This is a genomic window from Mesorhizobium sp. Z1-4 (genome assembly GCF_004000235.1).
Classification (GTDB): domain Bacteria; phylum Pseudomonadota; class Alphaproteobacteria; order Rhizobiales; family Rhizobiaceae; genus RCIO01.
On sequence record NZ_RCIO01000001.1, the window covers coordinates 1,310,071 to 1,365,996 of the forward strand.

The 55,926-nt window shown below is 61.9% G+C and carries 59 protein-coding genes and 1 tRNA gene (1 of these 60 only partly in view); 28 read left to right on the forward strand and 32 right to left on the reverse strand.

Features of this window, described 5'->3' with window-relative positions; all coding sequences use genetic code 11:
• From EP165_RS06320 to EP165_RS06360, 9 genes are all read right to left on the reverse strand, one after another.
• A protein-coding gene (locus EP165_RS06320) for a nucleotidyltransferase family protein (RefSeq protein ID WP_127520624.1) crosses the window boundary here: on the reverse strand, positions 1 to 558 show its 5' portion. It extends 168 nt beyond the left edge of the window; 558 of the gene's 726 nt are visible here — the first part of the coding sequence; the start codon lies at positions 556 to 558; its stop codon lies beyond the left edge, outside the window.
• Positions 555 to 2,066, reverse strand: a complete 1,512-nt coding sequence (tsaE, locus tag EP165_RS06325) for a tRNA (adenosine(37)-N6)-threonylcarbamoyltransferase complex ATPase subunit type 1 TsaE (RefSeq protein WP_127520625.1) — start codon at positions 2,064 to 2,066, stop codon at positions 555 to 557. Before tsaE ends, EP165_RS06320 begins: the two co-directional genes overlap by 4 nt.
• Before the next feature lie 6 nt (positions 2,067 to 2,072).
• Positions 2,073 to 4,607: a sensor histidine kinase gene (locus EP165_RS06330; protein ID WP_245440039.1), complete on the reverse strand. Its 2,535-nt coding sequence runs from the start codon at positions 4,605 to 4,607 to the stop codon at positions 2,073 to 2,075.
• A gap of 175 nt (positions 4,608 to 4,782) precedes the next feature.
• Complete coding sequence (gene ahcY / locus EP165_RS06335; RefSeq protein ID WP_127520626.1) at positions 4,783 to 6,183, reverse strand: adenosylhomocysteinase; 1,401 nt, start codon at positions 6,181 to 6,183, stop codon at positions 4,783 to 4,785.
• Positions 6,184 to 6,325: 142 nt separating this feature from the next.
• Positions 6,326 to 6,616, reverse strand: coding sequence for an HPr family phosphocarrier protein (locus EP165_RS06340; RefSeq protein ID WP_127520627.1), 291 nt, complete (start codon positions 6,614 to 6,616; stop codon positions 6,326 to 6,328).
• Positions 6,617 to 7,018 carry a PTS sugar transporter subunit IIA gene (locus EP165_RS06345; protein WP_127520628.1) on the reverse strand — a complete coding sequence of 134 codons (402 nt, stop codon included), beginning with the start codon at positions 7,016 to 7,018 and terminating at the stop codon, positions 6,617 to 6,619.
• A gap of 144 nt (positions 7,019 to 7,162) precedes the next feature.
• Positions 7,163 to 7,618, reverse strand: coding sequence for an HPr kinase/phosphorylase (locus EP165_RS06350; protein WP_245440040.1), 456 nt, complete (start codon positions 7,616 to 7,618; stop codon positions 7,163 to 7,165).
• A complete protein-coding gene (locus tag EP165_RS06355) occupies positions 7,619 to 9,406 on the reverse strand; it encodes a sensor histidine kinase (RefSeq protein ID WP_127520629.1) in 1,788 nt (595 codons plus the stop codon).
• A gap of 19 nt (positions 9,407 to 9,425) precedes the next feature.
• Positions 9,426 to 10,127, reverse strand: a complete 702-nt coding sequence (locus tag EP165_RS06360) for a response regulator transcription factor (RefSeq protein ID WP_127520630.1) — start codon at positions 10,125 to 10,127, stop codon at positions 9,426 to 9,428.
• A gap of 52 nt (positions 10,128 to 10,179) precedes the next feature.
• On the opposite strand from EP165_RS06360, the gene EP165_RS06365 reads away from it, so the two are divergent.
• The 6 genes from EP165_RS06365 to EP165_RS06390 all read left to right on the forward strand — a co-directional run bounded on the left by EP165_RS06365 (position 10,180) and on the right by EP165_RS06390 (position 15,187).
• On the forward strand, positions 10,180 to 10,362 hold the full coding sequence (locus EP165_RS06365) for a hypothetical protein (protein WP_127520631.1): 183 nt from the start codon (positions 10,180 to 10,182) through the stop codon (positions 10,360 to 10,362).
• 122 nt (positions 10,363 to 10,484) lie between these two features.
• Positions 10,485 to 12,095 (forward strand): phosphoenolpyruvate carboxykinase, encoded by a 1,611-nt coding sequence (locus EP165_RS06370; protein ID WP_127520632.1) that lies wholly within the window; start codon positions 10,485 to 10,487, stop codon positions 12,093 to 12,095.
• A gap of 84 nt (positions 12,096 to 12,179) precedes the next feature.
• Entirely contained in the window at positions 12,180 to 12,617 is a 438-nt protein-coding gene (gene arfB, locus EP165_RS06375; RefSeq protein WP_127520633.1) for an alternative ribosome rescue aminoacyl-tRNA hydrolase ArfB, read from the forward strand.
• 84 nt (positions 12,618 to 12,701) lie between these two features.
• Positions 12,702 to 13,154, forward strand: coding sequence for a peptidoglycan-binding protein LysM (gene lysM / locus EP165_RS06380; protein ID WP_127520634.1), 453 nt, complete (start codon positions 12,702 to 12,704; stop codon positions 13,152 to 13,154).
• A gap of 74 nt (positions 13,155 to 13,228) precedes the next feature.
• The gene (locus tag EP165_RS06385; protein WP_127520635.1) at positions 13,229 to 13,846 is read left to right on the forward strand and encodes an alpha-ketoglutarate-dependent dioxygenase AlkB family protein; all 618 of its coding nucleotides are present in this window, start codon (positions 13,229 to 13,231) and stop codon (positions 13,844 to 13,846) included.
• A gap of 84 nt (positions 13,847 to 13,930) precedes the next feature.
• On the forward strand, positions 13,931 to 15,187 hold the full coding sequence (locus EP165_RS06390; protein ID WP_127520636.1) for a glycosyltransferase family 87 protein: 1,257 nt from the start codon (positions 13,931 to 13,933) through the stop codon (positions 15,185 to 15,187).
• Here EP165_RS06390 and EP165_RS06395 read toward each other — a convergent pair.
• The 9 genes from EP165_RS06395 to hisB all read right to left on the reverse strand — a co-directional run bounded on the left by EP165_RS06395 (position 15,115) and on the right by hisB (position 21,885).
• The gene (locus tag EP165_RS06395) at positions 15,115 to 16,740 is read right to left on the reverse strand and encodes a glycosyltransferase family protein (RefSeq protein ID WP_127520637.1); all 1,626 of its coding nucleotides are present in this window, start codon (positions 16,738 to 16,740) and stop codon (positions 15,115 to 15,117) included. The two genes, EP165_RS06390 and EP165_RS06395, sit on opposite strands and share 73 nt — an antisense overlap.
• Positions 16,741 to 16,813: 73 nt before the next feature.
• Complete coding sequence (gene coaA, locus EP165_RS06400) at positions 16,814 to 17,773, reverse strand: type I pantothenate kinase (RefSeq protein ID WP_127520638.1); 960 nt, start codon at positions 17,771 to 17,773, stop codon at positions 16,814 to 16,816.
• A 27-nt stretch (positions 17,774 to 17,800) separates the two neighbouring features.
• Positions 17,801 to 18,121, reverse strand: a complete 321-nt coding sequence (locus EP165_RS06405; RefSeq protein WP_127520639.1) for a phosphoribosyl-ATP diphosphatase — start codon at positions 18,119 to 18,121, stop codon at positions 17,801 to 17,803.
• A 19-nt stretch (positions 18,122 to 18,140) separates the two neighbouring features.
• Positions 18,141 to 18,923, reverse strand: a complete 783-nt coding sequence (gene hisF, locus EP165_RS06410; RefSeq protein WP_127520640.1) for an imidazole glycerol phosphate synthase subunit HisF — start codon at positions 18,921 to 18,923, stop codon at positions 18,141 to 18,143.
• Between the two features lie 16 nt (positions 18,924 to 18,939).
• Positions 18,940 to 19,386, reverse strand: coding sequence for a DUF2867 domain-containing protein (locus EP165_RS06415; RefSeq protein ID WP_127520641.1), 447 nt, complete (start codon positions 19,384 to 19,386; stop codon positions 18,940 to 18,942).
• Positions 19,383 to 20,147: a 1-(5-phosphoribosyl)-5-[(5-phosphoribosylamino)methylideneamino]imidazole-4-carboxamide isomerase gene (gene hisA, locus EP165_RS06420; protein ID WP_127520642.1), complete on the reverse strand. Its 765-nt coding sequence runs from the start codon at positions 20,145 to 20,147 to the stop codon at positions 19,383 to 19,385. The genes EP165_RS06415 and hisA overlap by 4 nt, the downstream gene beginning before the upstream one ends.
• On the reverse strand, positions 20,144 to 20,794 hold the full coding sequence (hisH, locus tag EP165_RS06425; RefSeq protein ID WP_127520643.1) for an imidazole glycerol phosphate synthase subunit HisH: 651 nt from the start codon (positions 20,792 to 20,794) through the stop codon (positions 20,144 to 20,146). Before hisH ends, hisA begins: the two co-directional genes overlap by 4 nt.
• A gap of 2 nt (positions 20,795 to 20,796) precedes the next feature.
• Positions 20,797 to 21,264, reverse strand: coding sequence for a DUF2628 domain-containing protein (locus EP165_RS06430; RefSeq protein ID WP_127520644.1), 468 nt, complete (start codon positions 21,262 to 21,264; stop codon positions 20,797 to 20,799).
• Positions 21,265 to 21,273: 9 nt separating this feature from the next.
• Positions 21,274 to 21,885 carry an imidazoleglycerol-phosphate dehydratase HisB gene (gene hisB, locus EP165_RS06435; protein ID WP_127520645.1) on the reverse strand — a complete coding sequence of 204 codons (612 nt, stop codon included), beginning with the start codon at positions 21,883 to 21,885 and terminating at the stop codon, positions 21,274 to 21,276.
• Positions 21,886 to 22,044: 159 nt separating this feature from the next.
• Here hisB and hslV point away from each other — a divergent pair, with 159 nt between their 5' ends.
• The 4 genes from hslV to EP165_RS06455 all read left to right on the forward strand — a co-directional run bounded on the left by hslV (position 22,045) and on the right by EP165_RS06455 (position 25,533).
• Positions 22,045 to 22,593, forward strand: coding sequence for an ATP-dependent protease subunit HslV (gene hslV / locus EP165_RS06440; protein WP_127520646.1), 549 nt, complete (start codon positions 22,045 to 22,047; stop codon positions 22,591 to 22,593).
• Positions 22,583 to 23,125, forward strand: coding sequence for a GNAT family N-acetyltransferase (locus tag EP165_RS06445; protein ID WP_127520647.1), 543 nt, complete (start codon positions 22,583 to 22,585; stop codon positions 23,123 to 23,125). Before hslV ends, EP165_RS06445 begins: the two co-directional genes overlap by 11 nt.
• On the forward strand, positions 23,122 to 24,435 hold the full coding sequence (gene hslU / locus EP165_RS06450; protein WP_127520648.1) for an ATP-dependent protease ATPase subunit HslU: 1,314 nt from the start codon (positions 23,122 to 23,124) through the stop codon (positions 24,433 to 24,435). The genes EP165_RS06445 and hslU overlap by 4 nt, the downstream gene beginning before the upstream one ends.
• Before the next feature lie 123 nt (positions 24,436 to 24,558).
• Positions 24,559 to 25,533 carry a DUF1402 family protein gene (locus EP165_RS06455; RefSeq protein ID WP_127520649.1) on the forward strand — a complete coding sequence of 325 codons (975 nt, stop codon included), beginning with the start codon at positions 24,559 to 24,561 and terminating at the stop codon, positions 25,531 to 25,533.
• An 18-nt stretch (positions 25,534 to 25,551) separates the two neighbouring features.
• Here the strand turns inward: EP165_RS06455 and EP165_RS06460 are convergent, their stop codons facing one another.
• Genes EP165_RS06460 through EP165_RS06475 form a run of 4 tightly spaced genes read right to left on the reverse strand, consistent with a single transcriptional unit; the run spans position 25,552 to position 28,278 of the window.
• Positions 25,552 to 25,905, reverse strand: a complete 354-nt coding sequence (locus EP165_RS06460; protein WP_127520650.1) for a helix-turn-helix domain-containing protein — start codon at positions 25,903 to 25,905, stop codon at positions 25,552 to 25,554.
• Complete coding sequence (locus tag EP165_RS06465) at positions 25,902 to 26,450, reverse strand: Smr/MutS family protein (protein ID WP_127520651.1); 549 nt, start codon at positions 26,448 to 26,450, stop codon at positions 25,902 to 25,904. The genes EP165_RS06460 and EP165_RS06465 overlap by 4 nt, the downstream gene beginning before the upstream one ends.
• A complete protein-coding gene (mltA, locus tag EP165_RS06470) occupies positions 26,447 to 27,553 on the reverse strand; it encodes a murein transglycosylase A (protein ID WP_127520652.1) in 1,107 nt (368 codons plus the stop codon). Before mltA ends, EP165_RS06465 begins: the two co-directional genes overlap by 4 nt.
• A 20-nt stretch (positions 27,554 to 27,573) precedes the next feature.
• A complete protein-coding gene (locus EP165_RS06475) occupies positions 27,574 to 28,278 on the reverse strand; it encodes a Tim44/TimA family putative adaptor protein (protein WP_127520653.1) in 705 nt (234 codons plus the stop codon).
• 177 nt (positions 28,279 to 28,455) lie between these two features.
• Between EP165_RS06475 and EP165_RS06480 the strand changes: the two genes are divergently transcribed.
• Both EP165_RS06480 and secB read left to right on the forward strand, forming a co-directional pair.
• Positions 28,456 to 28,935 carry an FxsA family protein gene (locus tag EP165_RS06480; protein ID WP_127520654.1) on the forward strand — a complete coding sequence of 160 codons (480 nt, stop codon included), beginning with the start codon at positions 28,456 to 28,458 and terminating at the stop codon, positions 28,933 to 28,935.
• A 103-nt stretch (positions 28,936 to 29,038) separates the two neighbouring features.
• Positions 29,039 to 29,548, forward strand: coding sequence for a protein-export chaperone SecB (gene secB / locus EP165_RS06485; RefSeq protein WP_127520655.1), 510 nt, complete (start codon positions 29,039 to 29,041; stop codon positions 29,546 to 29,548).
• Positions 29,549 to 29,566: 18 nt separating this feature from the next.
• Here the strand turns inward: secB and dnaQ are convergent, their stop codons facing one another.
• From dnaQ to EP165_RS06510, 5 genes are read right to left on the reverse strand one after another with little or no spacing between them, the layout of a single operon-like run.
• The gene (dnaQ, locus tag EP165_RS06490; RefSeq protein WP_127520656.1) at positions 29,567 to 30,262 is read right to left on the reverse strand and encodes a DNA polymerase III subunit epsilon; all 696 of its coding nucleotides are present in this window, start codon (positions 30,260 to 30,262) and stop codon (positions 29,567 to 29,569) included.
• A 17-nt stretch (positions 30,263 to 30,279) separates the two neighbouring features.
• Positions 30,280 to 30,876 (reverse strand): dephospho-CoA kinase, encoded by a 597-nt coding sequence (gene coaE, locus EP165_RS06495; RefSeq protein ID WP_127520657.1) that lies wholly within the window; start codon positions 30,874 to 30,876, stop codon positions 30,280 to 30,282.
• Positions 30,873 to 31,715 carry a shikimate dehydrogenase gene (locus tag EP165_RS06500; protein ID WP_127520658.1) on the reverse strand — a complete coding sequence of 281 codons (843 nt, stop codon included), beginning with the start codon at positions 31,713 to 31,715 and terminating at the stop codon, positions 30,873 to 30,875. Before EP165_RS06500 ends, coaE begins: the two co-directional genes overlap by 4 nt.
• Entirely contained in the window at positions 31,708 to 32,316 is a 609-nt protein-coding gene (locus tag EP165_RS06505; RefSeq protein ID WP_127520659.1) for a Maf family protein, read from the reverse strand. The genes EP165_RS06500 and EP165_RS06505 overlap by 8 nt, the downstream gene beginning before the upstream one ends.
• A gap of 26 nt (positions 32,317 to 32,342) precedes the next feature.
• A complete protein-coding gene (locus EP165_RS06510) occupies positions 32,343 to 33,164 on the reverse strand; it encodes a pyruvate, water dikinase regulatory protein (protein WP_127520860.1) in 822 nt (273 codons plus the stop codon).
• Positions 33,165 to 33,570: 406 nt separating this feature from the next.
• On the opposite strand from EP165_RS06510, the gene hemE reads away from it, so the two are divergent.
• From hemE to EP165_RS06550, 8 genes are all read left to right on the forward strand, one after another.
• Positions 33,571 to 34,599 (forward strand): uroporphyrinogen decarboxylase, encoded by a 1,029-nt coding sequence (hemE, locus tag EP165_RS06515; protein ID WP_127520660.1) that lies wholly within the window; start codon positions 33,571 to 33,573, stop codon positions 34,597 to 34,599.
• An 8-nt stretch (positions 34,600 to 34,607) separates the two neighbouring features.
• Positions 34,608 to 35,111: a protoporphyrinogen oxidase HemJ gene (gene hemJ / locus EP165_RS06520; RefSeq protein WP_245440041.1), complete on the forward strand. Its 504-nt coding sequence runs from the start codon at positions 34,608 to 34,610 to the stop codon at positions 35,109 to 35,111.
• A gap of 156 nt (positions 35,112 to 35,267) precedes the next feature.
• Entirely contained in the window at positions 35,268 to 36,533 is a 1,266-nt protein-coding gene (rho, locus tag EP165_RS06525; protein ID WP_127520662.1) for a transcription termination factor Rho, read from the forward strand.
• Positions 36,534 to 36,634: 101 nt separating this feature from the next.
• Entirely contained in the window at positions 36,635 to 37,948 is a 1,314-nt protein-coding gene (gene mnmE, locus EP165_RS06530; protein WP_127520862.1) for a tRNA uridine-5-carboxymethylaminomethyl(34) synthesis GTPase MnmE, read from the forward strand.
• A gap of 109 nt (positions 37,949 to 38,057) precedes the next feature.
• Entirely contained in the window at positions 38,058 to 39,920 is a 1,863-nt protein-coding gene (mnmG, locus tag EP165_RS06535; protein WP_127520663.1) for a tRNA uridine-5-carboxymethylaminomethyl(34) synthesis enzyme MnmG, read from the forward strand.
• Entirely contained in the window at positions 39,917 to 40,543 is a 627-nt protein-coding gene (gene rsmG / locus EP165_RS06540) for a 16S rRNA (guanine(527)-N(7))-methyltransferase RsmG (protein ID WP_127520664.1), read from the forward strand. The genes mnmG and rsmG overlap by 4 nt, the downstream gene beginning before the upstream one ends.
• 45 nt (positions 40,544 to 40,588) lie before the next feature.
• Positions 40,589 to 41,377 (forward strand): ParA family protein, encoded by a 789-nt coding sequence (locus EP165_RS06545; RefSeq protein ID WP_127520665.1) that lies wholly within the window; start codon positions 40,589 to 40,591, stop codon positions 41,375 to 41,377.
• Between the two features lie 53 nt (positions 41,378 to 41,430).
• Positions 41,431 to 42,321, forward strand: coding sequence for a ParB/RepB/Spo0J family partition protein (locus tag EP165_RS06550; RefSeq protein ID WP_127520666.1), 891 nt, complete (start codon positions 41,431 to 41,433; stop codon positions 42,319 to 42,321).
• A 92-nt stretch (positions 42,322 to 42,413) separates the two neighbouring features.
• Here EP165_RS06550 and holA read toward each other — a convergent pair whose 3' ends face one another.
• Together holA and EP165_RS06560 are read right to left on the reverse strand one after the other, a co-directional pair.
• A complete protein-coding gene (gene holA, locus EP165_RS06555; protein ID WP_127520667.1) occupies positions 42,414 to 43,454 on the reverse strand; it encodes a DNA polymerase III subunit delta in 1,041 nt (346 codons plus the stop codon).
• A gap of 111 nt (positions 43,455 to 43,565) precedes the next feature.
• Positions 43,566 to 43,640: transfer RNA gene (locus tag EP165_RS06560), tRNA-Gly, on the reverse strand.
• Between the two features lie 203 nt (positions 43,641 to 43,843).
• Here EP165_RS06560 and EP165_RS06565 point away from each other — a divergent pair.
• The 5 genes from EP165_RS06565 (at position 43,844) to EP165_RS06585 (ending at position 46,584) form a co-directional block, all read left to right on the forward strand.
• Positions 43,844 to 44,341: a prolyl-tRNA synthetase associated domain-containing protein gene (locus tag EP165_RS06565; protein ID WP_127520668.1), complete on the forward strand. Its 498-nt coding sequence runs from the start codon at positions 43,844 to 43,846 to the stop codon at positions 44,339 to 44,341.
• Between the two features lie 76 nt (positions 44,342 to 44,417).
• On the forward strand, positions 44,418 to 45,374 hold the full coding sequence (trxA, locus tag EP165_RS06570; protein ID WP_127520669.1) for a thioredoxin: 957 nt from the start codon (positions 44,418 to 44,420) through the stop codon (positions 45,372 to 45,374).
• Between the two features lie 83 nt (positions 45,375 to 45,457).
• Complete coding sequence (locus EP165_RS06575; RefSeq protein ID WP_127520670.1) at positions 45,458 to 46,129, forward strand: LON peptidase substrate-binding domain-containing protein; 672 nt, start codon at positions 45,458 to 45,460, stop codon at positions 46,127 to 46,129.
• Entirely contained in the window at positions 46,126 to 46,326 is a 201-nt protein-coding gene (locus tag EP165_RS06580; protein WP_127520671.1) for a Trm112 family protein, read from the forward strand. The genes EP165_RS06575 and EP165_RS06580 overlap by 4 nt, the downstream gene beginning before the upstream one ends.
• Before the next feature lie 51 nt (positions 46,327 to 46,377).
• Positions 46,378 to 46,584, forward strand: coding sequence for a DUF1737 domain-containing protein (locus EP165_RS06585; RefSeq protein ID WP_127520672.1), 207 nt, complete (start codon positions 46,378 to 46,380; stop codon positions 46,582 to 46,584).
• A 74-nt stretch (positions 46,585 to 46,658) separates the two neighbouring features.
• Here EP165_RS06585 and EP165_RS06590 read toward each other — a convergent pair whose 3' ends face one another.
• Positions 46,659 to 47,081: a metallopeptidase family protein gene (locus EP165_RS06590; RefSeq protein WP_127520673.1), complete on the reverse strand. Its 423-nt coding sequence runs from the start codon at positions 47,079 to 47,081 to the stop codon at positions 46,659 to 46,661.
• A 198-nt stretch (positions 47,082 to 47,279) separates the two neighbouring features.
• Here EP165_RS06590 and EP165_RS20670 point away from each other — a divergent pair, with 198 nt between their 5' ends.
• The 3 genes from EP165_RS20670 to EP165_RS06600 are packed head-to-tail and all read left to right on the forward strand — an operon-like array spanning position 47,280 to position 53,009.
• Positions 47,280 to 48,254 (forward strand): ImuA family protein, encoded by a 975-nt coding sequence (locus EP165_RS20670; RefSeq protein WP_245440042.1) that lies wholly within the window; start codon positions 47,280 to 47,282, stop codon positions 48,252 to 48,254.
• Positions 48,196 to 49,635, forward strand: coding sequence for a Y-family DNA polymerase (locus EP165_RS06595; RefSeq protein ID WP_245440067.1), 1,440 nt, complete (start codon positions 48,196 to 48,198; stop codon positions 49,633 to 49,635). The genes EP165_RS20670 and EP165_RS06595 overlap by 59 nt, the downstream gene beginning before the upstream one ends.
• Positions 49,632 to 53,009 (forward strand): error-prone DNA polymerase, encoded by a 3,378-nt coding sequence (locus EP165_RS06600; RefSeq protein ID WP_127520675.1) that lies wholly within the window; start codon positions 49,632 to 49,634, stop codon positions 53,007 to 53,009. The genes EP165_RS06595 and EP165_RS06600 overlap by 4 nt, the downstream gene beginning before the upstream one ends.
• A 76-nt stretch (positions 53,010 to 53,085) precedes the next feature.
• On the opposite strand, the gene EP165_RS06605 is transcribed toward EP165_RS06600, so the two are convergent.
• Positions 53,086 to 53,961, reverse strand: coding sequence for an HpcH/HpaI aldolase/citrate lyase family protein (locus EP165_RS06605; protein ID WP_127520676.1), 876 nt, complete (start codon positions 53,959 to 53,961; stop codon positions 53,086 to 53,088).
• A gap of 103 nt (positions 53,962 to 54,064) precedes the next feature.
• A complete protein-coding gene (locus EP165_RS06610) occupies positions 54,065 to 55,621 on the reverse strand; it encodes an MFS transporter (protein WP_501981647.1) in 1,557 nt (518 codons plus the stop codon).
• Positions 55,622 to 55,926: the final 305 nt, after the last annotated feature.

Genomic DNA, 55,926 nt, shown 5'->3' on the forward strand with positions numbered 1-55,926 from the left:
AAATATCGCCGGGTTCACGATGGCCGCACCTGCGTATATCAACCCTTCCGGTGCGCCCCCGGCGCGGCTCAGGCGGCCATCTCCGGCAAGAAGGAAGTCGGTTCGGCCCGTATGTCCGGTTGCATTTTCGAGATTGGCGAGCATGAGAAGAATATCCATCTGCGCGCTGTCCCAGGCAAGGGCGAGCTCGGCCAGATTGTCCGCGCCGCCGACCCAGAAGGTGTCGGCGTTGAGGACATAGAACGGTGCCGCGCCGAGCAGCGGCAGCGCCTTGACGATTCCACCGGCAGAATCCAGCAGTTCCTCGCTTTCATCCGAAATCGAAACGTGCGGTGAAGCGCATTCGTCAAGATGCGCGATCAGCTGGGGCGCGAGGTGATGCACGTTGACCACCGCCTCGCCAACGCCAGCGCCAACCAGGGCGTCGAGTCCCCAGTCGATCAGCGGCTTGCCCGCAACCGGCACAAGCGGTTTCGGGATGCGTTCGGTGATAGGAAGCATGCGCTTTCCGAGCCCGGCGGCGAGCACCATGGCCTTGGTGGGTACCTGGCCGGTCATGCCTTGAGAGCCTCGGCAAGACCGATTTCCTGTAGCGCCTGCGCGACCGGCAACAATGAGGGATGGCGCAGCGCCTGAGCAAAATAGGTACGGCAGCGGGGCAGGTGGCGCATGTAGCCCGGCTTGCCGTCGCGCTTGTTGAGGCGCACGAAAATGCCCAGCACCTTGGCGTTGCGCTGCGCCGCCATGATGGCGAACGCTTCATCGAAAGCACCGCGGTCGAACGCGCCCTGCCGGGCGCGCGCCAGCGCATAGGTCGACACCACGGCGGCCTGCAGGTCGGGCGGCACCGTCACGCGCGCATCCATTGCCAGCGAGGCGACATCATAGGCGGCCGGGCCGTAGACGGCGTCCTGGAAATCGATCAGGCCGAGGCGGTCATTGCCGACGCGGTCCGCGCGCCAGATCAGGTTCGGCGAGTGAAAATCGCGCAGCACGATAGTCTTTTCGGCGTGTTCCAGCCGGTCGAGCACTGCATTCCAGGCATCGAAAAAACGCTGCCGCTCTTCACTCGTGATCTGGCGGTTCGCCTCATGCGGCAGATACCAGTCGAGCATCAGCGACAGCTCTATCAGCATCGCCTCGCGATCATAGTCGGGCAGCCGATGCTCCACGCCCTCTGCGACCGGCAGCATATGCGGCCATTTTCCGGCGTGCAGATCGGCCAGAAGACCGGCGGCTGCGAGGTAACGTTCCGGTATCGGCGCACCGTCGGCATCGACAACGCCCTCGTCGCCCAACTGCTCCAGAACGAGCAATCCATTGCCCAGATCCGATGCGTGGATGACGGGCGCGCAAAAGCCAGCGTTCTTCAAGGCCGAGCCGACTGCGACAAAAGGCACGACGGATTCCGCCAGCTTGGCCACCTGGCTGTAGGTCTTGCCACCCTGGATCGGCGGGCCGTCGGGGCGTCGCGGAGCATCCATCAGGATGCGCGTGGCACCATCCGCCATCGTCAGTGTTTCGTAAGCGCGGGTGGAAGCGTCGCCGATCAGATGTGCGCGGCTGGCAGCAGCTTCGCCGGACGCGGCCAGGAACGCGCGAATATCGAAGGAACGCTGGATGCGATCCGCGGCAGGTCCGGATGCCGAAATTCTGGCATCGCGGCCCGCGCCTTCTTCGCCAAGTTCGATCTCGATGGAATTCGCAGGCAGAAGGTCGCCGGCGCGCTCGGGCCATTCGATGAGCACAACACTGCTGGCCGTCGCTTCGTCCAGGCCCAACTCCTCCAGCTCCTCGACCGAGGTCACGCGGTAAAGATCGTAGTGCACAACCGGAAACCGCGCATCGTAGGACTGCACGACCGTGAAGGTCGGGCTTGGCACTTCCATATCGGGCTTTGCCGCGAGTGCGCGAATGATCGCACGCGCCAGCGCGGTCTTGCCGGCACCCAGGTCGCCGCGCAAGGCCACCACATCGCCAGGCCGCAATGCGGCGGCAAGATCGTTACCCAGCAGGGCAGTCGTGGCTTCGTCGGGCAAGAAGCGCCGAAAGTGGCGCACCGGCATCGGCACTCACTCCGCCGCGGCGCGGATGCCCTGCGGCGCCGCGGGAAAGCGGCAGATCACCGTGGTGCCAGCGCCTGTGCCGGTTTCGATATCGACGCTGCCGCCATGCAGTTCGACGAAACTCTTCACGATTGAGAGGCCCAGGCCCGCGCCGCGGCGGCGGCCGCGCTTGGGACGCGGCTCGAAGCGGTTGAACACCGTTTCCAGCACTTCGTCGGGCATGCCCGGACCATCGTCATGGACGGAGAACTCGATGCCCTCGTCAACCCCGCGTGCGGCAAGCCTGACAGTGCTTCCTTCCGGCGCGAAATTGGCCGCGTTGCTCAGCAGGTTGAACAATATCTGTCGCACCCGCTGTTCGTCGGCATGGAAGGAGGCCGGCGCCGCCGCGCTGTCGATTTCGAGTGTGAGGTGATGCTCGCGCAGGCGTTCGCCGATCGCCTCGGCGGCCTCCTTCACCAGGCCATCAACCTGCACTTCGCCGATTTCGAGTTCCATGATGCCTGCATCAACAGTGGCAAGGTCGAGAATGTCGTTGATGATCGTGTGCAGCACGGTCGACGACGACCCAATATGCTCGACATATTCGCGCTGCCGCGCGTTGAGCGGTCCAGTCGTTTCCATCGCCAGCAGCTCGGCAAAGCCGCTGATATTGGTCAGCGGCGAGCGCAATTCGTAAGAGACGTGCTGGACGAAGTCGTTCTTCAGCTGATCGGCGCGCTGCAGCGCCTCGTTCTTGTCCTTCAGCGCCCGTTCGACATTCACGCTGTCGGTGATGTCGACAAAGGTGATCATCACCTGTCCGTTGGGCAGATGGATGACGGCGTAACGCAGCACTGAACCGTCCACCAGTTCCACCTGACCCTGCCGGTCGCGGCGCTCGTCGTCAAAGCCGGTGGCAGCGGCTACAAAATCGCTCCACGGGTTCTCCCTGGCGCGCGCGGCGCAAAGGTCGCGGATTGCGGAAATATGCGTGCCGGCCTCAGCCTGTTTGTCGTCGAGGCCCCAGAGGCGGGCAAATGCCGGGTTGGACAGCCGGGCTACGCCGTCGGAACCGAACACAGCAACGCCTTCAGCCAGATTGTCGAGTGTTTCGCCCTGTACCCGGACAGCAGTCTTGTAGCGGCTTTCCAGATCGATCTGCTCGGTCAGGTTCTCGAAGATCCACGTCACGCCGCCATTGGCCTGCGGATTGGCCACCACGCGGACGGTGCGCCCGTCCGGCAGATGCCACCAGTGCTCCTGAGAATCGACCGCGCGATAGGCTTCAAGCAGCGTCTCTTTCCAGCGCCGCCATTCCGGCTGCTCGGCGAGCTTGCCTTCGCTGCGCAACCGGTCGAGCACCAATGCGTGCTCCGGCGCGCTTTCCAGAAAGCCGATGTCGAGCTCCCAGAGCTTCTGGAAGGCCTGGTTGAAAAAGCGCAGCTTGCGGCCGGAATCGAAGATCGCGATCGCGGTGTTGAGCTGGTCGAGCGTATGGGCGTGGCTGCGCGCCATACGCTCCGACTGTTCGCGGACACTTTCGGTGTCGCTGACATCGACAGCGATGCCGGCGGAACCGGCGGCGGTGGCATGGTCGGTCACCGCAAAGACACGGCGGTCGCCGCCAACCACGGTGGAGAGCTTTCCGGCGAACGCGGCCTCGGTCTTCTGCTGGTGCGCGATCGCGTCGCGCGACTGGGTGCCCAGGAACTCCTTGCCTTCCTCGACCGCGGCTTCGGGCGAGCGTGCTTCAACGGCCGCTGCATAGGCATGGTTGACCCAGCGGAGCGTTCCGTCCGGGTGGCGCATCCAGATCGGCATGGCCAGCGCATCCGCAAGGCCGAGCAGCATTTCGCGCTCATTGGCGACAAACTGGTGTTCGAGCCGCAGGCGCGCATGTTCCTCACGGGCTGCGGAGAGGAGTTCGAAGCGCAGCACGCGGCTCACCGGGGAACAACGCCCCTGCGCCTCAAGCAGGGTGTTGTCGCGCGTTGCGACCACAAGATCGAATGGCCTGCTGTTCTCGCGAAGTTCGGTCAGCGCATTTTCCAGCTCGGCAGCCGAATTCGGCTTAAGCCATCTCCCGAATGCCAGAAAAGCGCCACGCTCTTCCGGAACGCCGGTATCTGCCGGCAAGCTGCCGACGACCTCGGGTTTACCGGCCTCATTCATCCACACAACGACCTTCTGGTCGTTGAGATTGAGCAACGACTCGGTGCGCTGGAGCAAGGCTCCCGACTGCGAAAGCCTTTCGCGCAGGTCGATGTTTTCGTCTGCCGTGCGGGTGCGTTCGCGGATCAGCCAGATGGCCGAAAGCATGGCTGCGCCGGTGGTGCCGATGAAAACAGCGAGCTGAATAACTTCCCAAGCACCGAAGAGATCGCTGCCGCCAGACTGCGCGTGGGCGGCGAATGGATGCATTGCGGCAACGCCTGATGCGAGTGCCGCGGCCAGCCTGGTGCGAGCAGAAAACCGCCCGCCGGATTCCGCACGATCCGTACCGTTATGCGCGCCGCGTGCCGCTGCGCTGCCCGCCTTTTGCGAGACCACTCCTGGCAATGTGTTGTTCCTTTTCGCCGCCTTCGTGCCAAGACCGCCCGCTGCGCGCCTCTCTGCCGGAGGCGTCGCGAATCAGGGCAATGTACCTGCAAGGGGATTCGGGGTGAAGGAGGCCCAACAAAAAACCGGGCGACGCAGGGCCGCCCGGTTCACACTGTCAGGTAATCCTGCCGGATCAGTAGCGGTAGTGGTCCGGCTTGAAGGGGCCCTGCGGCGTGACGCCGATATAGGAGGCCTGCTCGTCGGAGAGTTTCGTCAGCGTTGCGCCCAGCTTGTCGAGATGCAGGCGCGCGACCTTCTCGTCGAGATGTTTGGGCAGGACGTAGACTTCGTTCTTGTATTTGTCGGACTTGGCCCAGAGTTCGATCTGCGCCAGCACCTGATTGGTAAAGGAAGCCGACATCACAAAGCTTGGATGGCCGGTGGCATTGCCGAGATTCAGCAGGCGGCCTTCCGACAGAAGGATCATGCGGTTTCCGCCGGGAAACTCGATCATGTCGACCTGAGGCTTCACATTTGTCCATTTCAGGTTGCGCAGCGCAACGACCTGAATCTCATTGTCGAAGTGGCCGATATTGCCGACAATCGCCATGTCTTTCATCTTGCGCATGTGATCGATGGTGATGACGTCCTTGTTGCCCGTCGTGGTGATCACGATGTCGGCGGTGGGCGCGGCATCTTCCAGCGTGACGACCTCGTAGCCGTCCATCGCTGCCTGCAGGGCGCAAATCGGGTCGACCTCAGTGACGCGCACACGGGCGCCCGCGCCGCGCAGCGACGCGGCCGAACCCTTGCCGACATCGCCATAACCGCAGACGACGGCAACCTTGCCGGCCATCATGACATCAGTGGCGCGGCGAATGCCGTCGACCAGGGATTCCTTACAACCGTATTTGTTGTCGAATTTCGACTTGGTGACACTGTCATTGACGTTGATCGCCGGGAAAGGCAGCAGGCCTTTCTTCTGCAGCTGATAGAGGCGGTTTACGCCGGTTGTGGTCTCTTCCGACACGCCACGGATCGCGTCGCGCGTCTTGGTGAAGAAGCCGGGGCTTGCCGCCATGCGCTTCCTGATCTGGGCGAAGAGGATTTCCTCCTCCTCATTGCCTGGCTTGGACAGCACATCCTCGCCGGCTTCGGCGCGGGCGCCAAGAAGGATGTACATGGTGGCATCGCCGCCATCGTCGAGGATCATGTTGGAGGGTTCGCCGTCCGGCCACTGGAAGATCTGGTCGGTGTACCCCCAATACTCCTCCAGCGTTTCGCCCTTGATGGCGAAAACGGCCGTGCCGCCCGCAGCGATCGCCGCGGCGGCATGATCCTGGGTGGAGAAGATGTTGCAGGAGGCCCAGCGTACGTCGGCGCCGAGCTCCTTCAGGGTCTCGATCAGCACAGCCGTCTGGATGGTCATGTGGAGCGAGCCGGAGATGCGCGCGCCCTTGAGCGGCTTGGTCCGGCCGAACTCCTCGCGGCAGGCCATCAGGCCCGGCATTTCGGTTTCGGCGATTTCGATTTCCTTGCGGCCCCAGTCGGCCAAACCGATATCGGCAACGACATAGTCGTTTGCTGTCGTCATGTGATCGCTCCGCAATGTCTCATGTGATGGGTGTATCCGCCGTGGCGCCTTTGGCGCGCGGATCGGGCTGGCGGCCTGACTAGCAGATCGCAGCCTACGTCTCAATAGGACATAAAGAAATCTTTATACGGCTATGTGCAACTCAGCTATCTTCGCCAAACCCGGAAGACACCAGCTCTTCCAGCGCGTCGAGTGCGGCCGCGGCATCCGGCCCCCGGCCATGCACGGCGATGGAGCAGCCGGGGCTCGCGGCCAGCATCATGAGCCCCATGATCGAGGTGCCGCCGACGGTAACGCCGTCCTTTTCCACCTCGATGACAGCATCGAAGCCGGACACGGTTTCCACGAATCTGGCCGAGGCGCGGGCATGAAGACCGCGTTTGTTGACGATGACGAATTCGCGGGAAAGGGCAGGAGGCGTGCCGGCTGCCATCTATTTCGCGGCCAGGACCTGGCTGGCAACATTGATGTATTTGCGGCCGGCCGTCTGCGCCTGCTCAAGCGCCGCAGCGAGATCGTCGTTGCGCCTGACGCTGGTCAGCTTGATCAGCATCGGCAGATTGACACCGGCAACGACCTCGATCTTGCCCGGTTGCATGACTGAAATAGCCAGATTGGAGGGCGTACCGCCGAACATGTCGGTGAGAACGATCACGCCGGCGCCGCTGTCGGCCCTGCCGACAGCATCCAGAATATCGACTCGCCGTTTTTCCATGTCGTCGTCAGCGCCGATCGACACTGTTTCCAGACCGTCCTGCGGGCCTACAACATGCTCGACGGCATGTTTGAATTCTTCCGCGAGTCGACCGTGCGTCACGAGCACGAGACCGATCATATTGTTGCAGGCTCCCGTTGTGGGCGAATAATTCGGCCTCCCGGGAGGCCCATTCGACAGGGGCGCTATCTTGTCGACGGCTATCGCGTTGACAACCCCAATTTTGCCGGCGTCGCTACCAAAACGATATTATCCGGCTGCTTTTCAGTCCGTGCAGGCCGCAAAAGGCGGCGATTCCAGATACGCACGGATCGCCAACGCCGCCTGAAGGGCATTTCGACGCGGCAGAAGCAGGCGCGGCAGCGATATGCCGGCCAATGGCGCCGGGCGCAATTCCTGAAAGCGGGGCGCGGCATCATCGGACACCAGTTCAACCACAAGATCCACGACCGCCGCCGGCTCGAAAGCGATGGCGGAGGGCCGGTAGCCACGGACCTCCGCCAGACCGGCTGTGGCCGCCGGGGCGCGCGCGACAAGGCGCCCCTGCGACGGCTCGAGCAGCAGCTGATCGTCGCAAACCAGCCGCGCCGGGCGGCCCGAGGCGCGGCAAAGGTCTATCAGGGTGAAACAAAGAGTGGTCTTGCCGGAACCGGACGGCCCGGAAACGACAACACCGCGGTCGGCGATCACCAGCATCGAGGCATGCAGATTTTGCGGCACCTATCGCGGCTCGGCCGGCAGCGAAATGACGAAACGGGCACCGCGGACATCGCCCGGCTTGGCACCTATGATGTTTTCAGCGGTAAGCGTGCCGCCATGCGCCTCGATGATCTGGCGGCTGATGGAAAGCCCCAGGCCGGAGTTCTGGCCAAACGAGTCGCCATCCGGCCGGTCGGTGTAGAAACGTTCGAAAATCCGCTCCAGCGCATCCGGGCGTATGCCCGGGCCGTTGTCCTCGATGGCCACGACGACCCGCCGGGTAGAGCGCGAGAGCCGCACGACGATACGCCCGTTTTCGGCCGGCACGAAGGAGCGTGCATTTTCGATCAGGTTCGTCACCACCTGACCAAGCCGCAGCTCATGCCCGTTGACGGCAAATCCGCGTGTGCCCGATGGCAGCTTGTCGACCTTGAGCTCGATTTCGACCGGTTTGTGGCTGCGATTGAGTTCGCGCGAAACGGCAATAACATCGGTCAGGAACTTCTTCATATCCAGGGTTTCGGCGTCGACCCTTGCGAGTTCGGCATCGAGCCGCGACGCGTCCGATATGTCGGTGATCAGACGGTCGAGACGCCGCACATCGTGCTGAATCACCTCGAGAAGCCGTGCGCGCGAGGCTTCCGTCTTGGCGACCGGCAGCGTTTCCACAGCGCTGCGCAGTGACGTCAGCGGGTTCTTCAGCTCATGGCTGACATCGGCTGCAAAACTCTCGATTGCCTCGATGCGGGCATAAAGCGCGTTGGTCATCTCCCTCAGCGCGATCGAAAGGTTGCCGATCTCGTCCTGGCGTTCGGAGAAATCCGGGATTTCCTCGCGGCTCTTGACCCCGCGCTTGACCCGGACAGCGGCCGCCGACAGGCGTCGGAGCGGATTTGCGATCGTGGATGCCAGAAGCATGGACAGGATCGCAGTGACGATTGCGGCAACGCCGAAGACACGGAAGATGGCGCGGCGCTCGGCGGCCACGATCTTGTCGATGTCGCCGCCCTGTGTCGACAGAAGCAGGGTTCCGAGTACCGCACGGAAGCGCTGGATCGGAACCGCCACCGACACGATCATCTCGCCCTGTTCGCTCACCCTGACGACCGTTGAAGGGGCGCCGGAAAGCGCGTTCATGACCTCCGGAAAAGCCGCGCCGCTGCCGCCCGGCTGTTCGTAGTAGATCGGCAGATCGGAACGCCGGAACAGATCGGTAAAGAACTTCCGCACGCGGTCGACAATGTCGGGCTCTTCCTCGGTGACCGGCGAAAGCTCATAACGAAGGACTTGGCCACGCGAATAAAGGTGCCGGGAATCGAGCAGCAGGTTGGCATCGCGGTCGTAGATACGGGCGCGCGTGCGCGTCGGCGAGATCAGCCGCCGCAGGACAGGTGCAACACGTTCCGGATTAATGGGAAAATGAAGGCTGTCCAGCTGATCGTTGGTCGGTGGCAGGCTCTCGCCGGCCTGCAGCTCGAGCAGCCTCTCAGGGTCGATGCTGATGGAATCGGTTTCCACCGTGGCAGAGGCTGCGACCGCACCGGCAATGATTTCGCCCTGGGTCATCAGACTTTCGACGCGCGCGTCGATCAGCCCGTCGCGAAACTGGTTGAGATAAAGAATGCCCACAACCAGCACACCCAGCGCAGCCAGATTGAGGAACAGGATGCGCCGGGTGAGACTGGAAAAGACATAATGGCCCAGCAGCCGGCGCAGCGGGCGGGTGAGCGCGCCGCTCACCTCGCGCACGAAACCATACCGCTGGGCCAGTTTCCGGGTCCGGTTTTTGCTGTCGGCGGCAATCGCCATTCACAGCTGCTCCGCGACTTCACGCCTCACGAAAGCGGTAGCCCACCCCGTAAAGCGTCTCGATCATGTCGAATTCGCCGTCGACCGATTTGAACTTCTTGCGCAGCCGCTTGATGTGGCTGTCGATCGTGCGGTCATCGACATATACCTGCTCATCATAAGCCGAATCCATCAGCGCGTCTCGGCTTTTCACCACGCCCGGGCGCTGCGCAAGCGAGTGCAGGATGAGGAATTCCGTCACCGTAAGCGTAACGGGTTCACCCTTCCAGGTGCAGGTGTGCCGCTCCTGGTCCATGACAAGCTGGCCGCGTTCCAGCGAAGCCGACTGGGTTCCCGCCGTCTTGGCGCCGGTTTCGCGCGCGCTCGCGCGCCGCAGCACGGCGCGCACCCGCTCGACCAGAAGGCGCTGCGAGAACGGCTTGCGGATAAAATCGTCGGCGCCCATCTTGAGACCGAAGAGCTCATCGATCTCGTCGTCCTTGGAAGTCAGGAAGATTACCGGCAAGTCGGTTTTCTGACGCAGGCGCCGCAGAAGCTCCATGCCGTCCATGCGCGGCATCTTGATGTCAAGAATGGCCATGTTCGGCGGCCGCGCGGCCAGGCCTTCGAGCGCCGAAGCGCCGTCTGTGTAGGTCTCGACGCGATAACCTTCGGACTCCAGGGCGATCGACACCGAGGTCAGGATATTGCGGTCGTCATCGACAAGAGCGATCGTTGCCATATCAAAGTGCTCCCTCATGATCGGCGTCCCTTCCATCTTGGGAAGATGCCTTGTGGCGGACAAATTTAGTACAAAATGTGGCGGCGCCCCAGAGTCCGGCGACGATATGCGCGGCTTTCTTGATCGCGTGGTGAACCGGGCCGCCAAGCGCCGGCGTTATCCACATTCACAGAAATTCACCGTCTTTAAACGATTTAAGGAATTTTCAAATTTTTTAAATCGATTAATGATTTGAAAACGCTCGCTTTTTCTGTTTTGGCACGAAAAGTCCGCTCTGATTGGCCCTTTGGCCGCCCGGCGCGGGAACACCCAGCATTCCCGGCCGACAGCGCCAACACCAACTAAGCGAGGGGGAGCATGACCGAGCAAGGTACGCGTAATCCCGAAAACGGGATCGAAACCATCGGACTGACCGGAACCGGCACTGTCCGCTACAATCTGACGGAGGCCGAGCTTTACGAACATGCGCTGCAGCGCGGTGAGGCGACGCTTACCGCCGACGGCGCTCTGGTGGCTTACACCGGACAGCACACCGGCCGCTCGCCCAAGGACAAGTTCGTGGTGCGCAATGCGTCGACCGAGGCCACGGTCTGGTGGGATAACAACTCGGCGATGGAGCCGGAGAAATTCCAGCTCCTGCTCGACGATTTCCTCAGCCACGCGAAAGGCCTCGACCTTTACGTTCAGGATCTTGCCGGCGGGGCAGATGCCGAACACCGGCTGCCGACGCGGGTGATTACCGAATTTGCCTGGCATTCACTGTTCATCCGCAACCTGCTCATCCGTCCCGCGCGGGCCGACCTTGCCGGATTCGCCCCGCAGTTCACGATTATCGACCTGCCGTCCTTCCGGGCCGACCCGGCCCGCCACGGCACACGCAGCGAAACGGTGATCGCCATCGACTTCAGCCGCATGCTGGTTCTGATCGGCGGCACCGCTTATGCGGGCGAGATGAAGAAATCGGTCTTCACCGCGCTCAACTATCTGCTGCCTGAAAAGGGCGTCATGCCGATGCATTGCTCGGCCAATGAGGGCTCCGCGGGAGACGCTGCGGTGTTTTTCGGATTGTCCGGCACGGGCAAAACTACACTTTCGGCCGATCCGTCGCGCACTCTGATCGGAGATGACGAGCATGGCTGGGGACCGGCCGGCATCTTCAATTTCGAGGGCGGCTGTTACGCCAAGACAATCCGCCTGTCGGAGGAAGCCGAGCCCGAGATCTTCGCCACCACGAAACGTTTCGGCACTGTGCTGGAAAATGTCGTGCTGGACGATGTGCGCATGCCCGACTTCAATGACGGCAGCCGGACAGAAAACACACGCTGCGCCTACCCGCTGCACTTTATTCCGAACGCCAGCGAGACAGGGCGCGCAAGCCATCCGAAAAACATCATCATGCTGACCGCCGATGCCTTCGGCGTGCTGCCGCCAATCGCGCGTATGACACCGGCGCAGGCAATGTACCATTTCCTGTCCGGCTACACAGCCAAGGTGGCCGGCACCGAACGCGGCGTCAGCGAACCCGAGGCCACGTTCTCAACCTGCTTCGGTGCGCCCTTCATGCCGCGGCATCCGTCGGAATACGGCAATCTGCTGCGCGAGCTGATTGCCCGGCATGGCGTCAACTGCTGGCTGGTCAATACCGGCTGGACGGGCGGCGCGTATGGCACCGGCCAGCGCATGCCGATCCGCGCGACACGGGCGTTGCTGACGGCCGCGCTCGACGGCTCACTCGCAGACGCCGAATTCCGCACCGACCCCAATTTCGGCTTCGAAGTGCCGCTGGCGGCCGAGGGTGTGGACACCGCGATCCTCGACCCGCGAACTACCTGGTCCGACCCGGCCGCCTATGACGCACAGGCGCGGCGGCTTGTCGGCATGTTCATCGACAATTTTGCCAAGTTCGAAAGCCATGTCGACGCGACAGTCGCTGGCGCAGCTCCACGGCTTAACATCGCGGCGGAGTAGGCATTCTGCATCTCGATCCAGCAAGGGCCCGCCATCGTGCGGGCCCTTTGCTTTGTTGGGGACGTGGCGTAGACCGGACGCATTATGACGAGCACCGGCATCATAGAAATCGCACCGGACGTGACGGTTGCCGAGGCCGACCTTGAGGAGCAGTTCATTCGCTCATCGGGGCCGGGCGGGCAAAATGTCAACAAGGTGGCGACGGCGGTGCAGCTGCGGTTCGACGCCCGCAACGCCTCCGGGCTTGCTGACCCTGTGAAGGCACGGCTCTTCAGGCTCGCAGGCCAGCGCGCCACGAAAGACGGCGCGATTGTCATCGAGGCCAGCCGCTTCCGCACCCAGGAGCGCAACCGCGAAGATGCCCGCGACCGGCTGTTTGCACTGATTGCGGAAGCCGCCAAGCCACCGCCGCCGCCGCGCAAGAAAACCCGACCGTCGAAGGGCGCGGTGGAACGGCGCCTGAAGGCAAAGGCCGGACGGTCGCAGGTCAAGAAAATGCGCGGGCGGGTCGATCGCGAATGAAGGCCGGGCCACTTTGGCCTTTCCATTCGCGGCGTCCGGTGCAAAACTTTCGCTCGATATCAACCAGACGAGGAGGCTCACGGTATGGGCATATTCGATTTCGTGAAAAGCGTGGGCAAGAAGCTCGGCATCGGCGACGAGGAAGAAGCGCCGGACGCCGACAGCCTCAAGAAGGAGCTCGATTCCCATTCACTCGGCACTGACGACGTCAAGATCGAGGTAGTTGGCGACAAGGCCGTGCTGAAAGGCGTGGTGTCCGACCAGTCGGTCTTCGAAAAAGCCGTGATCGCGGTCGGCAATACGCTCGGCATTTCGAAGGTCGAAGCCGGCGAGCTGACGCTTGCCGCCGAGCCCGCCAAGGAGCCGGTGTTTTATACGGTCAAGAAGGGCGACAATCTCTGGAAGATCGCCGAGGCCAATTACGGCAAGGGCAAGGGCGCGAAATATCCCGTCATCTTCGAAGCCAACAAGCCGATGCTGAAGGATCCGGACAAGATCTATCCCGGCCAGGTGCTGCGTATTCCCGCACTCGACTGACGCTCATTCGCTGAAAATCCGACGAGGCCGGTTTCGGGTTGCCCGGAGCCGGCCTTTTCCATGATGAACGCAACATGCTCTCGCTCCCCGACGGTATCCGCCACCTGCCAGCCTATTTCGACAGCGCCGAACAACAGGCGCTGGTTGACGATATTCGCGCGGTCGTGGCCGCCGCACCGCTCTACACGCCAGCCATGCCGCGTACCGGCAAGGAAATGAGCGTTCGCATGACCAATTGCGGAACGCTGGGCTGGGTGACCGACAAGGAGCGGGGTTACCGCTACCAGCCGACGCATCCTGTGACCGGCAAGCCGTGGCCGGCCATACCCGAAAGGCTGCTTTCCGTTTGGAGCGAGGTCGCCGACGATCCGCAGGAACCGCAGGCTTGTCTGGTCAACTTCTACGACGCGGCGGCAAAGATGGGCCTGCACCAGGACCGCGACGAGGAAGACTTCTCCGCCCCCGTGGTATCGATTTCGCTGGGGGATGCGTGCCTGTTCCGCGTTGGCGGCACAAAACGCAACATGCCGACCACGTCATTTCGGCTGGAGAGCGGCGATGTGGTGGTGCTTGGCGGCGAGGGACGGCTCGCCTTTCACGGGGTCGACCGCATTTATGCCGGCACCTCGCCGCTCCTGAACAACGGCGGCCGGATCAATCTGACCCTGAGACGGGTGAAGCGGCCCGGCTGACCGCGCAAATGCTTGCTTAACAAATCGAAACTACCCTTGCGGTTTACACCAAGAAGAACGACCCGCGAGTGTGAGTAGGTAGCGATGACAGACCGGCCAGCGCCCATCACCGCCGGCACCGATTGGGTCTACGCGGCCATCGTCGCGGCGGCCGGCCTGTTTTTCGGACTGACCAACCAGTATCACCTGTGGACACTCGACGAGAACGGCTTCTCCGTTCTCTCCGAACGCCTGCCTTACTGGGACTTCACCAATCTCTGGGCCGGCTCGAAGATGGCGCTTGACGGCAACGCCGCCGTCCTTTTCGACGCAGAAACCTACCGAGCCGCGCTTCGGGCAATGCTGTCGCCGCTGCTGCCGGATCAGGAATGGAGCTATCCTCCGAGCATGGCACTGGTCGGCGCACCGTTGGCGCAGCTGCCGATCTTTGCGGCCTATCTTGTGTGGACGTTGGGCACGATCGCGTGCCTGTATTTCGCGATAAAGCCGCTCAAGCTTCCCTTTGTTGTCCATATCGCTGCCGCTGTTTCGCCGGCGGTGCTGGTCAATACGGTATTCGGGCAGAACGGTGCGCTCACCGGCGCGCTTCTGATCGGCGGCCTGCTGATCGTGCAGAAAAGGCCTATCCTGGCGGGGGTATTCTTCGGCCTGCTCACCATCAAGCCGCATCTCGGCATACTTGTGCCGGTATGTCTCATCGCGAGCCAGAACTGGCGTGCTTTCGGCTCAGCCGCCGTTACGTCTGTTCTGGTCGTGCTTGCAACGGGCCTTGCCTTCGGCTTCGACACCTGGCCCATGTTTCTGGCCAATACCGGTCCGCTGATGACGGCGATCCTGGAGGCCCCCTATCCGCAGCCCTACCACGCCAACGCCATGACCGTCTTTATCGGCGCCCGTTCGATCGGGGCCAGTTTGTCTGTAGCATATGCGGCGCAGCTGGCGGCGGCACTCACGGCCGCGCTTTTCGTGATCTGGCTCTGGCGCCCTTCAAATCCCGTCGATCACAGGATGCGAGCATTGTTGACTGCAACGCTGGCGATCGTCGCGACGCCTTATGGCTACAGCTATGACGCCATCCCCCTGTGTGTCGCCGTCGCCTTCCTGTTTGTTACGGTGCCGAAGCCGCCCGTTACGTTTCTCGCTTTCGTCTGGCTTTCGCCGCTGGCGATCCATCTGCTTCATCAACAGGGTATCGGATTCGGTATCCTGTTCCCGATCAGCCTATGCGTGTGGATGGGCATCCGCTGCCTGCGCGAAGCCAGATCGGCTCAGTCGGCCGCAGCAGCAGAAGAGGCCACCAGGTCGGAGCGAAGCCAAATCGTTGCCGCCGAGTTGCGGTAGATGACGCGATAGTTCTCCAGCGCATCCACGTTTGCTACGTTGGCGCTGATCGCCGTCTGGCCCGCGGTCTCGCGGCTCCCGCCGGCGAGAATGATGTCCGGCCTCAATTGCTGCAATTCTCTTGCCGCATCCGCGATATGGTTATCGCGGAGCGTTTCGAGACGGTCGGCGTCTACCGAGTCCGCAGCTGCTTCCATCATCGTTTCAGCATTTTCGACGGCCCAGAGACTGGCGTAGCGCGACTGATACCGGCCTTCGATCATACGCGTCAGCGGGAATGCCGCCTGCATGCGTGTCGCGATGGATGCAACTGTCGGGCGCTCGACATGCGATACAACGGCATCTCGCGCGCGACCGAGCTCCGCCTTCTGCGATGCTTCGAGAATGCCCTGGCCCGCGCCTGAAACGACGAGGCCAATGACGACAAACGCACCGGCCGCCGCCGCAAGCCTGGTTGTCGAGGCCCACTGCCGATAAGGTGGCAAGGTCCAGAGCTGCGCGCAAAGCGCAAGCAAGCCGAACATATGGATGGGCATCGCCTGGTAATCCCAGCCCTTACCCATCCAGAGATAGCAGGGGACATAACCCAGCGCTGCCAGGAGAAGCAGCGCTGCCGCCCTGTCGATCCGCCCCGGGCGTGCCACCGCAAATGCAATTCCGACGATAATGAGAAGCCCCGCCACCGGGCGAACCAGATCGCCGTGAAGGATCGATTTGCGCGCCGGCAGATAGAGCTCGGCAAGCATCGGCATGAGATCGGTAAAAAACGCCCGGTAGAAGAGCGCCAGCACGGCCAGGTAAGCCAGCGTTATGACCGCACCCAAAAGGGTCTCAACCGTAAGAAGCGGGCGCAGCGACCGGCGCATGAAACACAAGCCAAAGGCCGGCAGGGCAAGCGCCAGAACGGCGAATGGCGGTTTGATCATCACGAAAACAGCCGCGCCGATACCCGCCAGGATGCGAGTGAGGGTGCTTCCGGAGCGGAAGTCCGGCGTCTCGTGACGCGCGATCAGCAAAGCCAGCCAGGGCAAAAGTGCGATAATGCCGATCTGCTCGCGTTGGCCGAAATTGCCGGGGAAAAGATAGAGCACGGCGGCAACGGTAACGGGCGCGAGCCAGGCAAATCGAGGTGCGGAAAATCGCTCGACCGACCCAAGAATCCGGGCGCACAAGGCCACAGACGCCAGCGCAAATACCGGAATGCCAAGCGAGAGCAACAACTCCGCGGGCACGCCGGTCAAGCGCTCGCCGAGAGCAACCGGCATGTAGAGCCAGACCGAAAACGGCGGGTTGGTCTCGATGACGTCGACATATAGCTGAGCGCCGTCGAGCAGGCGGTTGCACACAACAATCAGGTAGGTGACATCGACATTGCCCGGCACCACCGCATAGGAAAGCCACGCCACAAGGGCTGCAATGAAGAGGCTCGCACTCGAAGGGCTGACCAGACGCCAGCGCCTGACGCCACCGTCGCCACGCAACGGCGAGTAGCCGTCCGCTGTCGTGTCCGTGTTGTCGGGGTTGGCGCCCATCCAGCCACTGCCGCGCCGCATATGCCGGCTTGTTCGAGGAGCGAATATCCTCAAAAACCTAGCGCCCGGCAGCTAACGGCGCGTTAATCCCGGTCTAAAGCTTCCTGAGAGCGACTTCCATGACCCGGTGCTCTTCGCCCTTGCGCAGGATCAGGTTGGCCCGCGGGCGCGTGGGCAGGATGTTCTCGTGCAAATTCTTAAGATTGATGTTGGCCCACAGGCCCTCGGCGATGGCGCGGGCGGCATCTTCGGAAAGCTGCGAATAGCGATGGAAGAAGGATTCGGGATTGCGGAACGCCGTCTCGCGCAGCCGCATGAAACGCGACACGTACCAGTGATGGAGAAGCTCTACATCCGCGTCGACATAGATCGAGAAATCAAAGAAGTCCGACACGAACGGCACGATCTTGCCGTCTTTCGGCAGCTCGCGCGGCTGCAGGACGTTGAGCCCCTCGAAGATCAGGATGTCGGGGCAGTCGATGGTGACGAACTCGCCCGGCACAACGTCATAGACCAGATGCGAATAAAGCGGCGCACGCACATTGCGCTGGCCGGATTTGATATCGGTCAGGAAGCGCAGCAGCGCGCCGACATCGTAGCTTTCGGGGAAACCCTTGCGCTCCATCAGATTTTCGTTGCGCAACACCTCGTTGGGCAGCAGAAAACCGTCGGTGGTGACGAGGTCGACCTTGGGGCTTGAAGGCCAGCGGCGAAGCAGCTCTTTCAGGATACGCGCAGTCGTCGACTTGCCGACAGCGACCGACCCGGCCATGCCGATGATGAAAGGCGTTTTCACTGCATCCTGAACAGAGAAGAACACCTTGCGCTGATCGAAAAGCAGCTGGCTCGCCTCGACATGCGCTGAAAGCAGCCGCGACAGCGACAGGTAGATGCGCCGGACCTCTTCCAGATCGATCGGCTCGTTGAAGGAGGAAAGCCGGACCACTTCATCGTTGGTCAAGGTCAGCGGCGTGTCGGCACGAAACGCCGACCATTCCTCGGCGGAAAAGATGCGGTAAGGGGAATATTTGTCTGTCGAGGCCAGCTGATCCATCGCCATCCAATTCGTGCCCGGCAGAGGCTATCCGCCCCGGGAGGCCTTTTCCGCGATGCCCGACTGGCCGGTTCTCTGCTCCAGTTCCGCAAGGACGGAGCTGAGCGGTATGCCGGCAATCTTCAGCACCACAAGCCAGTGATACAGCAAATCTGCGCTTTCCGATATCAATGCATCCGGGTCGCCCTGGATGGCCGCGATCACGGTTTCCACCGCCTCCTCGCCGAGTTTCTTGGCAGCCCTGGGCTGACCGCCGGCGACGAGACGGGCTGTCCAGGATTGATCGTCGCCCGACCCTGCGCGCTCGGCGACGATGCGTTCCAGATCTGCAAGCGAGAAGTCGCTCATGCCCATTCCCCCGTCGCGCCTATGCAGCGTCAAGCCGCACGGCAACGCCCGCTTGTGCCATATGCGCCTTTGCCTCGGCAATCGAGTAGGTGCCGAAGTGGAAGATCGAAGCGGCCAGCACGCCGGTCGCATGGCCGTTCAAAACGCCGGCGACGAGATGATCGAGTGTGCCGACGCCGCCTGAGGCGATGACCGGGGCAGGCACGGCATCGGCGACGGCGCGGGTCAGTTCGATATCATAACCCTCCTTAGTGCCATCGCGATCCATGGAGGTCAGCAGGATTTCACCGGCACCGAGCCCCACAACCTTGCGGGCGAATTCGACGGCATCGATGCCGGTCGGTTCGCGGCCGCCATGCGTGAAGATTTCCCAGCGACCCGCCTCGCCCGGTGCCGAGGCCCGGCGCGCATCGATCGCGACCACAATGCACTGATTGCCGAACTTGTCGGCCGCCTCGGCGACGAAATCCGGGTTCTTAACCGCAGCCGTGTTGATCGACACCTTGTCGGCACCGGCCAGGAGAAGCTTGCGGATATCGGCCACCTGGCGCACACCGCCACCCACCGTGAGCGGCATGAAACAATGTTCCGCAGTGCGCGCCACGACATCGAAGATCGTCTCGCGATTGTCCGACGAGGCGGTGATGTCGAGGAAGCAGAGCTCGTCGGCGCCCGCCGCATCATAAGCGATCGCCGCTTCCACCGGATCGCCCGCATCGACGAGATCGACGAAGTTGACGCCCTTCACTACGCGGCCGTCCTTGACATCCAGACAGGGGATAACGCGGGACTTCAGGGTCATATACCAGCTCCGCGCATCAGGCCGCGACCGCGCGTGCCATCGCATTGCGCATTATCCAGCGGTGGAACGGCAGGATAATGCGTAGATAAGTACGCCCGAACAGATTGTGTGGTCTGACCCAGGTCGCGGCATAAGCAACGTTGTCGCGGCAGAGCACCGAGATACGGAAATCCAGATGGCTATCATCGAACCCGAGCAGAATCTCGTCCTCGGCCCGTCCCGCCACCGGGAATATGCCGAAACGGTCGCCGTTCCGACTCCGTCCCTTGAGCCCGAAAGGCAGCACTGCAAGTGCGCGCAGCAAAAGCAGGCCTTTCACCCAGATCGGAAACTCCGTCGCGCGGGCAACGATGGTTTCGACGTCGAGCGGGGTTTCACCCGCATAGCAATCGACAAAATCCTGCGGGCCAACAAGACCAGCCAACAAAGTGCCTTCGGGCAGCGGCGTCTCGCGAACCTTCATTGGCGTTCCTCCTCGAAAAGTGCCTTTTCCGGTGCCTCGCCCCGCAACACCGCCAGTGCTTCGGCCGGCTCGATGCGGCCATCATAGAGCGCGCGGCCGGAGATCGCGCCTTCCAGCCGGGCGGCGTCGGGCATCGTCATCCGCACGATGTCGGCCAAAGAGGCAAGGCCGCCCGAAGCGATGACGGGAATTGAGACGGTGTCTGCCAACGCGATGGTCGCATCCCAGTTGATGCCGGTCAGCACGCCGTCGCGGTCGATATCGGTGTAGATGATCGCCGCTACGCCGGCACCCTCGAAGCGTTTCGCCAGCTCCGCGACCTCGAGCTCCGATGCCTCGGCCCAGCCCTCGACTGCAACCTTGCCGCCACGCGCGTCGATTCCGACGGCAATCTTGCCCGGAAAGGCTGCCGCCGCCTGCTTCACCAGTGCCGGATCGCGCACCGCGACCGTGCCCAGGATGACGCGCGCCAGACCCTTTTCGAGCCATGCTTCGATATGCGCCATCGAGCGGATGCCGCCGCCGAGCTGAACCGGGTTCTTGGTCGCGGCCAAAATCGCCTCGACTGCCGCCCCATTGCGGCTTTCACCGGCAAAGGCGCCGTCGAGATCGACCACATGCAGCCATTCGAAACCCTGATCTTCGAAGGCCTTGGCCTGCGCGGCCGGGTCGGGATTGTAGACCGTTGCGCTCGCCATCTCGCCGAGCTTGAGGCGCACGCATTCACCGCCCTTGAGGTCGATTGCGGGGAAAAGGATCACGGCCTCCACCTCAGAAAATTGCCGATCAGCGCCAGACCCAGTTTCTGGCTCTTTTCGGGGTGGAACTGGGTGCCGACCATATTGTCGCGCGTGACGGCGGCGGTGACCTGACCGCCATAGTCGGTGGTGGCGAGCAGGTCATCGGCACGCTCAACCACGAGATGGTAGGAATGCACGAAATAGGCATGCAGGCCGTCGGGCCCGGTCGAAATGCCGTCAAACAGCGGGTGATCCTTGGTCAGCTCGATCGTATTCCAGCCGATCTGCGGGATCTTGAGCGAAGGATCGGCCGGTTTCATTTCCACCACGTCGCCGGCGATCCAGCCGAGGCCCTTCGTGATTGTCTTCTCCAAACCCCGCGCCGACATCAGCTGCATGCCGACACAGATGCCGAGAAATGGCCTGCCGTTTGTCGTGACTGCCTCTTCCAGCGCTTCGACCATGCCGGGAACGGCATCAAGGCCGGCGCGGCAGTCGGCATAGGCGCCAACACCCGGCAGCACGATGCGGTCGGCCTTGCGGACAGCCTCCGCATCGGCGGTCACTTCAATCGAAGCATCGATGCCGCCTTCACGCGCTGCACGTTCGAAGGCCTTCGCGGCGGAGCGGAGATTGCCCGATCCGTAATCGATGATTGCAACGCGCATGGCTATCTGCGGCCCGGATAGGAGAAGAGACCGAGCGCCGGGGCCGCCGATGAGGCCGCCGCAACCGGGCGCTGCATTTCACGCGGCGGTGCATCGCTGCCGTACGATGGCTCGCCGTGAATGTCGAAATAGCGCAGCATCGCCTCGTCTTCGCTTACAGCATCTACGACGCCCGCCTCGCGCCAACCCTGCCGGCGTAGGGCGGCGACACGAAGCGACGCGCCTTCCAGCGCCACATAGATCGAAACCAGCAGCGACAGGCCCATCGCCACATCCTGAAAGCCGGTGAGCTCGCCGCCGACGCCAAGCGCGATCGCCACTGCGAACACCAGCAGTGCCTCAATCCACATGCGGTGCCAGAGCAGCCAGACGAAAGGCAGGATCAGCGCCACAAATGAAAAACCGTCGCGAACCATGCGGATCTCGCCGCCCGTACGGGATGGCGGTTCCATGACGACATAACTCGCCATTTCAGCACCTCATCCGTTCAGCGTGCCCTTGGTCGAGGGAATGGCGCCGGCCTGCCGCGGGTCGATCTCACACGCCGTGCGCAGCACACGGGCCACGGCCTTGAAACAGGTTTCGGCAATGTGATGGCTGTTGTCGCCATAATGGTTGGCGATATGCAGCGTGACGCCTGCATTCTGCGCCAGCGCATGAAAGAACTCGCGGAACAGCTCGGTGTCGAACGTGCCGATCTTCGGCGACGGGAAAGCGACGTTCCAGACCAGGTAAGGCCGGCCGGAAATGTCCACTGCCGCGCGGGTCAGCGTTTCGTCCATGGCAAGGTCGAGCGAGGCATAGCGCGTCACGCCGCGGCGTTCACCCAGCGCCTGCGCCAATGCCTTGCCGATCGCGATGCCGGTGTCCTCAACCGTGTGGTGATCGTCGATATGGGTGTCGCCGTTGGCTTTCACGTCCATATCGATCAGCGAATGGCGCGAAAGCTGCTCCAGCATGTGATCGAAAAAGCCGATGCCCGTCGCGATATCGGAACGGCCGGAGCCATCCAGATTGATGCTCGCGGAGATCGCGGTTTCATTGGTCTTGCGCTCGACGCTTGAGCGACGTGCCGTTTCAGCGGAGGCCATGGTCGTCGGTTCCGGTTGAAGATGGCCGCCTTCTACCAGCCGATACCGCCAATATCCAGAACCATCCCGCACCTGCGAAAAGGAGCAGTTTGCATTAGGCTGCCCCGCGCATACATAAAGCGGCCAGAGCGAGTTTGGCGCAAAGCGCCGGAGATGATGATGAGCGAACAGCAATCCATGCACGCCACGACGATCGTTACCGTGCGCAAGGGCGGTCACGTGGTGATTGCCGGCGACGGACAGGTGAGCCTCGGCCAGACCGTGATGAAGGGCAATGCCCGCAAGGTGCGCCAGGTCGGCAAAGGCAATGTGATCGCCGGTTTCGCTGGTGCCACGGCCGACGCCTTCACGCTGCTTGAGCGGCTGGAAGCAAAACTCGAACAATATCCCGACCAGCTGATGCGCGCGGCGGTGGAACTCGCCAAGGACTGGCGCACCGACCGGTATCTGCGCCGGCTCGAAGCGATGATGCTGGTTGCCGACAAGTCGGTAACCCTGGCGCTGACCGGAAATGGCGACGTGCTTGAGCCCGAACATGGTGTGATGGCGATCGGCTCGGGCGGCAATTACGCGCTGGCCGCGGCGCGCGCGCTGATCGACACCGACATGACCGCGGAAGAAATCGCCCGCCGCGCAATGCAGATCGCGGCCGATATCTGCGTCTACACCAATCACAACATCGTGGTGGAGACACTCGATGCGGCCTGATGCCGGCGCCATCAGCTTCAAGCCGGTGACGGCTGGCGATTACGGGCTCCTGCGCGAATGGCTCAACCGTCCGCATATGCGCGAATGGTGGGGCGAGCCCGAAACCGAGCTCGGCTACATCGTCGACATGGTGGAGGGCCGCGACACGACCCGACCGTTCCTGATCATGCTCGGCGGCGAGCCCGTCGGGTATATCCAGTACTGGTTCGTCGGCCACCATCAGGACGAACAATGGCTGAACGAGAGCCCATGGCTCACGGAGCTGCCGAAGGAGACCGTCGGCGTCGATCTGTCGATCGGCGATCCCGACCGCCTGTCCGCCGGTATCGGCACGGCGGCGCTCACAGCCTTCGTCGCGATGCTGCGTGCCGAGGGTTTCCACGAAATCATCATCGATCCCGACCCGGACAACCGCCGCGCCGTACGAGCTTATGAAAAAGCCGGCTTCCTGCCCATTCCCGAGCTTGAGGGGCGCACCGACGACGTGCTGCTCATGCGGTATGCGCAAAAACCGAACGAGACACACATATGACCACATTTTCCCCGCGCGAGATCGTTTCCGAGCTCGACCGCTACATTATCGGCCAGAAAGACGCCAAGCGAGCCGTCGCGGTTGCGCTGCGCAACCGCTGGCGCCGGCAGCAGCTCGAAGGCGCGATGCGCGAAGAGGTTATGCCGAAAAACATTCTGATGATCGGGCCGACGGGCGTCGGCAAGACCGAGATTTCGCGCCGCCTGGCACGGCTTGCCGGTGCGCCCTTCATCAAGGTTGAGGCAACCAAGTTCACCGAGGTCGGTTATGTCGGCCGCGATGTGGAGCAGATCATCCGCGATCTGGTGGAAGTCGCCATCGGGCTGGTGCGCGAGAAAAAGCGCGAAGAGGTGAAGGCAAGGGCACATCTGAATGCGGAAGAGCGGGTGCTGGACGCGCTTGTTGGCAAGACGGCAAGCCCCGCGACGCGCGACAGTTTCCGCCGCAAGCTGCGCAACAACGAGCTCGACGACAGCGAAATCGAGATCGAAGTGGCCGACACCGGCGGTGGCGGCATGCCCAATTTCGAGATCCCCGGCATGCCGGGCGCCAATATCGGCGTTATGAACATCAACGACATGCTGCAAAAGGCGATGGGCGGCCAGCGCACCAAAAGCCGCAAGACGACGGTGAAGGATTCCTACGCGCTCCTGATCAACGACGAATCCGACAAGCTGCTCGATCAGGACGCAGTGGTTCAGGAAGCTCTTTCCAGCACGCAGAATGACGGCATCGTGTTTCTAGACGAGATCGACAAGATCGCGGCCCGCGACGGCGGCATGGGCGCGGGCGTCAGCCGTGAAGGTGTGCAGCGCGATCTGCTGCCGCTGGTCGAGGGCACGACAGTGGCGACGAAATACGGGCCGGTAAAGACCGACCACATTCTGTTCATCGCCTCGGGCGCCTTTCACGTATCGAAACCGTCGGACCTGTTGCCCGAATTGCAGGGCCGCCTGCCGATCCGCGTCGAACTCCGGGCGCTGGAGAAGGAAGATTTCCGGCGCATCCTGACGGAAACCGAAGCGAGCCTGATCAAGCAATATACCGCGCTGATGCAGACCGAGGGGCTGACGCTCGAATTCACCGACGATGCGATCGACGCGCTGGCCGGTATTGCCGTCGACCTCAATGCATCGGTCGAGAACATCGGCGCGCGGCGTCTGCAGACGGTAATGGAGCGCGTGCTCGACGATATTTCCTTCAATGCGCCGGACAGTGCCGAGAAAGAATTCACCATCGACGCCGACTATGTGAACAAGAATGTGGGCGATCTCGCCAAAAACACAGATTTGTCGCGATTCATCCTGTAGAAGGCGTGCAGCCGGGCCGGGCACAACGATCAGTTCGCGTAATTGTGCCCGACAGCGGCTCGACACGCGCGCCGGCAGTTTCTAACCTGTGGCGTTCCTCGTTTCGGCGGCCCTGGGGTGATCATGAAATTGCGGATGCTGCTTGTACTGGCTTGCCTGGCGCTCGGCCCGGAAACCAGTTCGGCTGCCGTGCTCGTGCCCGAAGGGAACCGGAACGCAAAACAACCTGCGATTCCCTACGGTTCCGGCAGCCGTACCAGAGCCGCCAAGACAACCTACGACGCCAAATATGAGCGCGTGCTGAAGCTGCTGCGCGACGATGAGCAGCTGCGGAAGAAAATCGAAGCGACGGCCAGGGATTATGGTATCGACCCGATCCATATCGTCGGGGCCATTGTCGGCGAGCACACCTATAATGTGGATGTCTACGACCGGCTTCAGACCTACTACGTGAAGGCAATTTCCTATCTGCGCAGCGCGATAGACTTCCGTCACGATGGCGAAGACATCGACGACTTCATCAAGCGCCCGCAATTCGATGACTGCAATGAACTCGACGGCAGCTATGCAACCTGGAATTGCCGCGAAACGGTCTGGAACAAAGAATTTCGCGGCAAGACGGTAGATGGGAAGAAATTCCCCAATGACCGCTTCGGCGCGGTGTTTTTTCAGCCTTTCTACGCCGGACAGACCTTCGGAATCGGCCAGCTGAACCCGCTGACCGCACTGCAGATGAGCGATCTCGTCCACAAGACCTCCAGACTGCCGAAGCTCGATCACCGGCGGGCGGCGCAGGTCTACAAGACGATCATGGATCCGGATCTGTCTTTGCCATATGTCGCCGCATCTCTGAAAAAGGCAATCGACGCCTATGACCGCATTGCGGGTTACGATATTTCGAAGAACCCCGGCGTCACGGCTACGCTTTACAATGTCGGAGAGCCCGACGCCCGGGCCTTTGCGCTGAAGGCGGAAAATGCAGCGCGCCGCAAGCGCGGGCAGGCGCCGCGCATGCCGCAGGAAAATTATTACGGCTGGCTCGTCAACGACAAGCTGGAAGAGTTGCGCACGCTGTTCCCAGGCAAATCCGCGGACTGAGCCGCCGCGTCGGGCCGCCTATTCGTAGCGCAGAAGCCGCAGCAATTTTTCGAGCTCAGCTTCCGTGAGTGTCGAAATGCGCCTGGCCAGCAGGTTGGCGAGTTCGGTGGCCGCCGGCGAAAGGCCCGCCGTATCGACCACGACCCTTGGATCGGAACCCGCAGCCAGCTGCTGCAGCTCCTCCACATCGTCCCAGATGAGATTGAAATAGCCGATGATCTTCTGGGTCATCGCCCAGCTTGGCGCGCCACGATGGCCGTGTTCGAGCGCCGAGAGATAGGCGGCGCTGACCCCCAGCGCCTCGGCCATCTCCTTCTGATTGGCACCTCGGTCACGGCGCAGCCGCCTCAGCTTTTCACCGAATGGCGTCATACGCCCTCTCCCGGCTTGCGGCGCAGCTTGACGTAGAAAGCGCCTTCACCGCCATGTCTTCGCGAGGCGGACGAATGACCGCTGACCAGTCCACGAAAAGGCGCGGTGGCAAACCAGGCGGGTACGGCGCGGCGCAGGATCCCTTCGCTCGACGGCGAAGATCCCTTGCCCGTGATGACGAGGACATGCCGAAGCCCCTGTGCGTGAGCCCGGTGAAGGAAGGACAGGAGCAGACTGTGCGCGGCGGCCTGGGTGAGGCCATGTAGATCGATGCGGCCATCGATCTGGATACGCCCCTTGGCAATGCGGCCGTGGGTTCGGGTATCGATCGCCGACGGAGGAGCAGCCGGGCGGCGCGGTTTCTGCAATTCCGGTGCCGGCAAAGCCGCACGTTTCGGCCGTGCCGGCGGCGAGGCCGCGGGCTCAGACACTTCCTCCGCTTCTTCAGGCAGACTGTCGCTGCGGTCGAGCGGCGTGACTGTCCTGGCGACGCGGCCCCACAAGATGCGGTCCTCAGCCGTCAGGGTCTTGCGCTTGCGGGTCACCGAAAACGCTCCGCGCAGGTTTTTGGCACCAGCATATGAAAGTCCGCCGCGTTGCGGATGACACCGGCGATTTCCCCGGCTGCCTTGCCGGAGCCCGCGAAAAGATCGCCGCGCGCAGGGCCGATTATCGCCGAACCCGTGTCCTGCGCGATCATCAGCCGCCGGAAACCTTCTCCGCCAAACGCGTTGAGCGTCGGCGAGACGACGTAGAACGGTGTTGCGAAGGTGTGCAAAATGCGATCCACGGCAATCGAGCGACCTGCGGTTAGCGGAACCTTGGCGGCGGCGACCGGGCCGGCTGTTTCATCATCGACCGCAGCCTCGCGAAAAAAGATGAAAGACCTGTTTTGCCACAGGATTTCATCGTGCCGTTCGGGGTTGGCCGTGAGCCATGCGCGAATCGACTGCATGGTCACTTGCGCCAGAGGAATTTCACCCATATCGGCGAGTACGCGGCCGATGCCGGTGAAAGGATGGCCGGATTTCGCCGCATAGGTGATCCGCAGCGTGCCTCCCCCGACCATGCGCAGTCGGGCCGCACCCTGAATGTGGATGAAAAAGAGGTCAATGCGGTCGGCCAGCCAGGCGATTTCCAACCCGCGGCCCGCGAGTGCGCCTCGTTCGATTGCCGCGCGGTCGAAATATTCCCTGACGAGATCGCCATCACGGCGCGCGAAACGGTACGAAGGGTCGAAGCTTGCCGGGCGGGCGGTATCGTCGAGTTCGATCAGGTCGTCCGGCCGGCAATAGACGGGGAAGCGGTATTGCTCGCTTCTGACCCGAGAAGCGCGTGCTTCCGGCTCATAAAAGCCGGTAACGAACCCAGTTCCGCCCTCCGGCTTTACGAGAAAAGGCCTGAAGTGGTGCTCGAAGAACGTCCGCGCCGTCTCGGCATCGAGATCGCCGGCGTTTCGCGCACCTGCAAAAGCCTCGGAAAAGGCATCGGCCGGAACGCCGAGCGTTCCGCTGCGATAGGGCTTCTCCAGTTCCCGGTGCGCGCAGCGGCGAAAAGCGGCAAAGGCCGCCACATGATCGTCCGCTGCCCAGCCGGGCAAAATGTCGAAGCTCTCCGCGACAAATTCGGCTTCGCGCTGCCCCACCATCGCCCTGCCCGGCGAAACCGTCAGTCGTCGGCTTCGGTCGCGACCAGCTTCCAGTTGGGGTCGTTGGAGCGGGTATCGCGCGCGAAGGTCCAGATATCCTTGACCTCGGCAACCGTCTCGGGGTCACCGTCGATGACTTCGCCGCTCTTGTCGAGGGTTGCCGAAATAAGCTCGCTCACAATCCGCAGGGTTACGTGCGCTTCCGAGCCCTTCAGCTCTGCCGAAACGATGTCAGCCATGTCGATGCCGACAAAGGACGACTGCACCTTTTCCGATCGCGACTCGCGATCGTCGATGGCGGCAACAAAACCCTCATAGACTTCGCGCGACAAAAGGTTCCTGAGCGTCCGCTTGTCGCCATCGGCATAGGCCATGACGATCATCTCGTAGGCGAGTTTGGCGCCTTCGACGAAAGACTTCGGATCGAATTCCGGCTCGGCGTCGCGAATGGCGCGCAGGCCCTTGTTCAGGTCCGTGCCCGGTTTGGCAACCGCATCGACGGAGGCATAGTTGTTTTCGGCCTCCGCCGCATCCTTGCGGCGCGGCAGGGAGATGACGTTCTCCTGCCCGTTGTCGTTTTCCTCGGCACGGCTGCGGCCGGCAGTGTAGGGGTCGAAGGGCGGGCGCTCATTGCCGGTTCGCCGTCCCAGCACATTGCGCAGCTGATAGAAAATCACCACAGCCGCGACGAGAAAGAAGATCGTTCCGAAGTCGAAGAATTGCATTTGATTCGCCAGTTATTCAGGGCATTTCGCTCATTTGCGGCGATTTGCCGGACGCGGCCCGATTTTCCGCGCGTTTTCCGCTTCACATATAGAACGCACGGCAACATCATTCAAATCAAGTCAATGAATCCCTATTTGATGAAAAACGCTCATCGTCGCGCACAAGGACCCGTTCATTTGCCGTTTTCGCTGATTCCGTTTCTGCTTCTGGTCATACCGATCGCCGAGATCGCCGTTTTTGTGGTGGTCGGCGGACAAATCGGTGTGCTTGCGACCATATTGCTGATTATCGCAACGGCGGTAACCGGCTCTATTCTACTGCGAATTCAAGGCTTTGGCGTCATGTCGCGCATTCGTCAGACGATGGATGCCGGCCAGTTGCCCGGACGCGACCTGGTGCACGGGTTCATGATCATGGCCGCCGGGCTTCTGCTTCTCACGCCCGGCTTCATCACGGATTCGATCGGATTCCTGCTTTTCGTGCCCGCATTCAGGGACCTGGCGTGGTCGCTGGTGCGCGACCGTGTCGCGGCAGCTGAAGGTACTTCCTTCCAGTGGCGGACAAGCCGCGGCGGCCGCACGATCGATCTCGACGCCGACGAGTTCGAGCGCGACGGGCAGCGCAGGCCGCATGACGGTCAAGACCGGCTCAGGTGACCACGGGGCGCTGCGCCTTGTCTCCTCGGGCCACCCATGCTAGCCAGCGGCCCAATTTCGGCTAAGGCCGCCGCGCGGCCGGTATCACAGGGACTTCCGCCACATGGCCAATGAGAGCAACGGAAACGCCGGCGCCGCAGCACAGGGACAGCCAGCGCAGAACGCGGTGATCAATATCCTCGCACAGTATGTAAAGGACTTCTCGTTCGAGAGCCCGGGCGCACCGCAGTCGCTGAAAGGGCGCGACAACAAGAACCCGTCGATCAACATCAATGTCAACGTCAACGCCAATCCGATAGCGGACAAGGAATACGACGTGGCAATGACGCTGACCGCGCAGGCCACTTTCGACAAAGATGTGCTCTTTAATGCCGAGCTCGTTTATGGCGGCGTATTCCGCATCGACGGTTTTCCGCAGGAGCACATGCTGCCGCTGCTTTTCATCGAATGCCCGCGGCTGCTTTTCCCGTTCGCGCGCCAGATCATTGCCGATGCAACACGCAATGGCGGTTTCCCGCCGCTGCTTATCGATCCAATCGATTTTGCGAAGATGTTCCAGCAGCGCATGGCCGAGGAACAGGCAAAGCAGGCCGGCGCACCCAAGGTCAGCTAATCGGGCCGCAGGCCAGCGTCAGCCCGCTTTCAGCCAGATTGCGTTTTCGCCCAACCTGGCAACCATCGCTGCGTGGGCTTCCAGCTCCGCATCGGTGATGCGCGGAGGCAGCGGCGTCGTGCGGGCGCCGAATGAGACGGTCGCGATTACCGTTTCGTCACGCTCGCTGGCGCCGGCGGTCATGTCCAGTCCAAGGGCTGCCTGGCGCCCGCCGATCAGCTCGATATAGACCTCGGCGAGGAGCTCGGAATCCAGCAGAGCGCCGTGCAGTGTGCGGTGTGTGTTGTCGATGCCGTAGCGCCGGCACAGCGCATCGAGTGAATTCGGCCCCATCGGATGTTTGCGTTTTGCGATCGCGAGCGTGTCGACGATGCGCTCCGGCGCTATCGGATCGGCCCCGATCCGCTCCAGCTCGGCGTTAATGAACCCGGCATCGAAGCCCGCATTGTGGGCGACAATGTCGGCCCCCTCGATAAAGTCGAGAAACGAATCCACGATTTCGGCAAAACCCGGCTTGTCGGCAAGGTCGGCATCGCTGATGCCATGGACCGCCTGCGCCTCGGCGTGAACCCTGCGGTTGCCGGGGTTGATGTACTGATGGAACGTACGGCCGGTCGGGAACTTGTTGACCAGCTCAACACCGCCGATTTCAATGATGCGGTCGAGGCGCGAGTCAAGGCCGGTGGTTTCGGTGTCCAGTATGATTTCGCGCACCGCTGGTATCTCTCCATTCAGCCGGAGCGGTCGCGCGCCTTGAGTGTCTGGATCAGTTTTCGAACCGCGGTGCGCGCCGCTTCCATTCCGGCACCGGTATCGATGACGAAATCGGCGTTGCGCCTTTTCTCGCGATCCGGGACCTGATTCGCCAGTATTGCGGCGAATTTTTCCGCGGTCATCCCCGGCCGCGACATTACCCTCGCCTTTTGTATCTCCGGTGACGCGGTTACCACGAGAATGTCATCGACCCGGCTGGTCGCTCCCACCTCGAACAGGAGCGGGATGTCGAGCACGACAAGCTCTGCTCCCGCATTGCGATGCCGGGCGACGAAAGCATCTTGCTCGGCACGCACGAGCGGATGAACGATTTCGCCCAGCCGGCGCAGTTTCTCCTGATCGTCGAGAACGGCAGCGGCAAGCCGCCTGCGGTCGACAACGCCGTTGGACACCGTGCCCGGAAACTCCGCCTCGATCAGCCTTGCCGCCTTGCCGGCGTAGAGCCGATGCACGGTCGCGTCGGAATCGTGAACGGGAATGCCCTCATCGACGAACATTTTTGCCGTTGTCGACTTGCCCATTCCTATCGAGCCGGTGAGGCCGAGTATGATCATCGCCCAGACTCCAGATCGGCGACAATATGCGCCCGAAGGCCTGCGGTCACCTGGGGACGTCGCCCGAACCAGCGTTCGAAACCGGGTACCGCCTGATGCAGCAGCATGCCCAGACCATCGACTGCGACAAGGCCCCGGCTGTGCGCGGCAGCCAGAAGGCCTGTTTCCAGCGGCGCATAAACGATGTCGGTGACAACAGCGCCGACCGGTAGTGGCGTGATGTCGACCTCCAGCGGCGGCTGGCCGGTCATGCCCAGCGACGTGGTGTTGACCAGCAGGTGGCAAGACGGCAGCAGGCCGGGCAGTTCGGACCAGCTATTGGCGCCGACGCCGGAAACAAACAGCTGCGCCAGGGCGGCGGCCCGCTCGCGCGTGCGGTTGACGATGCGGATGTCTGCAATTCCGGCTGCCTGCAGCGCAAATACGATTGCACGCGCGGCACCGCCCGCGCCGAGAACGATCGCAGTTTCGGCGCTGCTCCAGCCTGGCGCTCCGGCGTCGAGATTTGCCGCGAAACCATATGCATCGGTATTTCCGCCGACCACCTCGCCGTTTTCGAGCCAGAGCGTATTCACAGCGCCGATTGCCTCGGCGGCGGCATCGCGGCGTGCCGCGAGCCGGAACGCGTGTTCCTTATGGGGGATCGTTACATTGCCGCCGATCCAGCCTCGCCGGATCATGTGGGAAAAGAAGTCGGCAAAGTCGTGCGGAGCGACATCGATGGGGTCGTAGCCGCCATCAAGTCCGAGTTCGGCGAGCCAGTAGCGATGGATAAGAGGCGAACGCGAATGCGAAATCGGGTGCCCGCAGACGAATGCCTTCGGCGCTGCATCAGCCATCGATCGCCCCATATTCGCGCAGAACCCGAAGCAGCGGCAGAAGCGGCAGGCCGACAATTGTGAAAAAGCTGCCTTCAGCGGTATCGAACAGTTGGGCGCCAAGACCCTCGATCTGATAGCTGCCGACGCTTTTCAAAGCGGCATCGCCAACCGCCGAGAGATAGCGCCCGACATAGTCCGGGCCGAATTCGCGCATGGTCATGTAGGCCGTATCCACGCAGTTCCACGGCGCCGTACCGGCTTCGGCAATCACGACGGCGCTGTTCAGCTCGTGGGTGCGTCCGGAAAGTTCGATCAGATTGCGCCGCGCCTCTTCCATATCGACTGGTTTGTGAAACAGCCTGTCGCCGAGATTCATCGTCTGGTCGGCCGCGATGACGATTGCCTCCGGAAAACGCAGGCTGACTTCGATCGCTTTTGCCTCGGCGAGGATCAATGCAAGTTCGGCAGCGGTTGTGCCTGAATCGCCGATCGCGGCCTCGACCGCACGTTCATCGACATCAGGCAGCTCGACCCGGAACGGCACGCCGGCATTTTCGAGCAGCATACGGCGCCCGGCGCTGCCTGAAGCGAGAATGACTTCTCGGGGTTTGGTGAGCATGTTGCGGCCTTTTGCTGGCGTCGGCGCTAACGCGACTTGCCGCGCAAGGCAAGGATCGCGGCAGCGGTTTCCTCGATCGAGCGGCGCGTGACGTCGATCAGCGGCCAGCCATGGCGGCTGCACAATTGCCGTGCATATGTCAGCTCCTCGGCGATTACCGAGCGATCGACATAGTCCTGGGAGCGGTAGTCGCCACTTGAACCGAGGATCCGGTTTTGTCTGACATGCGAGATGCGCTCGGCGGATGCGACAAGACCCACAACGAGCGGGCCCCTTGCGCTGACCACCTCGGGTGGAACCGGGATGCCAAGCACGATGGGTACATTCGCGGTCTTCACGCCGCGGTTGGCGAGGTAGATGCTGGTCGGCGTCTTCGACGTACGCGATATCCCAACCAGCACGACGTCTGCTTCATCCACGTCATGCAGCATCTGGCCATCGTCATGTTCGAGCGTGAAATTCAGCGCGTCGATGCGGGTGAAATACTGTGCGTCGAGGACATGCTGCGCACCAACCCTGCGGCCGGCGGGTGTGCCGAGATATGACTGGAAAACGGTCAGCACTGGTTCAAGCACCGAAACGCAGGGAAGGCCGAGCGCAGCGCATTTTCTGTCTATGGTTGCAGCGAGCTCGGTGTCGACAACCGTATACAGGACGATGCCCGGCTCCTCCTCGATATCCGCGAATGCACGGTCGAGCTGCTTTCGGTTCCGGACCAGCGGGTAGATATGCTCGATCGAGCGGGCGTTGGTGTATTGCGCGGCTGCGGCGCGGCCGGCCGCCAGCAGCGTTTCGCCCGTCGCATCCGAAATCATATGGAGGTGAAAGAAGCTCTGCGGCTTGTTCACATGGTCGTCTGGCATGTTGTGATGTGGTGTGGACAAAAGGCGGTTCCGGCGACGTGCAGTTGGAGGCCAATCTAACAGAGGTCCTGATATCCACAATTCACCGTAGCGAGCCACCAATATCTGCACTGTGAAGAATTACAGGTCTATTCAACGATTGTCCTGGTGCCGTGCCAGGCGGATGCGACAGACCGCTCGTTGCAAGTGCTTGAAATGCAACCTAATGGATCGGTTATCCCCGTTCTTACCGTTTGTGTCTGTCATGGGGAAATGCGATTTGGGGCCGGTTGCATGGGCAGGAGCCTCTGTGGGCAGGCTTGCTGCCCCGCAAGTCACAGAGTCATAGAATCAGAAAATCTTTCTGAATTGGTTTCCTTTTTATTTACAGCGGTGGAACGGGTGCACCTTTATGGCTGAACGGAACGTGCTCAGGGTTCTGAAAGGCGAGACGGTTTTTCCTCCGCCTGTCTGGATGATGCGCCAGGCCGGACGTTATCTGCCGGAGTATCGGGAGACGCGGTCGAAGGCAGGAAGTTTTCTCGACCTCTGTTACAATCCGGAACTGGCGTGCGAGGTTACGCTGCAGCCGATCCGGCGTTTCGGGTTCGACGCGTCGATACTGTTTTCCGACATTCTGGTTGTGCCGCATGCGCTTGGTCGGGATCTGCGGTTCGAGGAAGGTGTCGGGCCGCGTATGACGCCGATTACCGCTTCAGAGATTGCTGGCCTGAACGGCGATGGGTTTCACGTGAATCTTTCGCCGGTCTACGAAGCTGTAAAGAAGATCAGGGCGGAGTTGCCGGAAGAGACGACGCTGCTTGGGTTCTGCGGTGCGCCTTGGACGGTTGCGACTTACATGATCGCCGGGCGCGGGACGCCGGACCAGGCGCCGACCAGGCTGTTCGGGTATCGAAATCCGGAAGCGCTGGATGAGCTTTTGGATATGTTGGCCGATCTCAGCGGCGACTACCTTGCGAGGCAGGTCGATGCCGGAGCAGACGCCGTTCAGATTTTCGATTCGTGGTCTGGTGTGCTGGACGAAGCGGCTTTTCAAAGGTGGTGTGTCAAACCGGTTGCGCGGCTTGTGCGGCGGTTTCGCGAGCATCATTCCGACGTGCCGGTGATCGGCTTTCCGCGCGGTGCTGGACTTGCCTATGATACTTATCGTCAACTCACCGGGGTAACGGCACTCGGGCTCGACTGGACGGTGCCGTTCGAACAGGCGAAGCGGTTGCAGGCTTCAGGGGCAGTACAGGGCAATCTCGATCCGCTGCGGCTCGTTGCCGGGGGTGAAGCCCTTGAAGAGGGTGTGCGGGCGGTACTCGACGCGTTGGGCGATGGACCTCTGGTCTTCAACCTTGGACACGGAATTACGCCCGAGGCACCGCTGGAACATGTCGACCGGATGATCGGACTGGTAAGGGGCTCTCAGCGATGAGCGCTGGAATGCCGGTATTCAGAGCATTTGTTGCTCTTTGCGTGCTGGCGGTTCTTACGGCGCTGTTTTTTCTGATCGAGCCGGGCGATGCCTATGACTGGATCAAGGCGCTGCATGTGATTGCCGTGATTTCCTGGATGGCGGGCATGCTCTATCTGCCGCGGTTGTTCGTCTACCACGCGGATGCCGCCTCCGGTTCGGAGAAGTCTGAGACCTTCAAGGTGATGGAGCGCAGGCTTTTGCGGGCAATCATCAATCCGGCCATGATCGTTACCTGGGCGGCTGGTCTCTGGCTTGCCTGGCATGGTTTTGCGTTTAAGGGCGGGTGGCTGCATGCCAAGCTCGCGCTTGTTTTGATGCTGTCGGGTGTTCATGGTTATCTGTCGGCAGCGGTACGCAAATTCGCCGAGGACCGGAATGAGAAGCCGGCGCGCCACTGGCGGATCGTAAACGAGGTTCCCACATTACTGATGATTGCGATTGTGGTGCTGGTGATCGTGAAGCCCTTTTGAGGCGATTTGCGGTGCGAATGACCGCTTGCTCTTTGCGGGCTGCGGCGATATGAGTCGCCACCTCTCCCGATACAGAGCGCCGCGTCTTCAGCAGCCAGCTTCCGCGTTTCGCGCTCCCGCTATCCTACCCAATTCTCCGCTTTCTCCTCATAGCGTTTGACGGACATGAAATTACAGGAACTTAAAAACAAGGGTCCGACGGACCTGATCGCATTCGCCGAGTCGCTCGAGGTCGAGAATGCCAGTGTCATGCGCAAGCAGGAGCTGATGTTCGCGATCCTTAAGAAGCTTGCAGCGCAAGACACCGAAATCATCGGTGAGGGCGTTGTCGAGGTTCTGCAGGACGGATTTGGCTTTCTGCGTTCGGCCAATGCCAACTATCTGCCCGGACCGGACGATATCTACATCTCGCCTTCGCAGATCAGGCGCTTCTCACTTAAGACCGGCGATACGGTCGAAGGGCCAATCCGCAGTCCCAAGGAAGGCGAGCGCTATTTCGCGCTTCTCAAGGTCAACACGATCAATTTCGAAGACCCTGAGAAGATCCGGCACAAGATCCATTTCGACAACCTGACGCCGCTTTATCCGGACTCGCGTTTGCGGATGGAGATCGACGATCCTACCAAAAAGGACCTGTCGGCGCGTGTCATCGATCTCGTGGCGCCGCTCGGCAAAGGACAGCGCGGTCTTATCGTCGCTCCGCCGCGCACCGGTAAAACGGTGCTGCTGCAGAATATCGCGCACTCCATCACCTCCAATCACCCGGAATGCTTCCTGATCGTTCTTCTGATCGATGAACGTCCGGAAGAGGTGACCGACATGCAGCGTTCGGTGAAGGGCGAGGTTGTGTCCTCGACCTTCGACGAGCCAGCAACGCGGCATGTTCAGGTGGCAGAGATGGTCATCGAGAAGGCCAAGCGGTTGGTTGAACACGGTCGCGATGTCGTGATCCTGCTGGATTCCATTACCCGCCTCGGCCGCGCCTACAACACGGTTGTGCCGTCATCGGGCAAGGTGCTTACCGGTGGTGTCGATGCCAACGCGCTGCAGCGGCCGAAGCGGTTCTTCGGTGCGGCACGCAACATCGAGGAAGGCGGGTCGCTGACCATCATCGCCACGGCTCTCATCGATACCGGCAGCCGCATGGATGAGGTGATTTTCGAGGAGTTCAAGGGTACGGGCAATTCGGAAATCGTGCTTGACCGCAAGGTTGCGGACAAGCGGATCTTCCCGTCGATGGATATTCTCAAGTCTGGCACGCGCAAGGAGGACCTCCTTATCGCGCGGCAGGATTTGCAGAAGATTTTTGTGTTGCGGCGTATTCTTGCCCCGATGGGTACCACCGATGCGATCGAGTTCCTTATCGATAAATTAAAGCAGACGAAGACCAATTCGGACTTCTTCGATTCGATGAACACGTGATCGATTCGGACTCGAAACGAGCATTCATGGTTCATTAACCATAGGACTCGATTCGGACTCGAAATGAACATTGGCGCCGGCGCATGTCGCCGGCGATTGCCATGCGACAGTCCGACACAATCTTTGCCCTGTCCAGCGGTGCGCCGCCGAGCGGTGTTGCGATCATTCGCGTTTCAGGCGTGAAAGCCAAGGATGCCGTTCGGCATCTTTGCGGCTCTGTACCCGGGGACAGGTCGGTTGATCTGGTTTGCCTCCGGGCTGCCGATGGAGAATTGCTGGACCGCGGGCTTGCAATCGTTTTCTCGGCCCCGCGAAGCTTTACTGGCGAAGATTGCGCCGAATTCCACATTCATGGTGGCAGAGCATCCGTAGCTGCTGTGATTGAGGCGCTGGGATGCCTGGACGGGTTCAGGCAAGCAGACGCCGGTGAATTCACACGCCGGGCCTTTGTCAACGGCAAGATGGATCTGACCGGCGTCGAGGCACTTGGCGATCTTATCTCCGCTGAAACAGCGATGCAGCGGCGTTTTGCGCTTGCCAATGCAAACGGCTTGGCAAAGGCGCAGTACGATTCATGGCGGCAGCGCATCTTGTATGCGCGAGCGATGATCGAGGCTGAACTCGATTTTTCCGACGAGGGAGACGTGCCGGGTTCGGTTGCGGGTGAAGTCTGGCGGGATATGCGTTTTCTCGCTGATGAAATGGCGACAAAGATAGCGGGTGCGCGCAAAGCCGAGATTCTGCGGGACGGGTTTCGTGTCGTTATTCTGGGTGCGCCGAATGCCGGCAAGTCCAGTCTCATCAATCGGCTGGCCGACCGCGACGTGGCAATTGTTTCCGATGAGCCGGGCACCACGCGTGATCTGGTCGAAGTGGTGCTCGACCTGGGTGGTGTGCGGACCCTAGTCACTGACACAGCTGGATTGCGCGAACACGCCGGTAGCGTGGAGGCGCAAGGTATCGCGCGGGCGCTCGACCGGGCGGCGGACAGCGATCTCGTGCTGCTTCTTGAGGATGTTTCCGACCCTATCCCGGTGGATGTGCCGGATGGCATGGAGGTGCTTCGGATAGGTTCGAAGAGCGACCTGACGCGGATGGGTGCTGGTTCTTATGATTTGCTCGTTTCCGGAAAGACGGGAGCTGGCATTGGTGAGTTGATCGAGATGCTTCGGTCGGTTGCGATTGGGCGAATTGGTGGGTGGTCCAGCGATGCGCTGCCGTTTCGGATGCGACAGGTTGATTTGATCCGCGATGCTGAAGGGCATTTGCGCGATGGGCTAAATGAGCTGACGCCGCTTGAGTTGAGAGCGGAAGAGTTGCGGCTTGCCGGGGATGCGATCTCAAGCATCGTTGGTGAGATCCGTACAGAAGATGTGCTGGGACACATCTTCAGCCAGTTCTGCATCGGGAAATGATTCACGTGAAACATTGGCTTCACGGGTAATCGGCGATAAAGGTCGCTCACTTTGATCCGAGAATGTTTCACGTGAAACGGAATCGCTGCCGTAACGAGTTTTGATAGATATGGACGCATTTGATGTCATCGTGATCGGGGGCGGGCACGCCGGCTGCGAAGCCGCGGCAGCTTCCGCACGCGCTGGCGCCAGTTCGGCACTTGTTACGATCTCCGCCGATACGATCGGGGTTATGTCCTGCAATCCGGCGATTGGTGGATTGGGGAAGGGCCATCTCGTTCGGGAAGTCGATGCACTTGATGGGCTAATGGGACGCGTCGCAGACGCCGCGGGTATCCAGTTCCGCCTCCTCAATCGCCGCAAGGGCCCTGCGGTTCGCGGGCCTCGCACCCAGGCTGACCGGAAGCTCTACCGCCAGGCGATGCAGAGGGCGATTGAAGAGCAGGACAATCTGGCGGTTCTCGAAGGTGAGATCGTCGACATAGGGATTGCCGACGGCTCGGTGACGCATGTCGAACTGGCTGATGGGCGATTGCTGCGCTGTGCCGCAGTCGTACTCACGACGGGAACCTTTCTGCGCGGCTTGATCCACATTGGCGATGAGCGATTTCCGGCCGGCCGGATGGGCGAGAAGGCGTCGACCAAATTGTCGGAGCGCATCATGGCCGCCGGTTTCACGCTCGGCAGGCTGAAGACGGGTACGCCGCCAAGGCTTGACGGGAAGACGATTGATTGGGCTTCGCTCGATATGCAGAAGCCCGACGATCACCCGTTGCCTTTTTCACTGATGACGGACCGTATCGAGCTGCCGCAGATCGACTGTGGGATCACGCGGACGACCGAGCGCACGCACGAAATCATCCGCGCCAATCTTGCACGGTCGGCGATGTATTCAGGCTCGATCAAAGGTGTCGGACCGCGCTACTGCCCGTCAATCGAAGACAAGATCGTGAAGTTCGGCGACCGCGACGGGCATCAGATCTTTCTGGAACCCGAGGGCCTGGACGATTCGACGGTTTATCCCAACGGTATCTCGACATCCCTGCCCGAGGACGCGCAGAAGGCCCTGCTCGCAACGATCCCGGGACTTGAAGATGCTGCGATGCTGCGGCCGGGTTATGCGATCGAATATGATCATATCGATCCGCGGGAACTGGAGCCGAGCCTCGAGACGCGTCGGGTGAAGGGCTTGTTCACCGCTGGTCAGATCAATGGAACGACGGGCTACGAAGAAGCCGCCGCGCAGGGCCTGCTTGCCGGGCTGAATGCGGCGCGTCGTGCTGGCGGTGAAGCGCCAACCGAAATTAGCAGGACAGAAGCCTATATCGGTGTGATGGTTGACGATCTCGTGCATCGCGGGATTACCGAACCCTATCGTATGTTCACGTCGCGGGCGGAGTTCCGGCTTTCGTTGCGGGCCGATAATGCAGATGAGCGGTTGACGCCGCTTGGCGAGAAGCTTGGCGTTGTCGACGGGGGGCGACTTGAACGTTTTCGCGAAATCGAGAGCCGGCGCGGGAGCGTTCGTGAGCGTCTGAAGTCGCTTTCCGTAACGCCGAATGAAGCAGCTGCATTTGATATCCGGCTCAATCGAGACGGCGTTCGTCGCACGGCATATGAGCTCCTGTCCTATCCCGATGTTGGATTTCTTGACCTGGCGCGGATCTGGCCGGAACTTGCATCGGTTGATATGGCCACTGCCGATGCGGTCGAAACAGAGGCACGATATGCTGTCTATGTCGATCGGCAGCAGCAGGAAGTTGCCTACATACGCCGTGAGGAGCAGACGGAAATTCCTTCGGGACTGGATTACAGCTCTCTCGGCGGCCTCTCCAATGAGCTGAAGCAGAAGCTGACGGAGCGTGCGCCACGCACCATCGCGGAAGCACAACGCATGGACGGAATGACGCCGGCGGCTTTGGCTATCGTCATTTCGGCCATCCATCTTCACGGTCGCCGCGGGGCGGCATGAGCGACGCCAGATATGACGAGCTAGCTCGGGTGGCCGGACCCGTTTCACGTGAAACATTTTCGCGGTTGATCGCATTTCAGGCGACGTTCGAGAAATGGGCGGCGAGGATCAATCTCGCGGCGCCATCCACGATTCCGGAGCTCTGGAACCGTCATATTCTGGATAGCGCCCAGCTTGTGCCGCTGGCGCCCAATGCCTTGCGGTTTGTGGATCTGGGGTCCGGCGGTGGGTTTCCGGGAGCCGTTCTGGCGGTGCTATTAGCCGACCGGGACGGGGCATCGATCACCCTGGTGGAAAGCAATCAGAAGAAGGTTTCTTTTCTGCGCAATGCGATTGCCGGCTCTCCGGGCCGCGTCGTAGCTAAGCGTATCGAGGAGTTTGCGGGCACCGGTGAGGACGCGGATATCGTGACTGCTCGCGCTCTGGCGCCGCTCAACAAGCTTCTTGGCCTCGCGGAGCCCTGGCTTTCGGCGGGTGCAACCGCGCTCTTTCACAAAGGGCGGGATTACCGCCGCGAAATCGAAGAAAGCCGTGACGCCTGGCAATTCAGTCTGGTAGAACATCCCAGCGTGATCGATGCGGCAAGCGTGATCCTGGAAATTTCCGATCTCAAAAAGCGCTGAAGCGGCGATCGCTCTCGGAGTCACCATACGAGGCCGTCCCGAACCATGAGTCCCCGCATTATCACCGTTGCGAACCAGAAGGGCGGCGTTGGCAAGACGACGACTGCGATCAATCTGGCGACGTCCCTCGCCGCGATTGGCGAAAAGGTTCTGGTCGTTGATCTCGACCCGCAAGGCAATGCCAGCACCGGGCTCGGCATTGACCGTCAAGAGCGGCTGGTGTCCTCCTATGACGTTCTGACCGGCGAAGCGACCTTGGCTGACGCGGCGATGCCGACGGCGGTTCCGGGGCTGTCTCTGGTTCCTTCGACGCTCGATCTGCTCGGCATCGAGATGGAAATCGCAGCGGCGCCCGACCGGGTGCAACGGCTGCGCAAGGCGCTTCGCGACAATACGCGTCCGAGCCCTTACACCTATGTTCTTGTCGATTGCCCGCCTTCGCTGAATCTTCTCACCCTGAACGCCATGGCGGCGGCGGACTCGGTTCTGGTGCCACTGCAGTGCGAGTTTTTCGCGCTGGAAGGTCTGAGCCAGCTTCTGGCCACGGTCGAACAGGTGCGGGGGTCGATCAATCCCGACCTGGAGATCCAGGGCATCGTCATGACCATGTATGACGGCCGCAACAATCTTGCGAACCAGGTGGTCGAAGACGTGCGCGACCATATGGGCGACAAGGTCTACGACACGGTGATCCCGCGCAATGTGCGGGTTTCGGAGGCGCCGTCCTACGGCAAGCCCGTCATCCTTTACGATCTTAATTGCACCGGCAGCCAGGCTTATCTGCAGCTCGCTTCGGAAGTGATCCGGCGGGAACGGCATTTGCGCGCCGCCTGAGGCCTCCGGGCCGATATCGATTCGGTGGCGAAACGACAGAAATGGACAGCAGCATGAATGAAGATCAGTCCAGAAGGCGTCTTGGCCGCGGCCTTGCCGCGCTGATCGGCGAAATGGACAAACCGGCTGAAAAGGCGGCGGAGCCCAAGGCGACGGCAGACGGTCGTGTACCGATTGCCTTCATTGCGCCGAACCCGCGCAATCCGCGCCGTACATTTGCAGACGCGGATCTTGCCGATCTTGCTCAATCGATCCGCGAACACGGCATCGTGCAGCCAGTGGTTGTGCGGCCAACGGCAGATGCCGAGCGCTATGAGATCATCGCCGGCGAGCGCCGCTGGCGGGCCGCGCAACGCGCCGGCCTAACCGATGTCCCCGTTATCATCCGCGACGTCGACGACCGGGTGGCGCTCGAACTCGCGATCATCGAGAATGTGCAGCGCGCCGACCTCAACCCGGTGGAAGAGGCAAACGGCTATCAGCAACTCGTCGACGAGCACAATTACACTCAGGCCGATCTGGCACAGGTGATCGGCAAGAGCCGCAGCCATGTGGCGAATACGCTACGGCTTCTGAAACTGCCGACGGTCATTCAGGATCTGCTCGTCGACGGAACGCTTTCGGCGGGGCATGCACGCACACTGGTGACTGCGGAGGACCCCGCGGGTCTTGCCAAGCGCATCGTCGAAGAAGGGCTTTCGGTGCGTCAGGCGGAAGCCCTGGCGCAGGCACAGGAGGGCCGCGAGCCTCAGCATCAGCCGGAGAGCAAGAATGGTCATGCCGAGCAGGCCAAGGACGCCGACACGATCGCGCTCGAAAAGCTGCTCAGCGACGCTACCGGCCTCAAAGTTCACGTGCAGCACAAGGCCAAGGGCGGCGAGCTTCGTATCGCTTACCGGACGCTCGAGCAGCTCGATGAGCTTTGCCGGCGGCTCAACCCCTAGGGTGTTTGCAGCCGTCTACTGTTCGCCAGTTATGGGAACAGGCGTCGTCGTTTAGCCGTACCTGCCACTAAGGCATTGTTTTCAAATAGCTATTAACGACCGGCGCGCGCACCTGTAACGGCAGCGGCCAGCAAGGCCTGCCGCGTGGCCGCAACCGCCAGGTCCGGCCGTTGCCTGGTCTCAAGCACTGCGCTGTTGATGCGGTCGAGCGCACGGGCGCAGGCGTCGGCACTCCAGTTGGAAAGTGCGCGTTCCACCAGCCTGCGGCGGGCGAAGAAGACCGGCGGTCGCGCGGATGCGACCACTGCGGACGCCGGCTGCCGCTCACGATCCATCCTGTCGCGCATCATCTGAAGCAACTGGAACTGGCGCATCGCCGCTGAAAGCAGCAGAAATGGCTGGGTGCCGGCGCCGATCAGGCGCGAAAAGGCGGTATCGAAATCCGCCGGGCGCCCCGCCAGCACGGCATCGACCACATCGTCGAGCGAAAGACCCGCCGCGTCGCCGGCGGCTTCGCGCACGTCCTCCAGCTCGATACGCTCCTTGCCTTTGCAATAGAGAACCAGCTTTTCGATTTCGGCCCGCGAGGCCAGGCGATCGCCGCCGAGCCCGGCTTTCAGCACTTCCCGTGCCTCAGAGGTGATGCCGAGCCCGGCCTCGGACAATTGCTGCTCGATCAGACCATCGAGCGCGCGGGCATCGTCGGCATAACAAGGCAGCGCCATGCCGGCCTTTGCGGCCTCGACCGCGGTTCGGAGCGCCGCGTTTTTGCGCAGTTCGCCGGCCTCAATGAGGAGAAGCGCGTCTGCCGGCGGATCGGCCACGATCGACGAAACCGCGTCGGCCAGGGGTTTGTCGCCGCCGGCACCGGTCACCCAGACCAGCCGCCGGTCGGCAAACATCGGCACGGTTCGCATCTCGTCGACCAGCCGACCCGGATCGTCGGCCAGACCGGCGGCGTCCATGCGCACCACGGTAAATGCATCATCCAGCGGCAGGCCGGTTGAGGCGGCGAAGCGCTTGGCGCGCTCGGAAACAAGGCCGCGGTCCGGGCCGTAGACGAGGATGATGCGAGCCTCGGCGTGCGGCTTGACCAGCCAGCCGTCGACCTCATGGGCTTTTTTCTGTGCCATTTTCCGTGGCTAGCACAGCGCTCGCAAAATGCGAATCGGAAAGCGCACGGATATCCGACGCAACGCGCCTGCGCGCGCGACGTGAAGGAACCGGAATGGATATGGGGAAACTGGAGCGGGCGAAGGGATTCGAACCCTCGACCCCAACCTTGGCAAGGTTGTGCTCTACCCCTGAGCTACACCCGCTCGCACGGCGCCTGGCCGCAAGACGCGCTATATGACCGAACTCCATCGCGATTGCAACAGGAAATCAGGGCCGGGACGGCCGAATGCGATCGCTGCCGCCGGACGCCGGTTTTGCGCCTGTTCGGCGATGGGCTTGTGGCCGCCGCGGCCTTTGCCGTACACAGCCGCAACGGTTATGCGCAGGACAGGGGGCAGCGGAACAGATGGCATTGAACCGCGACGATCTTCTCGATTATCTGGCCGGCCTCGGTATCGAGACAAAAACCTACGATCATCCGCCACTGTTCACCGTCAGGCAGTCGGAGGCGCTGCGCGGCGACATACCGGGCGGGCATACCAAGAACCTGTTCCTGAAGGACAAGAAAGGCAGCTATTTCCTGCTCACAGTGGGCGAGCACGCCGAGATTGATCTCAAGACGGTGCATACAAAGATCGGCGCGTCCGGCCGGGTTTCTTTCGGCAAGGCGGAAAAGCTTGAGGAGCTGCTCGGCGTGGTGCCCGGCGCGGTGACCATATTCGGGCTGGTCAACGACAAAGCCGGTCAGGTGAAAGCATTTCTCGACGCCGGCCTGATGGAGCACGATGTGATCAATGCGCACCCGCTGACAAATGAGGCGACGACCGCGATCGGCCGCGATGACCTTGTGCGCTTCATCGAGGCCACCGGACATGAGGCGGCCGTCTTGAAACTCTCTGAGTGATTGCCACATTTGCGGCACACGATGATAAGGTGCCGCCTGATTCAGGCCCGGCCAACGAACCCGACAGGAATGCAGGATGAGCGACGCTGATTACAACAATGGCACGAAGCCGGGTCTGGTCGGGGATTTCGGCCATGCCGGCGGCATGCAGGCAGCTGCGCAGGACGGCTACATCAAGGACACGACAACGGCCGGATTCCAGGACGACGTCATTCAGGAATCTCGCAATCAGCCGGTGCTGGTGGATTTCTGGGCGCCCTGGTGCGGCCCGTGCAAGCAGCTCACGCCGGTGCTTGAAAAAGCGGTCAACGAGGCCGGCGGCACGGTCAAGCTTGTGAAGATGAATATCGACGACCACCCGTCCATCCCGGGGCAGCTCGGCATTCAGTCGATCCCGGCCGTCATTGCATTCAGGGACGGACAGCCGATCGATGGTTTCATGGGCGCGGTACCCGAGAGCCAGGTCAAGGAGTTCATCGGCCGGCTGGGCGGCGGCAAACAGGCGCCGAAGACAGAAGAGGCGCTGGCGGCCGCAGCCGAAGCGCGCGCAGCCGGCGACCAGCAGATGGCCGCCCGCATCTATGCCATGGTGCTTGAAGGCGAGCCCGACAATGCCGATGCGCTCGGGGGCATGGCCGAAATGCTGCTCGATGCCGGCGATCTGGATGCCGCGAAAGGTGTGCTCGACAAGGCACCGGAAGACAAGGCGGATGCACCGGCGATAGCGGCCGTGAGGGCGCGTATCCAGCTTGCCGAACAGGCGGCGTCGCTTGGTGATCCGGCGGAGCTGGAGCGCCGCCTTGCAGAAAATCCGAAGGACCATCAGGCCCGTTTCGATCTGGCCATGATCCAGAATGTGCTAGGCGACCGCGTGGCGGCAGCCGACAATCTGCTTCACATCGTGAAGGCCGACCGGAGCTGGAACGATGATGGCGCGCGGGCGCAGCTCCTGACCTTCTTCGAGGCCTGGGGGCCGACCGACGAGGCAACGCTGCAGGCAAGGCGCAAGCTCTCGTCGCTGCTGTTTTCGTAAAGATGCCGCGACGGCCTTGTGTTTGCCGCCGCGCGCGCCAGATAAGAAGCTCCGGCACCCAATGACGCAAACGGAGATGCAAGTTGCGCGCGGGTAATGCCCGATATCTGAAAGAGAGCGATCTGCCGGCTGCCGTTCCGGTTTTTCCGCTCGCCGCGGCACTGCTTTTGCCGGGCGGCCGCATGCCGCTCAACATTTTCGAGCCGCGCTATCTTTCGATGGTCGACGATACGATCAGCGGCAAAAGGCTGATCGGCATGATTCAACCGGCGCTCGGCGGCGCGCTGAAAGCCGATGGCGAGCCCGATCTTTGCGAGGTCGGCTGCCTCGGACGGGTGACCGCGTTCTCAGAATCCGGCGACGGCCGGTATCTGATCACCTTGCAGGGCGTGTGCCGGTTCCGGATCGAGAAGGAGCTTGCCGCGCGCACGCCCTACCGGCAATGCCGCATTCTGCCGTTCCTGTCCGATCTCGATGCCGATGCCGGGGCAGAGGACGTCGACCGCAAGGCGCTTCTAAAGGCATTTCGGGCCTATCTGGACGCCTATTCGCTGGAGGCCGACTGGGAGAGTGTGAGCCGGGCCGAAAATGCGACGCTGGTCAATGCGCTGTCGATGATGGCACCTTATGGGCCGGCTGAAAAACAGGCGCTGCTGGAAGCGCCCGACTTCAAGTCCCGGGCTGAGACGCTGATTGCAATCACTGAAATGGCGATCGCCCGCGACGGCGACGATGAAGGACCGCGATTGCAATGAGCGATGCCTCCCGCAAATCCGATATCGATCCCAAGCTGCTTGAGCTGCTTGCCTGTCCGCTGATCAAGGGGCCGCTCACATGGGACGCCAAGAAGAGCGAGCTTGTATCGAAGGCGGCGCGGCTGGCCTACCCTGTGCGCGACGGCATTCCGATCATGCTGCCATCGGAAGCGCGGCAGCTCGGCGACGACGAGTAGCCGATTTGCCCAGCTGCGCTACAAAGACCAACCAACCATCAGATCAGATCCATGAAACTCTACCGTTTTCTCACCGGACCCGATGATTCATCCTTCTGCCACAAGGTGACCGCGGCCCTGAACCGCGGTTGGCAGCTGCACGGCTCGCCGACCTATTCTTTCGATTCCTTGAACGGGACGATGCGCTGCGGCCAGGCGGTGGTCAAGGAAGTCACGGGCAAGGAGTACGACCCCGACATGAAGCTCGGCGAGCAATAGGGCCGAAAGCCTTCGTCTTTCGCCGGGTCGTTGGTCCGCTTCCCAAATCCGGACAGAAAACCGGAGGAATTGTTTTACTCGGCCGCGGCTTCGATATTGGTCATGTCATCATCCGACAGGCCAAAATGGTGGCCGACTTCATGGATCAGTACGTGGGTGATGATGTCGCCCAGCGTTTCCTCGTTCTCGGCCCAATAATCGAGAATGGCGCGGCGGTAGAGCGTGATGCGGTTCGGCCCCTCGCCGGTCTGCGGGTTCCATCGCTCGGCAATGCCGCGTCCCTCGAACAGGCCGAGCAAGTCGAACGGCGTTTCCAGCGCCAGGTCGTCCATGATCTCCTCGGTCGGAAAATCAGCGATCTGAATGACGATCTCGCCGGTGAGCTCGCGGAAGGTGCCGGGCAGGTTGGCGTAAGCCTCGAGCGCCATCAGCTCCATCTCGTCCATTGTCGGCGACATTTGGCTGTGCCAGGCGCGGGTTTGATAAATGCGTGCCATTTGGTGTCCTTCCTGCGCCATATAGACGGTTGTTGCACCGGTTTCGAGAGGACCCGAGGGCATTTCCTCCACGGCTGAATCGCGATGCCGTGATGCGAAGAGGAAAAAATTCTTGTCGGCGTGTGCTTGACTCTTATTCTCCGCTCTGGAATCCATAAGAACATAACATGAACAACCGAAGCTGTCGGGGTGACCGTCATGGCGCAGCAGGCTGTGGCGCAGGAAAGGCTTTGTGCCTTGCGCCAGGACATTGCCAGAATAGAGGGCCGGCCCGCCGAAAGGCTTGAGCCGCCGGATGCGGATGTCACCGTGCTACGGCGCGGCGGCACGGCGACCCGTGGCGAAGACCTGATTGTAACCGGTGTGGAGATGTTCGATGGCGCACTTGGCGGCGGCGTGCCGAAGGGCGCACTGAGTGAAATTCACGGCAAAGAGACGCGCGATGCAGGGGCAGCTGCCGGTTTTGCACTGGCGCTTTGCGCATTGGCCATGAGGCGGCAGGCGGAACCACACGCGCTCCTTTGGATCGGTACGGCGGAGATTTTTCACGAGGCGGGACTACCTTACGCCGGCGGCCTGGAGCAGGTTTTCGGGCTTTCACCCGAGAGCCTGCTTTTTGCCGCCCCGCCCAAACTTACCGATGCGTTGTGGATCGCCGAGGAGGCGACGCGCCTTGGCGCACTTGGCGCGATCATCGTTGAGTTGCGCGGCAATCCGGACAAGCTCGACCTCACGGCAACGCGGCGGCTGCATCACCGCGCCGCGGCAGCTGGCCGGCCGGTGTTTCTTCTGCGTCAGGCGGCGTTTTCCGAACCGACCGCCGCGCCGCTCAGGCTGGTCGTTTCACCCGCGCCCGCCACCAGGCGGGAAACACTCGACGGGCCACTTGAAGGAACGATCGGCAATCCCGTTTTCTCGGTTTCACCCGAGAAGAACCGCACCGCCCGCCAGGGCCAATTTCTGCTGGAATGGAACCGTCATGACCTCGCTTTTCAGCAACAGCGGACGGCGCATACTCGCCGTCTGGTTTCCCTATCTCGGCCCGGAACGGGTCTGGCGCCAGCGCCTGGGGCGGTCGTGGCGCTCGACAAAGCCGCGCAATACGCCGCCGCTGGTGGTGAGCCGGCACGAGAACAACACGCAGCGCATCTCGGCGCTCGACGAACGGGCTGAGACGCTGCGCCTCAAGCGCGGCATGGGTCTTGCCGATGCTCGCGCCATACATCCCGATGTCGATGTCGTGGAAGCCGACCCGGATGCCGACCGCCGGTTGCTCGATGCCCTTGCCGACTGGTGCGACCGCTATACGCCACTTGTTGCCATCAACGGCAATGACGGGCTTTTTCTCGACATTACCGGCTGCGCGCATCTTTTCGGCGGCGAGACAAAAATGATTGCCGATCTCAGGCGGCGGCTGGCCGAGCAGGGATTTGACGCCCGTGCCGGCCTTGCAGCGACACCGGGAATGGCCTGGGCGGCGGCGCGGTTCGGTCTTCGGCCCGTGGCCGCGGGCGCGGAGGCTGAAGCACTTGCGGGACTGCCGCTCGGCGCGCTCCGCCTGGAGACCGCCATGCGCATGGGGCTGGAAAGCGTCGGTCTGCGCACTGTCGGCGCGATCATCAACGCGCCCCGCGCTCCGCTCGCCCGTCGTTTCGGCAGCGGACTTATCCTGAGGCTCGACCAGGCGCTCGGCATGGCCGAAGAAGCGATCTCGCCGCGCCTGCCCGTGGCGCCGCTTTCAGCTGAACGGCATCTGGCGGAGCCCGTGTTCCTGACCGAGGATATCGAACGCCTGCTGGCGATGCTCGCCTCGTCGCTGAAACAGGATCTGGAGCGCCGGGGCGAAGGCGCACGACGTTTGCAGCTGGCACTTTTCAGGGTCGATGGCGCCGTTACCCGCATCGGCATCGGTACCTCACGGCCGATGCGAGAGCCGAAACCGCTTTGCCGGCTGTTTCATGAAAAGCTGGCCGCCATGGAAGACAATATCGATGCCGGTTTCGGTTTCGACCTGGTGCGGCTGGCGGTGCTTGCCACGGCTCGCTTCGAGGAGGAACAGGGCGATCTTTCCGGCGCCAATGCCGATGCGGGAGAAGATCTCGCTCTGTTTGCCGATCGGGTGCGTGCACGGCTGGGCAATGGAGCGATGCTGCAGCCGGTGCCGGTTCAAAGTCATGTTCCCGAACGGGCAGTGGCGCTGCGTTCCTTTGCCGATGCACGGCCCGCTTCAGCGGGTTCTGCTCTTTCGGAACTTACGCTGCCGGAGCGTCCTATCCGCCTTTTCGGGCGCCCGCAGCCTATCGAAGTGACGGCCGAAATTCCGGAAGGTCCGCCTGCCCGCTTTCGCTGGCGGCGTGCGCTTTACAATGTTGCGGGAGCGGAAGGTCCGGAGCGTATCGCGCCTGAGTGGTGGCAAGGCGCGGAAGGTGAACGCACCCGCGACTATTATCGCGTGGAGGATATGGAAGGCCGTCGCTACTGGCTCTACCGCGAAGGCTTTTACGGCGTTGCGGAAGAGCCGCCGCGCTGGTTCGTGCAGGGGATTTTCGCGTGAACGCGCGCGCCGAAATTCCCTATGCGGAGTTCGCCGTGCAGTCGAACTTTTCCTTTCTGCGCGGTGCATCGCAGCCGGAAGAACTGGTCGTCATGGCGCAGAAGCTCGGCCATCACGCATGCGGGCTTGCCGACCGCAACAGCGTGGCGGGGGTCGTGCGCGCCTGGTCGCAGTCGAAAACAGGCACGATTGCCTATCATCCCGGCTGCCGTCTGGTCTTTGCCGACGAAACACCGGACGTTCTCGCCTATCCGCAGGACCGGCAGGGCTGGGGGCATCTGTGCCGCCTGCTCACCCAGGCCAATATGCGAGAAGAGAGCGAAAAAGGCGCGCCGCTCGTTTATCGCGACGATCTGCTGGAATGGGGCGCAAATATCTCGCTTGCCGTGATGCCGCGTCTGGCGAACCAGATTTCGGATGAGCTGGCCCTGCTTTCCGGCTTGAGGGAACGTTTCGGCAAATCGGTGTGGCTGGCCGTTTCTCCGATCTATGGGGGCAACGACCATTTCCGTTTCGAGCAGGCGGCGGCAATGGCATCGCGCGCCGGCGTGCCGCTGATGGCGGTCAACGACGTGCTCTATCATGCCCCGGAGCGGCGGCAGCTTCAGGATGTGCTCACCGCCATCCGGCTTAACGTGCCGGTGTCGCAAGCCGGTTACGAACTCGGTGCCAATGCCGAACGCCACCTGAAAGAGCCGGCCGAGATGGCGCGGCTTTTCCGACGTTTTCCGCAGGCGCTTGCCGAGACCGGGCGATTTGCCGGAACGTTGCGGTTTTCGCTCAAGGAACTCAGCCATAACTATCCGGAGGAGACCTCCACGCCTGGTCTCGATCCGCAAGTGGAGCTGGAACAGCTCACCTGGGAAGGCGCGAAATGGCGGTATCCGAAGGGCATTCCGGACGGGGTGCCGGAGAAGATACGGCATGAGCTGGAGATCATCGCGCACAAGGATTACGCGCGCTATTTCCTCACCGTGCGCGATATCGTTCAGTATGCGCGCCGCGCCGATGTCGACGTTCTGTGTCAGGGGCGCGGCTCGGCGGCCAACTCGGTGGTCTGCTTCTGCCTCGGCATCACCGAAGTCGACCCTGTGCTCATGATGGACGGGCTGTTCGAGCGCTTCGTTTCCACCGAGCGCGACGAGCCGCCAGATATCGATGTCGATTTCGAGCATGAACACCGCGACAAGGTGATTGCCTATATCTACGAAAAATACAGCGAGACACGGACCGCGCTCGGCGCTTCAGTCGTCACTTATCGAGGCCGTTCGGCGATGCGCGAAGTGGCAAAGGCGATGGGCCTTTCCGACGATGTGCAGTCGGCGCTTTCGGGCTCGATATGGGGCTGGTCGACCTCAAAGCTCGGCGAGCGCGAGGCGCAGGCCGGTGGGCTTGTGCAGGGCGACCCAACGACAGAACGGGTCATGGCCCGAGCCAATGAGATACTCGGTTTTCCGCGCCACCTTTCCCAGCATGTCGGCGGTTTCGTCATCACCAAGGACCGGCTCGACGAGATCGTGCCCATTGTCAAAACCGCGATGGACAAACGCAAGATGGTGGAGTGGGACAAGGACGATCTGGACGCGGTGGGACTGATCAAGGTCGATGTGCTGGCGCTTGGCATGCTGTCCTGCCTGAAGCGCGCCTTCACATTGCTTGAGGCGCATTATCGCGTACATGACGACTACGACCAGCCGCTGACGCTCGCGACCATCCCAAAGGAAGATCAACGCGTTTACGACATGATTTGCCGGGCGGACACGCTCGGCGTGTTCCAGATCGAATCGCGCGCGCAGATGTCGATGCTACCGCGGCTCAAACCGCGCTCGTTCTACGATCTGGTCATCGAGGTGGCGATCGTGCGGCCCGGGCCGATCCAGGGCGATATGGTGCATCCCTATCTGCGCCGGCGCGAAGGCAAGGAGCCGGTGGATTATCCAAGCCCGGAAATGAAGAAAATTCTGGAGCGGACGCTGGGCGTGCCGCTGTTTCAGGAGCAGGCGATGAAGATCGCCATAGATGCCGGCGGCTTCACGCCGAGCGAAGCCGACCAGCTGCGCAGGGCAATGGCCACCTTCAGGCGCAACGGCACCATTCACAACTATCGCGAAAAGCTGATCAAGGGCATGGTGAGCAAGGGATACGATCCCGATTTCGCGGAACGCTGCTTCAAACAGATAGAGGGTTTCGGCGATTACGGCTTTCCCGAAAGCCACGCCGCATCCTTCGCGTTGCTGGTCTACGCCTCATGCTGGTTCAAGGCGTTTTATCCCGACGTGTTCTGCGCGGCGATCCTCAACTCGCAGCCGATGGGCTTTTATGCGCCGGCTCAGCTGGTGCGCGACGCGCGCGAGCATGGCGTCGAGGTGCGGCCGGTCGATGTCAATCATTCGAATTGGGACTCAACGCTGGAGGAGTCCAGCTTCGATCCGGCCGGAATCGAACCGCGTCATGCCGAAATGCGCGAAGTCATTCAGACGCGTCACGCGGTGCGGCTCGGGTTCCGGCGCATCAAGGGGCTGCGGCAAGAGAGTATCGACACATTCATCAAATGCCGCGGCGACGGCTATCGTTCCGTACGCGACGTCTGGCTTCGCTCTGGCCTCGATGTCGGCCAGATCCAGAAACTTGCCGAGGCGGATGCGTTCCGCTCGCTCGGCGTCGACCGGCGGGAGGCATTATGGGCGGTGCGGGCGCTCGACAAGGCGAAAGCGGCCGAACGTTTGCCGCTTTTCGAGCGGCCGAAGCTTGCATTGCGCGATCATGAGCCGGCGATGCAACTTCCCATCATGCCGCCCGGCGAGCATGTCATTCACGACTACCGTTCGTTGGGCCTGTCGCTGAAGGCCCATCCCGTTTCGTTTCTGCGCGAGCGGCTCGACAGTCATGGCATCACGCCCAATGCGGCGTTGCCGACCGTCAGGGACGGTCGGCGCGTTACTGTTGCGGGACTGGTGCTGGTGCGCCAGCGCCCGGGCAAGGGCAATGCGATTTTTCTGACGCTGGAGGATGAAGGCGGCATCGCCAATGTGATCATCTGGCACCGGAAGTTCGAGCGTTTCCGGCCGATCATCATGGGCGGGCGCTTCATCAAGGTCAGCGGCAAGCTACAGTCGGAATCGGGCGTCATCCACATCGTCGCCGACCACATGGAAAATATTTCCTCCTGGCTCGTGACGCTGTGTGAAGGCGCGCAAAACATCGCCGGCTGGGCGCGGGACGGAATTGCCGGCGGGTCCGGCCATCCGGATTCGCATGAGCGGCCACGCGATACGGAAAAACTCTACGCCGCAATGGCCAAAGCCGGCGAAGCGCCGGAAGAACTCTCACTTGAGGCCAACAAGGTAATGCCCAAAGGCCGCAATTTTCACTGATAGCGCGGCAAGTAATCGCAGTTGGTGCAACACTGCAGGTCGAAACCTCGGAGTGGGCCGATTACCGCGCCGCCAGCTAACGCCCCGCCTTCCCCAGCAGACGCTCGGCCTGCGCCAGATGCAGGCGCTCAACCATGCGCCCGCCGACCGCGACAACGCCTTTGCCGGCATTTTCAGGCCGCGCGAATGCGGCAACCACTTCTTCGGCAGCTGCGATTTCACTCGCCGAGGGCATGAATGTGCGGTTGGCGACTTCGATCTGGGAAGGGTGGATCAACGTCTTGCCGTCGAAACCCATATTGCGACCTTCCACGCACTCGTTTTCGAAAGCACCCGCATCGCGAAAATCGTTCATCACGCCGTCGAGTGCATCGATGCCGGCCGCACGCGCTGCAGCCACCATCTGCAGAAGCCAGGGCACCAGATAGCGGCGGTCGGGTGTCGCCAGCACCCCGGTTTCCTTCACAAGATCGTTGGTCCCGGCAACAAGGCACGCAAGCCGGGCTGCCGGGTCGCGGCCGAGCTCTGCCGTTGCACTGAGATTGAAGAGCGCCTTCGGGGTCTCCACCATCGCCCACAATGCGAGCCCGGCCGGCGCGTCCATTTCGTCGAGTGCGGCATCGGCGTCCAAAACGTCGCGCGGACCGTCCACCTTGGGCAGAAGAATTGCATCGGGGCGCACGGCGCGGGCGGCCAGCAGGTCCTCAGTGCCCCATTCGCTTGCCAGCGCGTTGATACGGATCACAATGTCGCAGTTTTCAGGACGCCTTTCGCGCAGGAACCGCCGCATGGTCTCGCGGGCGTCATCTTTCGCCTCGGGCGCCACAGCGTCCTCCAGGTCGAGGATCACCGCATCGCAATCAAGGGTCGGAATTTTCGCCAGCGCCTTTTGGTTGTCGGCGGGAACGTAAAGCACCGAACGGCGCGGGCGGCTGAGTGCAAAACCGGTCATAAGGCTTCATGCCGCCACAACATGACCGGCGCAAGTGCCCGCGCCGGTCCGCATGCGCAGGACCGCGCCTGGGTCCATTGCCGCCGGCCGGGCCGCACCCGCCTCAATCTGCAACCGCGCCCTGCAGGACTTCGTGTGAGCCGCCATGCCGGCCACGGCCCAGCCAGGCAGCGCACATGACAGCCGCAATCAATGTGACCAGGACACAAACCCATGCCGCAGCATGGAAGGATTGCGCAAAAGCCGCCTTTGCAACATCGCCAAGTTGGGTTTGCGCCGGTTCCGGCAGTTCCTTCGCGTAAGCCAGGGCTGCGGCGGCGGTATCGCCGGCGGCTATCAACATGCCGGATGGCAGCTCGCTGCCCTGCATCCAGCCATGATAAACGGCCGTTGCTACCGAGCCGAGCACTGCAATTCCCAACGCCCCGCCGAATTCGCTCGAGGTTTCGGACAAACCCGAAGCTGTGCCCGCCTTCGAGGGCGGTGCAATGCTCAAAATCACATCGGTGGTGAGCGTGAAGACCGGGGCCAGACCGAGCGACAGCAAGCTTGAGGCTGCAACGAGCACAGGCAACGACACCTGCGCGACGAGACCGGTTAGCGCAAGAAACGAGAGCGTGGCGACCAGCAATCCGGCTGCCATGACATGAGCCGGTTTCAATCTCTCCGCCAGCATCGGCGTTACAGTGGAGCCAACAATAAAGGCCGCAGCAGAAGGCACGGACCAGAGGCCGGCAGCCAACGGGCTCAAACCCAGTACAAGCTGCAGATACTGGGCGATGAGAAGGAATGACCCGAATGCGGCGAAGAAGCCAAAGACGTTGACCGAAAGCGCTGCGCCGAAGGCAGGTTGCCTGAACAGCGTCAGGTCAACGAGCGGGTCGGCGAGACGCTTCTGGCGTATCACGAAGACGACCGCGAGCACGATACCGGCGGCGACCGCCACCAGCGCCTCGGCGCTCATGCCGCTCTCGGCGACTTTCTTGAACCCAAAAATGGCAAGCAGCACCGCGGCGACCGAGAGCGCGGCACTTGCGATATCGAGGCGGCCGGCATTGTCGTCGCGGAATTCCGGCAGCAGGATCGGCCCGAGAACCAGCAGCATCACCATTACCGGTACCGCAATCAGAAAGACCGAACCCCACCAGAACCAGGTGAGCAGCACACCGCCGACAACCGGTCCGATCGCGGCGCCGGCCGAAAAGCTGGCAATCCAAACGCCGATCGCCACGCGGCGCTGCTTTTCGTCGTGGAACATGTTGCTGATCAAAGACAGCGTTGACGGCGCCAGCGTGGCAGCAGCAAGGCCAAGCAACGCGCGGGCGAGAATCAGCAATTCGGCAGTTGGCGCAAATGCGGCGAGGATCGAGGCAAGGCCAAAGGCGACGGCTCCGATCATCAGCAGGCGCCTGCGGCCGATCCGGTCCCCAAGCGTTCCCATCGTGACGAGGGCGCCGGCGACCATAAAGCCGTAAATGTCAACGATCCAAAGCAGTTGCAGGCCGGTCGGGTTCAGTTGCGATGCTATATGCGGGATCGCCAGGTTAAGCACCGTGAGATCCATCGAATACAGCATGCAAGGCAAGGCAATGACCGCGAGGCCGGCCCATTCGCGCCGGGTTGCCTTGCGGGATGTGACGTCAATCATGGAAGTCTCCAAACGAACTTTTTCGTGTCCTATAGCCGGGGCCCCTGCCAGCATTCTGTCAGTAGGGATGGCAACAGCCAGGTAACACTTTCCTGGCCAAGGACGTTTGGGTCACGCGGCTCCCGACACGCCGCGCCGCCCAAACTTGACGCGCGCCCGCCCCGTTCCTATCTGTCGGCCTTCGGTTTGGAAGGCACCAGCCGCCCGCTGGCCCCAAAGCCCCGGTGAAGCCTTCTCTGACATGCGTTTTCTCTGTCTCGCGACGGACGAAACGGCAATGCGGGCACCCGTTCATAATGTCCTTCGCAGTGAAGAGC

Coding starts and splice junctions, on each gene's coding strand:
- tsaE (WP_127520625.1), bottom strand. CDS start 2,066: ATGCCGGTGCGCCACTTTCGGCGCTTCTTGCCCGACGAAGCCACGACT.
- ahcY (WP_127520626.1), bottom strand. CDS start 6,183: ATGACGACAGCAAACGACTATGTCGTTGCCGATATCGGTTTGGCCGAC.
- EP165_RS06340 (WP_127520627.1), bottom strand. CDS start 6,616: ATGGCAGCCGGCACGCCTCCTGCCCTTTCCCGCGAATTCGTCATCGTC.
- EP165_RS06345 (WP_127520628.1), bottom strand. CDS start 7,018: ATGATCGGTCTCGTGCTCGTGACGCACGGTCGACTCGCGGAAGAATTC.
- EP165_RS06355 (WP_127520629.1), bottom strand. CDS start 9,406: ATGGCGATTGCCGCCGACAGCAAAAACCGGACCCGGAAACTGGCCCAG.
- EP165_RS06360 (WP_127520630.1), bottom strand. CDS start 10,127: ATGGCAACGATCGCTCTTGTCGATGACGACCGCAATATCCTGACCTCG.
- EP165_RS06370 (WP_127520632.1), top strand. CDS start 10,485: ATGACCGAGCAAGGTACGCGTAATCCCGAAAACGGGATCGAAACCATC.
- arfB (WP_127520633.1), top strand. CDS start 12,180: ATGACGAGCACCGGCATCATAGAAATCGCACCGGACGTGACGGTTGCC.
- lysM (WP_127520634.1), top strand. CDS start 12,702: ATGGGCATATTCGATTTCGTGAAAAGCGTGGGCAAGAAGCTCGGCATC.
- EP165_RS06385 (WP_127520635.1), top strand. CDS start 13,229: ATGCTCTCGCTCCCCGACGGTATCCGCCACCTGCCAGCCTATTTCGAC.
- EP165_RS06390 (WP_127520636.1), top strand. CDS start 13,931: ATGACAGACCGGCCAGCGCCCATCACCGCCGGCACCGATTGGGTCTAC.
- EP165_RS06395 (WP_127520637.1), bottom strand. CDS start 16,740: ATGCGGCGCGGCAGTGGCTGGATGGGCGCCAACCCCGACAACACGGAC.
- coaA (WP_127520638.1), bottom strand. CDS start 17,773: ATGGATCAGCTGGCCTCGACAGACAAATATTCCCCTTACCGCATCTTT.
- EP165_RS06405 (WP_127520639.1), bottom strand. CDS start 18,121: ATGAGCGACTTCTCGCTTGCAGATCTGGAACGCATCGTCGCCGAGCGC.
- hisF (WP_127520640.1), bottom strand. CDS start 18,923: ATGACCCTGAAGTCCCGCGTTATCCCCTGTCTGGATGTCAAGGACGGC.
- EP165_RS06415 (WP_127520641.1), bottom strand. CDS start 19,386: ATGAAGGTTCGCGAGACGCCGCTGCCCGAAGGCACTTTGTTGGCTGGT.
- hisH (WP_127520643.1), bottom strand. CDS start 20,794: ATGCGCGTTGCAATCATCGATTACGGATCGGGCAATCTCCGCTCCGCC.
- EP165_RS06430 (WP_127520644.1), bottom strand. CDS start 21,264: ATGGCGAGTTATGTCGTCATGGAACCGCCATCCCGTACGGGCGGCGAG.
- hisB (WP_127520645.1), bottom strand. CDS start 21,885: ATGGCCTCCGCTGAAACGGCACGTCGCTCAAGCGTCGAGCGCAAGACC.
- hslV (WP_127520646.1), top strand. CDS start 22,045: ATGAGCGAACAGCAATCCATGCACGCCACGACGATCGTTACCGTGCGC.
- EP165_RS06445 (WP_127520647.1), top strand. CDS start 22,583: ATGCGGCCTGATGCCGGCGCCATCAGCTTCAAGCCGGTGACGGCTGGC.
- hslU (WP_127520648.1), top strand. CDS start 23,122: ATGACCACATTTTCCCCGCGCGAGATCGTTTCCGAGCTCGACCGCTAC.
- EP165_RS06455 (WP_127520649.1), top strand. CDS start 24,559: ATGAAATTGCGGATGCTGCTTGTACTGGCTTGCCTGGCGCTCGGCCCG.
- EP165_RS06460 (WP_127520650.1), bottom strand. CDS start 25,905: ATGACGCCATTCGGTGAAAAGCTGAGGCGGCTGCGCCGTGACCGAGGT.
- mltA (WP_127520652.1), bottom strand. CDS start 27,553: ATGGTGGGGCAGCGCGAAGCCGAATTTGTCGCGGAGAGCTTCGACATT.
- EP165_RS06475 (WP_127520653.1), bottom strand. CDS start 28,278: ATGCAATTCTTCGACTTCGGAACGATCTTCTTTCTCGTCGCGGCTGTG.
- secB (WP_127520655.1), top strand. CDS start 29,039: ATGGCCAATGAGAGCAACGGAAACGCCGGCGCCGCAGCACAGGGACAG.
- coaE (WP_127520657.1), bottom strand. CDS start 30,876: ATGATCATACTCGGCCTCACCGGCTCGATAGGAATGGGCAAGTCGACA.
- EP165_RS06500 (WP_127520658.1), bottom strand. CDS start 31,715: ATGGCTGATGCAGCGCCGAAGGCATTCGTCTGCGGGCACCCGATTTCG.
- EP165_RS06505 (WP_127520659.1), bottom strand. CDS start 32,316: ATGCTCACCAAACCCCGAGAAGTCATTCTCGCTTCAGGCAGCGCCGGG.
- hemE (WP_127520660.1), top strand. CDS start 33,571: ATGGCTGAACGGAACGTGCTCAGGGTTCTGAAAGGCGAGACGGTTTTT.
- hemJ (WP_245440041.1), top strand. CDS start 34,608: ATGCCGGTATTCAGAGCATTTGTTGCTCTTTGCGTGCTGGCGGTTCTT.
- mnmE (WP_127520862.1), top strand. CDS start 36,635: ATGCGACAGTCCGACACAATCTTTGCCCTGTCCAGCGGTGCGCCGCCG.
- mnmG (WP_127520663.1), top strand. CDS start 38,058: ATGGACGCATTTGATGTCATCGTGATCGGGGGCGGGCACGCCGGCTGC.
- rsmG (WP_127520664.1), top strand. CDS start 39,917: ATGAGCGACGCCAGATATGACGAGCTAGCTCGGGTGGCCGGACCCGTT.
- EP165_RS06545 (WP_127520665.1), top strand. CDS start 40,589: ATGAGTCCCCGCATTATCACCGTTGCGAACCAGAAGGGCGGCGTTGGC.
- EP165_RS06550 (WP_127520666.1), top strand. CDS start 41,431: ATGAATGAAGATCAGTCCAGAAGGCGTCTTGGCCGCGGCCTTGCCGCG.
- holA (WP_127520667.1), bottom strand. CDS start 43,454: ATGGCACAGAAAAAAGCCCATGAGGTCGACGGCTGGCTGGTCAAGCCG.
- EP165_RS06565 (WP_127520668.1), top strand. CDS start 43,844: ATGGCATTGAACCGCGACGATCTTCTCGATTATCTGGCCGGCCTCGGT.
- trxA (WP_127520669.1), top strand. CDS start 44,418: ATGAGCGACGCTGATTACAACAATGGCACGAAGCCGGGTCTGGTCGGG.
- EP165_RS06580 (WP_127520671.1), top strand. CDS start 46,126: ATGAGCGATGCCTCCCGCAAATCCGATATCGATCCCAAGCTGCTTGAG.
- EP165_RS06585 (WP_127520672.1), top strand. CDS start 46,378: ATGAAACTCTACCGTTTTCTCACCGGACCCGATGATTCATCCTTCTGC.
- EP165_RS06590 (WP_127520673.1), bottom strand. CDS start 47,081: ATGGCACGCATTTATCAAACCCGCGCCTGGCACAGCCAAATGTCGCCG.
- EP165_RS20670 (WP_245440042.1), top strand. CDS start 47,280: ATGGCGCAGCAGGCTGTGGCGCAGGAAAGGCTTTGTGCCTTGCGCCAG.
- EP165_RS06605 (WP_127520676.1), bottom strand. CDS start 53,961: ATGACCGGTTTTGCACTCAGCCGCCCGCGCCGTTCGGTGCTTTACGTT.